The organism is Mucilaginibacter sp. P1_D10 (assembly GCF_056406215.1).
In genome coordinates, this window is record NZ_JBFUAP010000027.1 from 1 (window position 1) to 50,614 (window position 50,614).

General features: G+C 44.9%; 38 protein-coding genes, 1 tRNA gene, 1 pseudogene and 1 riboswitch. Of the genes and pseudogenes, 15 read left to right on the forward strand and 25 right to left on the reverse strand.

The genetic code is table 11. The features are described 5' to 3' along the window. The 6 genes and pseudogenes from AC1DYT_RS25930 to AC1DYT_RS25955 all read right to left on the reverse strand — a co-directional run. A partial coding sequence (locus AC1DYT_RS25930) for a ligand-binding sensor domain-containing protein (protein WP_477472391.1) occupies positions 1 to 3,514 on the reverse strand: 3,514 nt, incomplete at its 3' end. Positions 3,515 to 4,080: 566 nt separating this feature from the next. Beyond that, on the reverse strand, positions 4,081 to 4,905 hold the full coding sequence (locus AC1DYT_RS25935) for a sugar phosphate isomerase/epimerase family protein (RefSeq protein ID WP_477472392.1): 825 nt from the start codon (positions 4,903 to 4,905) through the stop codon (positions 4,081 to 4,083). 23 nt (positions 4,906 to 4,928) lie between these two features. Further along, positions 4,929 to 5,199, reverse strand: a pseudogene (locus AC1DYT_RS25940) (GMC oxidoreductase); the annotation flags it as partial. Positions 5,200 to 5,233: 34 nt separating this feature from the next. Continuing rightward, on the reverse strand, positions 5,234 to 6,442 hold the full coding sequence (locus AC1DYT_RS25945; protein ID WP_477472393.1) for a Gfo/Idh/MocA family protein: 1,209 nt from the start codon (positions 6,440 to 6,442) through the stop codon (positions 5,234 to 5,236). A gap of 36 nt (positions 6,443 to 6,478) precedes the next feature. Continuing rightward, positions 6,479 to 6,811 (reverse strand): sugar phosphate isomerase/epimerase family protein, encoded by a 333-nt coding sequence (locus AC1DYT_RS25950; protein WP_477472394.1) that lies wholly within the window; start codon positions 6,809 to 6,811, stop codon positions 6,479 to 6,481. Positions 6,812 to 6,814: 3 nt separating this feature from the next. Then, on the reverse strand, positions 6,815 to 7,669 hold the full coding sequence (locus tag AC1DYT_RS25955) for a phytanoyl-CoA dioxygenase family protein (protein ID WP_477472395.1): 855 nt from the start codon (positions 7,667 to 7,669) through the stop codon (positions 6,815 to 6,817). Positions 7,670 to 7,792: 123 nt separating this feature from the next. Between AC1DYT_RS25955 and AC1DYT_RS25960 the strand changes: the two genes are divergently transcribed. Next, positions 7,793 to 8,659, forward strand: a complete 867-nt coding sequence (locus AC1DYT_RS25960) for an AraC family transcriptional regulator (protein ID WP_477472396.1) — start codon at positions 7,793 to 7,795, stop codon at positions 8,657 to 8,659. A gap of 252 nt (positions 8,660 to 8,911) precedes the next feature. Here AC1DYT_RS25960 and AC1DYT_RS25965 read toward each other — a convergent pair whose 3' ends face one another. Beyond that, the gene (locus tag AC1DYT_RS25965) at positions 8,912 to 9,607 is read right to left on the reverse strand and encodes a VIT1/CCC1 transporter family protein (RefSeq protein ID WP_477472397.1); all 696 of its coding nucleotides are present in this window, start codon (positions 9,605 to 9,607) and stop codon (positions 8,912 to 8,914) included. Positions 9,608 to 9,803: 196 nt separating this feature from the next. Here AC1DYT_RS25965 and AC1DYT_RS25970 point away from each other — a divergent pair, with 196 nt between their 5' ends. Beyond that, the gene (locus tag AC1DYT_RS25970) at positions 9,804 to 10,496 is read left to right on the forward strand and encodes a cytochrome b/b6 domain-containing protein (protein ID WP_477472398.1); all 693 of its coding nucleotides are present in this window, start codon (positions 9,804 to 9,806) and stop codon (positions 10,494 to 10,496) included. Further along, positions 10,489 to 10,764: a hypothetical protein gene (locus tag AC1DYT_RS25975; protein ID WP_477472399.1), complete on the forward strand. Its 276-nt coding sequence runs from the start codon at positions 10,489 to 10,491 to the stop codon at positions 10,762 to 10,764. The genes AC1DYT_RS25970 and AC1DYT_RS25975 overlap by 8 nt, the downstream gene beginning before the upstream one ends. 155 nt (positions 10,765 to 10,919) lie before the next feature. On the opposite strand, the gene AC1DYT_RS25980 is transcribed toward AC1DYT_RS25975, so the two are convergent. The 7 genes from AC1DYT_RS25980 to AC1DYT_RS26010 form a co-directional block, all read right to left on the reverse strand. Then, the gene (locus AC1DYT_RS25980) at positions 10,920 to 12,365 is read right to left on the reverse strand and encodes a rubredoxin (RefSeq protein ID WP_477472400.1); all 1,446 of its coding nucleotides are present in this window, start codon (positions 12,363 to 12,365) and stop codon (positions 10,920 to 10,922) included. Continuing rightward, positions 12,362 to 15,871, reverse strand: coding sequence for a molybdopterin-dependent oxidoreductase (locus AC1DYT_RS25985; RefSeq protein ID WP_477472401.1), 3,510 nt, complete (start codon positions 15,869 to 15,871; stop codon positions 12,362 to 12,364). Before AC1DYT_RS25985 ends, AC1DYT_RS25980 begins: the two co-directional genes overlap by 4 nt. 57 nt (positions 15,872 to 15,928) lie before the next feature. Continuing rightward, positions 15,929 to 17,233 carry an MFS transporter gene (locus tag AC1DYT_RS25990; protein ID WP_477472402.1) on the reverse strand — a complete coding sequence of 435 codons (1,305 nt, stop codon included), beginning with the start codon at positions 17,231 to 17,233 and terminating at the stop codon, positions 15,929 to 15,931. Between the two features lie 37 nt (positions 17,234 to 17,270). Then, positions 17,271 to 18,143 carry an ABC transporter ATP-binding protein gene (locus tag AC1DYT_RS25995; protein ID WP_477472403.1) on the reverse strand — a complete coding sequence of 291 codons (873 nt, stop codon included), beginning with the start codon at positions 18,141 to 18,143 and terminating at the stop codon, positions 17,271 to 17,273. A 30-nt stretch (positions 18,144 to 18,173) separates the two neighbouring features. After that, positions 18,174 to 18,959, reverse strand: coding sequence for an ABC transporter permease (locus AC1DYT_RS26000; RefSeq protein ID WP_477472404.1), 786 nt, complete (start codon positions 18,957 to 18,959; stop codon positions 18,174 to 18,176). Positions 18,960 to 19,034: 75 nt separating this feature from the next. Further along, positions 19,035 to 20,252 (reverse strand): CmpA/NrtA family ABC transporter substrate-binding protein, encoded by a 1,218-nt coding sequence (locus AC1DYT_RS26005; protein WP_477472405.1) that lies wholly within the window; start codon positions 20,250 to 20,252, stop codon positions 19,035 to 19,037. Positions 20,253 to 20,279: 27 nt separating this feature from the next. Continuing rightward, positions 20,280 to 21,887 carry an alginate export family protein gene (locus AC1DYT_RS26010; RefSeq protein WP_477472406.1) on the reverse strand — a complete coding sequence of 536 codons (1,608 nt, stop codon included), beginning with the start codon at positions 21,885 to 21,887 and terminating at the stop codon, positions 20,280 to 20,282. Positions 21,888 to 22,313: 426 nt separating this feature from the next. On the opposite strand from AC1DYT_RS26010, the gene AC1DYT_RS26015 reads away from it, so the two are divergent. Further along, positions 22,314 to 23,009 carry a Crp/Fnr family transcriptional regulator gene (locus AC1DYT_RS26015; RefSeq protein WP_477472407.1) on the forward strand — a complete coding sequence of 232 codons (696 nt, stop codon included), beginning with the start codon at positions 22,314 to 22,316 and terminating at the stop codon, positions 23,007 to 23,009. On the opposite strand, the gene nirD is transcribed toward AC1DYT_RS26015, so the two are convergent. Together nirD and nirB are read right to left on the reverse strand one after the other, a co-directional pair. Then, the gene (gene nirD, locus AC1DYT_RS26020; protein WP_477461369.1) at positions 23,010 to 23,360 is read right to left on the reverse strand and encodes a nitrite reductase small subunit NirD; all 351 of its coding nucleotides are present in this window, start codon (positions 23,358 to 23,360) and stop codon (positions 23,010 to 23,012) included. Between the two features lie 152 nt (positions 23,361 to 23,512). Further along, positions 23,513 to 26,008, reverse strand: coding sequence for a nitrite reductase large subunit NirB (gene nirB, locus AC1DYT_RS26025; protein WP_477472408.1), 2,496 nt, complete (start codon positions 26,006 to 26,008; stop codon positions 23,513 to 23,515). Positions 26,009 to 26,298: 290 nt separating this feature from the next. On the opposite strand from nirB, the gene cobA reads away from it, so the two are divergent. The 5 genes from cobA (at position 26,299) to AC1DYT_RS26050 (ending at position 29,377) form a co-directional block, all read left to right on the forward strand. After that, positions 26,299 to 27,087 (forward strand): uroporphyrinogen-III C-methyltransferase, encoded by a 789-nt coding sequence (gene cobA / locus AC1DYT_RS26030; protein WP_477472409.1) that lies wholly within the window; start codon positions 26,299 to 26,301, stop codon positions 27,085 to 27,087. Next, positions 27,041 to 27,388, forward strand: a complete 348-nt coding sequence (locus AC1DYT_RS26035) for a DUF7009 family protein (RefSeq protein WP_477472410.1) — start codon at positions 27,041 to 27,043, stop codon at positions 27,386 to 27,388. The genes cobA and AC1DYT_RS26035 overlap by 47 nt, the downstream gene beginning before the upstream one ends. Before the next feature lie 354 nt (positions 27,389 to 27,742). After that, positions 27,743 to 28,168: a DUF1801 domain-containing protein gene (locus AC1DYT_RS26040; RefSeq protein WP_477472411.1), complete on the forward strand. Its 426-nt coding sequence runs from the start codon at positions 27,743 to 27,745 to the stop codon at positions 28,166 to 28,168. A 380-nt stretch (positions 28,169 to 28,548) separates the two neighbouring features. After that, complete coding sequence (locus tag AC1DYT_RS26045) at positions 28,549 to 29,175, forward strand: hypothetical protein (protein WP_477472412.1); 627 nt, start codon at positions 28,549 to 28,551, stop codon at positions 29,173 to 29,175. A gap of 1 nt (position 29,176) precedes the next feature. Then, positions 29,177 to 29,377 (forward strand): helix-turn-helix transcriptional regulator, encoded by a 201-nt coding sequence (locus AC1DYT_RS26050; RefSeq protein WP_477472413.1) that lies wholly within the window; start codon positions 29,177 to 29,179, stop codon positions 29,375 to 29,377. Positions 29,378 to 29,477: 100 nt separating this feature from the next. Here the strand turns inward: AC1DYT_RS26050 and AC1DYT_RS26055 are convergent, their stop codons facing one another. The 3 genes from AC1DYT_RS26055 to AC1DYT_RS26065 all read right to left on the reverse strand — a co-directional run bounded on the left by AC1DYT_RS26055 (position 29,478) and on the right by AC1DYT_RS26065 (position 33,781). Beyond that, a complete protein-coding gene (locus AC1DYT_RS26055; RefSeq protein WP_477472414.1) occupies positions 29,478 to 32,081 on the reverse strand; it encodes a DUF4132 domain-containing protein in 2,604 nt (867 codons plus the stop codon). 3 nt (positions 32,082 to 32,084) lie between these two features. Next, on the reverse strand, positions 32,085 to 32,474 hold the full coding sequence (locus AC1DYT_RS26060; RefSeq protein WP_477472415.1) for a hypothetical protein: 390 nt from the start codon (positions 32,472 to 32,474) through the stop codon (positions 32,085 to 32,087). A gap of 116 nt (positions 32,475 to 32,590) precedes the next feature. Continuing rightward, positions 32,591 to 33,781, reverse strand: a complete 1,191-nt coding sequence (locus AC1DYT_RS26065) for a winged helix-turn-helix domain-containing protein (protein WP_477472416.1) — start codon at positions 33,779 to 33,781, stop codon at positions 32,591 to 32,593. Positions 33,782 to 34,025: 244 nt separating this feature from the next. Here AC1DYT_RS26065 and AC1DYT_RS26070 point away from each other — a divergent pair, with 244 nt between their 5' ends. Continuing rightward, positions 34,026 to 35,216: an acetyltransferase domain-containing protein gene (locus tag AC1DYT_RS26070; RefSeq protein WP_477472417.1), complete on the forward strand. Its 1,191-nt coding sequence runs from the start codon at positions 34,026 to 34,028 to the stop codon at positions 35,214 to 35,216. A gap of 38 nt (positions 35,217 to 35,254) precedes the next feature. Here AC1DYT_RS26070 and cysM read toward each other — a convergent pair whose 3' ends face one another. Continuing rightward, entirely contained in the window at positions 35,255 to 36,127 is an 873-nt protein-coding gene (gene cysM, locus AC1DYT_RS26075) for a cysteine synthase CysM (RefSeq protein WP_477472418.1), read from the reverse strand. Between the two features lie 6 nt (positions 36,128 to 36,133). Continuing rightward, positions 36,134 to 36,949 carry a serine O-acetyltransferase gene (locus AC1DYT_RS26080; protein ID WP_477472419.1) on the reverse strand — a complete coding sequence of 272 codons (816 nt, stop codon included), beginning with the start codon at positions 36,947 to 36,949 and terminating at the stop codon, positions 36,134 to 36,136. 817 nt (positions 36,950 to 37,766) lie between these two features. Here AC1DYT_RS26080 and AC1DYT_RS26085 point away from each other — a divergent pair. The 5 genes from AC1DYT_RS26085 to AC1DYT_RS26105 all read left to right on the forward strand — a co-directional run bounded on the left by AC1DYT_RS26085 (position 37,767) and on the right by AC1DYT_RS26105 (position 44,804). Beyond that, positions 37,767 to 38,885, forward strand: coding sequence for a cysteine desulfurase family protein (locus AC1DYT_RS26085; protein ID WP_477472420.1), 1,119 nt, complete (start codon positions 37,767 to 37,769; stop codon positions 38,883 to 38,885). Positions 38,886 to 38,893: 8 nt separating this feature from the next. After that, positions 38,894 to 38,965 (forward strand) — tRNA-Cys (locus AC1DYT_RS26090). Positions 38,966 to 39,074: 109 nt separating this feature from the next. Further along, a riboswitch (SAM riboswitch) is annotated at positions 39,075 to 39,183 on the forward strand. A 97-nt stretch (positions 39,184 to 39,280) separates the two neighbouring features. After that, positions 39,281 to 39,853, forward strand: a complete 573-nt coding sequence (locus AC1DYT_RS26095) for a TlpA family protein disulfide reductase (protein ID WP_477472421.1) — start codon at positions 39,281 to 39,283, stop codon at positions 39,851 to 39,853. 316 nt (positions 39,854 to 40,169) lie between these two features. Next, on the forward strand, positions 40,170 to 43,358 hold the full coding sequence (locus AC1DYT_RS26100) for a SusC/RagA family TonB-linked outer membrane protein (protein ID WP_477472422.1): 3,189 nt from the start codon (positions 40,170 to 40,172) through the stop codon (positions 43,356 to 43,358). Positions 43,359 to 43,364: 6 nt separating this feature from the next. Then, entirely contained in the window at positions 43,365 to 44,804 is a 1,440-nt protein-coding gene (locus AC1DYT_RS26105; protein WP_477472423.1) for a SusD/RagB family nutrient-binding outer membrane lipoprotein, read from the forward strand. A gap of 210 nt (positions 44,805 to 45,014) precedes the next feature. On the opposite strand, the gene AC1DYT_RS26110 is transcribed toward AC1DYT_RS26105, so the two are convergent. From AC1DYT_RS26110 to AC1DYT_RS26125, 4 genes are all read right to left on the reverse strand, one after another. Continuing rightward, positions 45,015 to 45,641 (reverse strand): response regulator, encoded by a 627-nt coding sequence (locus AC1DYT_RS26110; protein WP_477472424.1) that lies wholly within the window; start codon positions 45,639 to 45,641, stop codon positions 45,015 to 45,017. A 29-nt stretch (positions 45,642 to 45,670) separates the two neighbouring features. Then, positions 45,671 to 46,099, reverse strand: coding sequence for a response regulator (locus AC1DYT_RS26115; protein WP_477472425.1), 429 nt, complete (start codon positions 46,097 to 46,099; stop codon positions 45,671 to 45,673). A 2-nt stretch (positions 46,100 to 46,101) separates the two neighbouring features. Next, positions 46,102 to 48,747, reverse strand: coding sequence for a PAS domain-containing sensor histidine kinase (locus AC1DYT_RS26120; RefSeq protein ID WP_477472426.1), 2,646 nt, complete (start codon positions 48,745 to 48,747; stop codon positions 46,102 to 46,104). Between the two features lie 390 nt (positions 48,748 to 49,137). Beyond that, complete coding sequence (locus tag AC1DYT_RS26125) at positions 49,138 to 50,316, reverse strand: metallophosphoesterase (RefSeq protein WP_477472427.1); 1,179 nt, start codon at positions 50,314 to 50,316, stop codon at positions 49,138 to 49,140. Between the last annotated feature and the right edge of the window lie 298 nt (positions 50,317 to 50,614).

The following is a 50,614-nucleotide window of genomic DNA, read 5'->3' on the forward strand; positions in this document are numbered from 1 at the left end:
CAGCCTCGACTAATTTATATATATCCTTTAAATTGTCTTTCAGATAAAAACGAAAGTCATCATTATCCTCAACCAAAAGAACCACCGGCTTTTTATTTGACCGCAGCTGTGTGACGATAGTTTCACCTTCATTATGGATAATTTCGTTTACGCTGTCGTTATCAATATCATCGTCCGATGGCGGGTCGATATCCCCACGGTTATAGATAACAAACGGTAGTTTAATGATAAAACAACTGCCGCGATCGGGTTCACTCTCTACAGTTATTTCACCTCCGTGCATCTTTACAAACTCATGCGTAATTGCCAGGCCGATGCCACTGCCCTGGTTGATCATCGACTCCGGAATATCGTGCTGAAAAAAACGTTCGAAAATTTTACCTTGTTTTTCATGCGGAATACCAATACCGGTATCGATCACCCTAATTTCAAGCGGGGCATCGCTGGTTTCGCTATCTACATTAAGCAAGACGCTTACCTGGCCACCTGGCAGCGTAAATTTAAAGGCATTTGATAACAGGTTAAATAATATCCTTTCTATCTTATCATGGTCAAAATTGGTAAACAGCGAATCGATCGAGGTATCAAAAATAAAATTGATCTTTTTTTGTTCAGCGATATCAGTAAAGGAAAGATATATCTCGTTGATGAACTTCACAATATCCCCAGGCTTGCTATGTAGTTTCAACTCCTGAATTTCCATCTTCCTAAAATCAAGCAATTGGTTTACAAGGTTCAACAATCGCCTGGCGTTTTTTCCTATCATGCCCAGTTGTTGTTTCTGTTCCTGATCAGCGCGGTTAAGCATTTTTTCGACCGGCGCCATGATCAGCGAAATCGGCGTTCGGAACTCGTGGCTTACGTTGGTCAAAAATTTAGTTTTCAGTTGATCCAGATCCTGCATTCGCTTAATCTCCTGCCGCTCCTGTTCAATTATCAACTTTGCTTCCTGCTTTTCTTTCTCTGCTATGAATTTTTCTTTCTCTGCTATGAATTGTCTTCTTATTTTTTGCATTCCGCGCCGGCGTACAAAAAAGAGGGTGCCGGTTATCAGCAACAGGTAAACAACATAAGCTAAAGTAGATTTCCAGAACGGAGGCAATACCTTAATCTTTAATTTTATATAGCTGGGTTTCCATTTTCCCTCCTGGCTAATAGCCCGTACCTTAAAAGTGTAATCGCCTCCGTCAAGGTTGGTATAGGTAGCTTTCCGGGTAGCATTGTCTGCAGTAAGCCACCCTTTATCAAAACCCTCCATCATATACTGGTGCGTTATTTTATTGGGGTTAAAGAAATTTAACGCGGCAAATTCAATGGTAAACACATTTTCGCTGTGCTTAAGCGTTATCTCCTGTGTGGCCGAAATTGCTTTAGTTAATACAACATGGCCGTCAACTTCTTCATTGGCTGCTATGCTCTTGCTAAATAGCTGGAAATCGGTGAAAATTAATTTAGGCTCATCTATATTAGGATGTATACCCAGTGGGTCGAAAATATTGAAGCCGTGCGAGCCACCAAATATCAATTCCCCTTTATTGGTTTTTAAAGCTGCATTTACAGTGAACTCCCTGCCCTGCAGGCCGTCTGTTTCATCAAAGCTTTCAAACTGAAACTTATAGGTGCCGTTGCCTGGTGCCAACGTTATGCGCTCCAGGCCGTTTGATGTACTTACCCACATGGCCCCCCTGCTATCTTCCAATACATTCAAAACCTGGTTGTCGGGCAACCCGTCCTTTTTCGTCAGCGAGATAAAACGGTTGGTTTCCGGGTTCAATATGCTCAGTCCGTCCCTTGTCGCTATCCACATCTGGCCGCGGCTATCCTGCGTAATACTAATGACGTCATCACTGATCAAACTGTTAGGGTCGTTGCCCTTTTTATTATAATGTATAACGCCACGTCCATTTTTTAATATTTTATCTATGCCATAATACCCTCCTACCCAGAGATTTCCTTTGGTATCCTCAAAGAGTGCGGATACATAAGGTGACCTGATATCCGCTTTTTTAAAGGGAGGCGAAAATATTTTTTTATCCCTGTCAAATATTTGCAAACCCGCATCAAAAGTGCCTATCCATAACCGATTCGACGAATCTTCCAGGATATTCCACACCCGGTCATCGGCAATGCTCGTAGGCATCTTGTCATTATGCTTATAGTGAATAAATTTTTTACCGTCGAAATGGTCCAGCCCTCCAAAATAGGTACCTATCCATAGCTGCTGATCGTGGTCGATACATAAACTTACGATATTATCACTACTGAGGCTGTTCGGGTTTCCCGGGTCGTGTTTATACTGCGTAAACTTGCCGGTTTTGCGGTCAAAATAACTTAAACCGCCCCCATTGGCCCCAATCCATAAATTACCTTTTTTATCCTCAGCAAATTGATTAACATCTTCAAAACTAAGACTCCGGGTATCTGAGGCAAAGTGCCTGTATAACGGGAACCTGATAATATTTTTATGATAATAACTTATCCCTTCTCTAAGTGTACGGGCCCACATAATGCCTTTGTTGTCTTTGTAAAGCCATACAATGTTCTGTCCCAACGATTTTGCATCATCTTCCCTATTTAGTAAATAAGTAATTTTGAGGCTTTTCTTGTCCAATACATTTATCCCGCCATGATCTGTAGATATCCAGATAAGGCCGTCGTCAGCCTGAACGATATTAGTGATGATGTTCGACGTAAGCGGTGTTTCTGCCGATTCTTTTGAAATTTGCCGGAACTGCCCTGTCCGGGGACTGTAATAATACGCACGGGAGTCTACGTTCGGGTTAAACACCCAAAGGTCGCCATCCTTGTCAATAGTTATCGAATAGTTCTTGCCCCTATTATTAGCCGCTTTTTTAAAAATATCTGTGTGGTACGTAATGGCATTGCGTTTTACGTCAAATAACTCTACTACCCCGTCATCATAGGCAAGCCATAAATTGCCGCTTGCATCCTGCACCATATCTGTAACAGAACTTGAATATAATGATGGGTTGGAACTATGGTGATGATAATAACGCGTGGCAGTTTTTTTCAGTTCATTATATCTGTAAAGGCCTGAATCAGGGCACAAAAACCAGAAATCGCCTTTCCCGTTGTTAAGTATTTTGGAAACGAACGTGTACCTCGGAAGTTTGAAAGAATAGATTATCGGCAATACATCATTGTTAAACTGCTCCGTTTCGGGGTCATAAAAGGAATATCCGGCCCGCGTTCTTATCCATAATTTTTTGTCGGGCCCTTCGCAAATATTTTTTATGTAATCATCATTAATGGAGCTTTTGTTATTTACATCGTGCTTAAATACTTTAAAAGTATAACCGTCATACCGGTTAAGGCCCGAAGCCGTGCCGAACCACATAAAGCCTTTGGAATCTTTTAATATACAATTAACCTGGTTGTGAGATAACCCGTTGCTTATATTGAGCTGCGAAAACTGGTACTGGCTGTTTTGCGCAAAACTGTTCGAGTAAGCAAAAAACAACACCGAAACGACAATACAAAGTTTTACACGCATTAAAAATTCAGTTGAGATCTTCGAAATCGGGAACCTGGCCCTTTAGCAAACCGGTACACTACTGTAGCATAAAAGTAAGATAAATTAGTAATTAACGAGGTAAAAGTGAGGATTCCTTTATTTGATCAGCGGAAAATAAATAACCTACATCTGACGCAAACGAGTTGCCGATGCCATGGTACGGGCCATGCCTGAACTTACAGTGAAATAAAGCTTGTTACAGAAGTGGGGCAATTTAGCACCATAAAACAGTTTGTCAGCTATAACTTTTTGCCCTGATGCTGGCCAAAGGTGGGGTTAAAACCCCCGACAAGGTGTGACAGCCAATTGCAGGACAAAAGAAAAAATGCCCCTTTGTACATTGAAACACCTATTAAAAACGTAGTACTGGCACACGGTGCGTTTGCAGACGGATCAGGATGCTGATCAGGCTATTTCCCGGCGTCAATTCACCGTTGATCAGAAGTGCGTAACAAGTCGCCGGTTGGTCACTAACCATTGCTGAAAGCTTTTTGCAAGCCACGCTCAGCAACGTGGTTAATAATAAAAAGGGGGAGGCTGCCATGCTACCGGGAATTATATTGCTGATAACGTTCTTTTAGCAGCAGCATCATATGCAAATTAATATCCCACTGGTTGGCTACCGGCATTTTTGTAAAGGGTAAGGCCGGCATGTAAGGGGCCGGCCCAAACTCGGGCGTAATGGTTAGTAAAGTTGCCCCCGCATTTTTTTGATGGTTTAAAATTGCATCCCACCAGTTTAAATGGGCCGCTACCTCTGCTTTCCATTCATCGGCGCGCGGATCAGAGACCTGGGCAGATTGACTGTGCCCCACCCTCGCGTGGATGTGGATTGCGCGACTGATGGCAATCGCCATTGCTTCCTGCTGTTGCTCGAGCAGACTTTCTGATACGTTGCACCAGTGCGAAAAATCGGCTGTAATCACTACATCCGGATTTTCGACCAATAATTCTTTTGTTGTGTGTGCAGCAAACAGGGCTTTGTTACGATGCGTTTCATGAGCAATGGTAATGCCTGTTTCTTCGCGTATTGATCCGGCTAATTCAAAGAGTTCCCGGTTCTGCGCGGCAGTAAAATAGTCTTTACCGGTTTGCGCGTCTATTAATACTGGTTTTAATGATGCCAGATATTGTAAATGTTTTTTATAGTTTACTTTATGAAGGCTGAAATCCTGTTCGAAAGACTGGTAATATTGCCCTATAAATAACAGTTCATGATTTTCAAGAGCTGCAATCATTTCATTCGCTTCTTCCGTATCCCAGGATACCGGCGATTCGACACCATCAAACCCGGCATTTTTTACCGATTTACAAAACTGGTCCCAAGGTGTATTTGAGCCCCATCGCGGGCAAAAAAATTTTATTTGCATGGTTTATTTTAGTTAAGCCAACCTTATAAATTGCCCTTTTTAAGTTCGCTGACCGCATAATCAGCTGCCCTTGCCGTAATGGCCATGTAAGTGAGCGACGGATTCTGACATACACCGGAGGTCATGCAGGCACCATAGGTAACAAATACATTTAAGGCGCCCCAAAACCTGGTTATGCGCGTTCAAAACGGAACTTTTCGGATCGTTACCCATACGGGCAGTGCCCATTTCATGTATGCCCAAACCCGGTGCCTGTTTACTATCACTCTCGATAATATTCTTAAATCCGGCTTTTTCCAGATATGGTGATGAATTTGACTTTGCCATATTACTGTTGACTGGTTGCGGGAGAGATACTTTGGCGGCTCAACTCGCCGGTTATTTTATTTTTTAGGATGGTAATGGTTGCACCGGAAGGTAATATTTCTTCTTTAATCAAATAGTGTTCCTCGTCGTAGCTATTGAAGGCAGAAGTTGTTCCGCCGTCCTCTTCGCCGCGCCACTCCTCTAATCGTACTTTTTCCCATCGGCCGGATTCTGCAGAGGCATAAGCGGCATCTATTACTGCATTTACTATGTAACCATCGTAAAAGTTCTCCCGCGGTTCGCGGTTATTTTCAATGGCTTCAAACATATCGGTAAACATATTGGTGTAACCCAGCTCATGCACTTCATCACCAACCGGGAACAGCCATCCCGAATTGCTTTCCGCCTTTTCGGCCACATATCCTCCGCTTTTCCCGGTGCTGAACATTTCAAACCCGGTTCGCAAAAAATTATTGATCCAAAGCGTACCTTCTGTTCCCTGCACTTCGTCCCGCAGGTCCATACCGCCCCTAAAACACCAGCTTACTTCGAACTGCCCGATAGCGCCGTTAGCATACTTAACAAGCCCTATCGCATTATCCTCAGCTTCAATGGGATGTACCTGCGTAGCTGCCCAGCACATCACCTCAACAGGTTTTATATTTTTACCGATGTAGTTGCGGGCTATTTCTATGCAGTGGCATCCCAGGTCAACTATAGCGCCGCCACCCGATTGCTCCTTATTCCAAAACCAGTTGCTATGCGGCCCGGGGTGTGCTTCGCGCGATTTTGCCCATAGTATTCGGCCAAGGCTCCCGGCTTTTATGCTTTGCAAGGATTTCAAAAATTTGGGCGAGTAACAAAGGTCTTCCAGATAACCGCCCATGATGCCTGCTTCGGTTACCAGATCCAGCATTTGTTTTGCTTCGGCGGCGGTACGGCCGAGCGGCTTGGTACATAACACAGGTTTGCGCGCTTTAGCACAGGCGGCTACGGCGGCAAGGTGCAAATCGTTTGACAGTGCAATAATCACTACGTCCACCTCTGTGTGGCTCACCGCCTCATCGAGGTTATCACTAAAATTTGGAACCTTATATTCAGTAGCAAGTGTTTCGGCGCGTTCGTTACTGCGCGAGTAAATTAGGGTTACAACGTCTTTACGGCGCTGGTTTATCAGGGATTCGGCATAAAAACGCGCTATAAAGCCTGAACCCAAAATGGCTATTCTCATATGGTTTGGTTATTGGTTAAGTTTTTTAAAATCACGTTATGCCCACCCAAAGGTGTTACGCACATATTGTACGCTATTCTTCCAATCGTCTTTAATTGGGTTTACAGGAGGCGCATCAAAGGCCAGTTCAACGGCTGCCCTGCCATTGTAGTTTTGGTTTTTTAAGGCATTGGCTATTGCCTCAAAGTCAATATTTCCTGCCCCTACTGTTTCTGTCCATTTCCCATCGGTGGTTTGATCGCGCATATAAACTATTTGTTTGCCATAAGTGTCAATAAATTCAACAGGATTTATTCCGCCTCTCGCCAGCCAATTCAAATCCGGCCCGAGTTTAATATCAGAGATGTCTCTTCGATCTAAATTTTTCATGGCTTATTTATTAACCTCCTGCTCCCAGCCGGTTTCTTTAAGTGCCGGGTCGTTTTCTTTTTTGAGAAAATCCGCTTTAGAAAGCGATTCGGGCTCCCATTGCAATATGGCATCATCGGGTACTATGTCAACCGGCGTGTGCCATGAGGTCGACGTTTCATTATAAGCAAGGTTAGACTGCAGACTGTAGCAGGATATGATAGACCAGCGTGGATGGTCAGACAGGTTAGCTTCTGAACGGTGAAGGAGATTGCTATGAAAAAACAACGCATCACCAGGATCCAGCTCTGAGTGTACCAGTTCCATTGTTTTTAGCGCATTATTTACCATCTGCATATCAGCACCAACCTGTTCACCCGAAAACCCATGATTGATCCTGCCCATCTTATGGGAATTTTTGATGACCTGCAGGCAACCATTTTCTTTATTGGCGGGCGATAGCGCCACCATCACGCTAATCAGTTCGTCGGGAAACATAAATTGATTTTTGTACCAGTACCCGTAGTCCTGGTGCCATTCCCAGGCACCGCCAACCTTGGGTTCTTTTTGCATCAGTTTAGAGTGAAAGTGACATACCTTAGCTTTATTGCCCAGTAGTTTCTGTACGGCATTTACCATCTTTTCACTTCGGGTTAAGTAACCAAAAACATCATTGCCGGGTGTAAACCAAAGCGATAGTTTTGTTTTTTTTCCGCTTTGGTCATTCAGATCCAATGCGTTGTTTCGCATCGCGTTGTCGTTTAAAGCTGTTTGGTAAAGCTTGTCGATCTCGTTTGTGGTACAGAAGTTCTTTACCACCACATAACCTTGTTCGTGGTACAAAGCAACCTGTTCTGAAGTTAATTTTATGCCTGACATATAATTGGTTTGATGACATCTAAGTTAGCCTGACATAAAAATCTCTGCTACGTTTCAAATGGTTAAAACCGATACTTTTCTAACATTTTCGTAATAACCCTTAATAAAACTGTATTATTGAGGATGAAACCTGTATTGGAATATCTTCCTAGAAATTCCGGCGAATCGTTTGTGACCCGATTTTTTGACTACAACTATTATCCGACTCCCTGGCATTTTCACCCCGAGTATGAATTGGTTTTGGTGACCGAAAGTACGGGCAAGCGATTTATAGGCGATCAGGTTAGCGATTTTAAGCCGGGAGATCTCGCTTTAATAGGCCCTTATTTACCGCATACGTATAAAAACGATCCGCAATATTTCGAGGAACGGTCAGTGCTCAAGGCTAAGTCCATCGTGGTCCATTTTAAAGAAGACTCGTTTAGCGAAAGCTTTTTTTTGTTGCCTGAAGCTCAAAAGATAAACTCCTTACTGGCCAGGTCTTTTAGGGGGCTGTCAATAACCGGTAAAACCAATACACTTATCAGTAAAAAATTACATACGCTGATTGATGCGCGAGGGCTTAACCGTTGGCTGCTGTTGCTGGATATTTTAAATACCCTTTCGGAAAGCAAAGATCTGTCTTACGTGTGCACGGGTGTGATCACAGGGAAAAATCAGAACGAAACGATTAGAATGAACAGAATAATAGATTTCGTTATTAAAAATTTTAACAGAGAGATCTTGCTATCGGAAGCTGCCGATCTGGCTAATATGGCAGAAAATTCCTTTTCCCGCTACTTTAGCCAGCGTACGAGAAAGTCATTTACGAGCTTTGTAAACGAGGTGAGGTTAAACCACGCCTCGAAATTATTGATAGAGACAGATAAAAGCGTGACGGATATTGGTTTAGAAAGTGGATTTAATAATCTTTCCAATTTTAACCGGCAGTTTAGAAAGCTATATAATAAGAACCCTCTGATGTTTAGGAAGCTATTTGTAAACGGGTAGTGGTAATTCTTTATCTGCTGTATCTCATTAAACCGGCTTTCTCGCGAACTTCCGTTAGACACCTATTTATATTGACATTCGATAATGACGGCGGTAAAGGATTTGCTGTTGACCCATTAAAGCCTTCAAATCAAACAACTGAACGTCTATTTTTTTCACCAAAAGACTAAATAAAATTCATGAAAGCGGCTAAGCAGATGCCTTACATAGCCATCGTTGCCTGTATTTCAAAAATTTAGACACGGAAGGATATTATTGCGTTTTTACGCCAAACAAATGGCCCACCAGGGCCGACATCCCCATTGCAAAAGTGCCCCAAATACAAATGCGGATAATTGATTTAAGCATGCCCGAACCACCCGCTTTAGCGGCTACAGCGCCCGAAAAAGCTAAAAATATAATAGAGAAGCCGTATTGGTAAAAAATCATTTCCTTAACGGGCGCAAAAAAAGACACCAGCACCGGCAACGCGCCGCCTACTGTAAACGCCAATGCCGATGCCAAGGCTGCGGTGAGCGGCCTGGCTTGTGTAATCTCATTTATACCTAATTCATCCCTGGCATGAGCTCCTAATGCATCGTGTGCCGTCAATTGAGTGGCAACTTGCCTGGCAAGGTCGGGCGTCAGGCCTCTTTTCTCATATATATCTGCCAGTTCCGTCAGTTCAGATTCGGGCTTATCAGATAGTTCCAATTTCTCGCGCGCCAAATCGGATGTTTCTACGTCTGATTGAGAGCTGACGGACACGTATTCTCCCGCGGCCATTGATAACGCACCGGCCACTACGCCGGCAATTGCCGCAAGAACAACAGGGTTACGGGTTTGGCTCGCCGCAGCTATGCCAATTGCAAGGCTGGTTGTTGAAAGGATGCCGTCATTAGCGCCTAAAACGGCCGCCCGAAGCCAGCCGCTCCGCGTTATAAAATGTTTTTCTGTTTGCGTTTCCATTATCTATACATTAATAAGCCAGTAGTAAAATTCAGGATTCAAAACATAGTTGACCTGCCACGCCGCTAGTTAAACAAATAATCTGAATACAATTTGTATTTAGCATACTGCTGCGGCCAAAAATATATTCGTTGGAGCGTTAATCCAGTTTGTCTTCAGATTTGTCGCATATTTTTAACACAGATAAATATACCACATGGCCATTATTGAACCCACCCGGCGTGATGTAAAGCACCCGTCGAAATTTAAAAGATACTCTTCGTCATTACGCCTTTGGCATTGGGTTAACCTAATCGCTATCAGTGGCTCGTTAATAACAGTACTCATCAACTCCACAATTACTGATGACAGGGCTACCGGTACGTTGATAAAGAGCGAATTGGGAAAGGCCGGCACGGTGTTAAGCGACGAACAAGTAAGGCCTGCCGCGCATGCTTTAAGCGATAGCGTATGGGGGATACATATTTATTTTGGTTATGCTTTGGCGGCTTTATTAGCATTCAGGCTGATATTGGAGTTTTTTCAATTAGCTGATCAAAAATTTATCCGGCGAATAAAAAGCGCTTATCATCATTTCAATACGATTAAAAAAGAGCGGGAAGAGGCAAGGCACGAGCTTGCTGTTAAATCTATTTACGCCCTATTTTACCTGTTGCTAATTATAATGGTAGTAACGGGTTTGTTCCTGGCTTTTGAGGACGCGCTTGCCGCTTACAAATCAATAAGGCACTCTGTTAAAGAGGTGCATGGGTTTTGTATGTATCTCATCATCGCTTTTATACTGGTGCACATTGCGGGCGTATTACTTGCCGAACGCAAAGATGGGGCCGGCATAACATCAGACATGATCAACGGCGGCAAACAAAACGCCTACAAGCATAATGGATAAACAAATACAAATATACCGGGCATCCAAATCGCGGCCAACTGCCAGGCAATTAGAACATATTAAAACTAATGAAGTTATTGTGGCATTTATGACCACGTTTTCCGAACCAAAGGATGCCGAATTTTTGTGGCTGGAAGCAAGTAAACAAGGCCATAAAATGAGCATGAGTTCATTTTATGGCCGCCTTAAAAAGCTTGTTGAATTAGGTTTAATTACTAAAATACATGTAGCAAACAATAAGTTTGCTTATAAAATCACTCCGTATTAGCTATTTGAATTTCAGCGCAAGCGTTACGATGTTGGAGTTTATAAGATAAATACAATTACGACGTGAGACCCTCCGGCTCCATATAGCTCTTAAAACCTTGCAGATAAATTATTTATAAGGTTTTCTTGTACTTCTACAGGCGATATCATGTGCACTTAGGCTACGGCTGTGGAAACCGCACTAAACTCATCTTTTCCGGCTTCACAAACAGGACACACAAAATCAACCAAACTTGCGAAAGACGTGCCCGGCGATGCACCATTCAGTTCATCCCCATAAGCTTCATCGTAGATGGTTAAACAACAACCACATTGATACACTTGCTTTTCCTTAGTTGTCGCTTCCACTTTAGCAATAGCCTCTTTTGGTTGCGAAACTTCAATTTGCCCGGCATAAAACTTATCACAAAGCGCTATTAGATGTTTACTTAAATTTTCTCTTAAAGTGCCCTCCTGGTAAATCACCACTTCTTTCGTGTTGGGGTTAAAATCGAGGGTATGAGCTATTTCGAACAAGCCGTTAGCGCGTTCGCGTATGATAACAGAACCGTACAGCCCCGATTTTGGCGACCGCTTAACCACAAAACTAAGTCGATAGGTGCGCAGGTCGGCTTCCTCAAATTCGCGAACCAGTTGCTGCTTAAGCTGCAGGCACTGGCTGCACAAGTCCTCCACCTGCCAATTAAGCTCATTAGAAGCATGACGGATGTTTACCCGGTATTTATTGAGGATATTGCCCCACAAAGGGCGGTCGGCAGGCTCTATATTTTTTATCAGTAAAGATTTCCAGGGACTGATGTAGAGCTGCCCTATACGAGTTTGCATGCAAAGCTTACAAATATCTTTTAACAGTTCAACGGCAAAAAGCTCATCGCGGCGGTATATGCCCAGCCAATATTTATTGCCCTGTTTGTTAAAACCTTCGTAGTATGGCAGCTGAAAATCGGGCAGTTTTAAAGGCTGATTTATCTGCTGGATTACAAAATCGCTACCCGCCGATACCATTTGATGGAATAGGTTTGAATCAATTTCCGGCTGATCGTAAAACAGCTGCTTATTGCTGAATATCACTTCCTCTGCCGCTTTAGCTGTAGCAGGGATATCGTCCGAATAAATTAAAGATGGCCAGCTGTACAGGATATTAGTTTTGGGGTATCTTATTTGCAGGTACCAATAGTTACTTACAGATGAGGATATAAAATTAAGGTTCCCTGTAAAAAAGGGCGCGAAGGTTTGGCTGCTATCAACCAGGTTTATTTTCAGCAAGGGCATATAATCAAACAGATCGAAAATATCCTTATAAACACCTTCCTTCAGCCAGTTCTCCTGGTTAAAAATACCATCGGCAATATAGGAGCTTACTATGTTGGGGTATTGCGCGGCATCTGCTTCATAATCAATACCGGCGTTCAACAGCACTAAATCCAAAGCGTCCAGTTCCTGGCTATCTACCTCAAAATACAATTGCTGGCGATTACCAAAACGCATGTGTTCGACACCGGCATTTTGCGCCAATACTAAAATCTCATAAAGATCGCCGGCGGCCACTACACCACCCGGGAGGTTTATTTTAATCTGCTTTTTACTGTTGCTTTGCATCATACCGCATTTACCGTTTGCATTTCTTCCAGTAACCGTTTTACTTCGGGCTTGCAACTGCCGCAGCCCATGCCGGCTCCGGTTGCTGTGCAAAGGCTGGCGAGGTTATCGCAGCCCGCGTCAATTTTGTTGCGGATATTGCCCGCGCCCACATTATTACAACTGCATACCAGTTTACCCAAAACCGGCTCGGCAGTTTTGCCGCTGCGAAGCAGCTTAAGCCGTTTATCGCTGAGTTCGGTCTTGTTGGCAATGAGTTCCTTAAACTCTAAAAACTCGCTCTTATCGCCTATCAAAATTGTACCTACCAACTTATCCTGATGTATGATGCACTTTTTGTAGTAGCGTTTGGCCTTATCAATAAATACAACTTCCTCGTAGTCCTTATCATCAGGGCAATCAGAAAGGCCAATGCTGCACAGATCGAACCCGTGGATTTTGATAATATTCATAAACAGGCTGCCCTTGTAATAGCTGGCGATATCGCCGTTCATATAAGCAGCAACCACTTCTGCCTGCTGCTCGGCAGCGGCGGTAATACCATACAGGGTGCCATTAAATTCAGCTATCTCGCCAATAGCATAGATCGATGGGTCGCTGGTGAGCAGGCGTTCGTTCACCAAAACGCCGCGTTTACAATCCAGTCCACAGTCTTTGGCTATCTCCAGGTTAGGCGTGGTACCAATGGCCAGTATCATGGCATCGCAGTTTATTTTCCGCCCGCTCCGTAAACCTATACCGGTTAGTTTGGAGCGGCCGAAGAACAGCTGCACTTCGTCATCATAAAAAATATCGCAGCCCTGGTCGGCCATTTCCTCGTGCAGCAGGCGGCTACCTAACTCATCCAGCTGCCGGTTTAAAAAACGGGATGTCCGCTGGATAATAGTAATAGTAATGCCTATCTCGCGGAGCGAAGCCGCCATTTCCAGCCCCAATAAACCACCGCCAACTATAACCACATGCCCACCTTTTGGTACGTGCTTTTTAAAGTTATCGGCATCGTTACGGCTACGCATACTGAATATACCGGGCAAGGATGGTACATTTTTAGGGATAGATGCCCGGCTGCCGGTTGCAAGCAACAGCACATCATAATGAGTTTTTACACCCCGGCTGTCAATAACAAACTTGTTAACGCGGTCTATCTTTTCTACGCTTACGCCGCGCAGCAAGCGGATGTTGTAGCCGGGTTCTTCCTCATCGGTCATTTTAACCAGCTGCTCCCAGCGTTGCTCGCCGCTGATGTAGTCGGGCAGCATTACGCGGTTGTAGAAGGGGAAATCTTCTTTACTAAAAATGGTGATCTCATCGTCCTTATTCAATTCCCGGTACGATTTTACGAAGCCATAGGCCCCAGCACCGGCACCAACCACCACAATGCGCTGGAACGGCTTTTTGTATTTTTGAACGCTTACCGCGCAATATTTAAAATCAGGCTCTTTGGAGATTGGGTCTAACGCATCGTTGGTTAAGTTATTTACGCGGTTAAGGTCGTTACCCAATATTTTTCCCCAATGCATCGGCATAAACACTACGCCTTGTTTTATTTCTGCGGATAGTTTCGCCTTCACTTGCACCTCGCCGCGGCGGGATGTAATAACCGTTACATCCCCTTCTTTGATGCCCAGTTGTGCGGCATCCTGCGGGTGGATCTCTAAAAACGCCTGCTTAATATGCTGGTTCAGTTTATTAACCTTCCCCGTTTTGCTCATGGTGTGCCAATGGTCGCGGATACGGCCGGTGGTTAGGATAAAGGGGTATGTGCTGTCAGGCAATTCGCTGTTCAGCGCATCGGGTACGGCGCTGATGAGGGCCTTTTTGCTTTCGGTATAAAATTGTTTATCGGTAAATAATCGTGGTGTTCCTTTGTTTTTCTTCGATTTATACGGCCATTGAACAGTGCCTTCGCGTTTTAATATTTCATAACTCAAGCCACTAATATCAATCGTAGTTTTAGCGGTGAGTTTGGCATGTTCGGCATAAATTTCGGCGGCGTTTTTAAAATCGAAACCTTTATACCCCATCTTTTGCGCAAAGCGGCAAATGATCTCGCTATCGGGCAGGGCCTCGCCCGGGGCATCCAGAATCTTCTCCAGGTAACTAATGCGCCTTTCCGAATTGGTCATGGTGCCTTCCTTTTCGGCCCAGGCAGCGGCAGGGAGTATCACATCGGCGTAGGCCAATGTTTCGGGCTTATTGCTTACCTCCTGCACTACCACAAACTTTGCTTTTTTAAGGGCCTCTTCGGCCAAACGTACGTTGGGCAAACTGGTGAGCGGGTTGGTACACATTATCCAGATGGCTTTCAGGCGGCCATCGTTCAGTGCCTCGAACATTTCGGTAGCGGTGAGACCGGGCTTGGCGGCAATTTCTGTTCCGCCCCAAAACTTTTGTACCTCGGCCCGGTGCAGCGGGTTGGCCAGGTTGCGATGAGCAGGCAACAAGTTGGCTAAGCCGCCAACTTCGCGCCCGCCCATTGCATTTGGCTGCCCGGTTAATGATAGCGGGCCCGAGCCCGGCTTACCAATGTGCCCGGTTATTAAATTGAGGTTTATAAGGCTTAAATTTTTGTTTACCCCTATGGCGCTCTGGTTAAGCCCCATCGTCCACATGGAGATAAAGCCTTTGGCCTGCCCGATGTATTGGGCGGCAAGGCGAATGTCGTTTTCGGCTACGCCACAGATCTGTGCCGCATCAGCCACGCTGCGTTCAAACACCAGCCGACTGTACTGTTCAAAACCATCGGCATGGTTGGTGATAAAATCAAGGTCGATATCTCCGTTTTCTATCAGCACACGGCCAATGGCATGGTTAAGTGTTATGTCGGTACCGGGGTTTAGCTGTAGGTGCAGGTCTGCGATACCGCAGGTATCAGTAACGCGGGGGTCTACCACGATGATCTTTACATCGGGATTAGCGGCCTTATGCGCTTCCACTCTTCGCCACAAAATTGGATGGCACCAGGCCGGGTTGGCGCCGGTTACATAAAAGCAATCGGCCAGTTCTATATCATCATAGCAAACAGGTACGCTATCTTCGCCTAAAGCTATTTTGTATCCCACCACCGCGCTGCTCATACACAGGCGCGAATTGGTATCGATATTATTACTGCCGATGAAGCCCTTCATCAGCTTGTTCACTACGTAGTATTCCTCGGTAAGGCATTGCCCCGAGGCATAAAAGGCCACCGAGTCGGGCCCGTATTTTTGGATGAAGGTTTTAAAAACGGCTGCTGTGCGCGTCAAGGCATCGTCCCAGCTTACCCTTTGCATGGGCATGCTTTTGCTGTAGCGCATTTGCGGGTACAGCAGCCTATCGGTTTTATCATTAACAGTGTAGTGCAGGTTTAGCCCTTTGCTACAAAGCATCCCCTTATTTACAGGGTGGGCTTTATCGCCTTCCAGCGTAATACTGCCGTTTTTTTGTTTATTGATAACAACGCCACAACCCACCCCGCAATAGCAGCAGGTACTTTTTTGTGTATGAGCGGATAGTTTTGTTTTGACCATTGTTATTTTGAGCTGAAGGCAGAAAGCTAAAAGCAAAAAGCCTCATAAGTACTTTCTTTATGCGATGCTTGCCTCTAAAGCAGGCTCTTCGGCTTTTTTGGCAGATGGTTGTTTTTGAAATCGGGTGATGAGCACAATTACCGATACCGCAATAACCGCGTAGCCGATATAAGTAAATGCCTGCACGTAGGTAATAGATTCCGACTTGAATAAAAAGCCGAACATCATGCCGCCCAGGTTACCGCCTGCACCCACAATACCGCTTACAAGCCCTACGTTTTTAGCGTTTACAAAAGGCACAATTCCATAAGTGGCTCCGTTAGACATTTTGAGGAACAGCGCGAACGTAAGCATGGTAACAATAGCCATCACCAACGAACCCGAATGCGCGAACAGTACCAGCCCCGCACCTTCCAGCAGCAGCACGCCGGCTAATAACAAGCCCTTGCCACGCATACCAAATTTGCCGCCTACTTTATCTGATACGATACCGCCAAGTGCACGGGCAAAAATGTTCATGAAACCGAAGATACCGGCCCAGAAACCAGCCGAGCTTTGCGAAAGTTTAAATGTATCTACAAAGTGCAACGAGGCTACGTTATCAAAGGTGATCTCCATACCAAAGCACATGGCGTAAGCAAGGGTAAGCGCCCAGATGCGCCAATCGGCTAATACCGACCAATCGGTTTTTGCAGAGTTTGCTTTAGTATAGCCAACCTCGTCGTAATTGCCATCAGGCGTATCCTTGGTATATTTCCAGTACACTAAAGCAATAAGCAGCATCATAGCACCAGGTACAATCATCGCGTAGCGCCATGCCTCAGCCTTGGTATAGCCAAAACCTACGATAGCAGCAAAAATTAAAGGCATCACCATATTGGTTACGCCGCCGCCCAGGTTACCCCAGCCGCCGGTTACCGCGTTTGCTGTGCCTTTTATATTGGGCGCAAACATCATAGAAGTGTGGAACTGGGTAATCACAAACGATGCGCCGATAACACCAATAGCCAGTCTGAACAACAGGAAGGAGGTATAATCATGCGCTAAGCCAACTAAAAACACCGGCAGGCAGCCAACAAGCAGTAACCGTACGGCTGTTTTGCGCGGCCCCCAGGTATCGCAAAGCTTACCTATAATAAGGCGGGCGATAATGGTAGCGGCTACCGATGCGATAATAGTATTACCTACCTGGCCTTTTGTTAAATGCAGTTCGGCGCGAATGGTTGGCATTAATGGTGCCAGGCCGAACCAGCCAAAAAAGCACACAAAAAACATAAGCCAGGTAGTATGGAACGTGCGCATTTGCACGCCTTTAAGCGAAAATATGTTGAGTTTGGTAAGTTGTTTTCCTGTTTGATTCATGATTGAGCTATTTGATTTTTTATGTTAAATGCGCCTGTTATATATCAGCAATAGAGAACTTATCTATCAACAGATTCAATAGTTTATCGTGTATTTTAATGTATGCGGGGTCGTGAACAATGTCCTTTTTATTGCGGGGGCGGCTAAGCGGTATATCAACAATTTCTTTAATGGTAGCCGCCGGGCCGTTATTCATAACCACTACCCTGTCTGATAAAAATATGGCCTCTTCAATATCGTGCGTTACCATGATGATGGTTTTTTGCCTGTTGTCCATCACCCAAAGCTTCAACAATTCGATGTGCATGCTACTTTTTGTTAAAGCATCGAGCGCGCCAAAGGGCTCATCAAGCAATAGTATTTTGGGGTTGATGGAAAAAGCGCGCGCTATGGCCACCCGCTGTTTCATACCGCCCGATAATTGGCCCGGTAATTTATCTTTATGCTCCCATAAGTTAACCATTTTAAGGTTGGTTTCAACCAGTGCTGTTTTTTCGGCAGCTGTTTTATCTTTCAGGGCCGAATCAACGGCAACATAAATGTTCTTGTAAACCGTAAGYCATGGCAGCAACGAATAGTTTTGAAAAACTATCCCTCTGTCGGGGCCCGGTGAGGTTACTTTTTTGCCATTAGCAAACACCTCGCCACTGGTAGGTTTTACCATGCCGCTTATGGTGCTCATCAGGGTTGATTTACCACAGCCCGAGTGGCCTATCAATGCCACTATTTCGCCTTTCATTACCGTCAGATCGATCTCCTTTACGGCAGTGTATAATCCTTTAGGCGTTTTAAAGCTTACGGTTACATTACTTACCTGGATGCTTACCGGTTTAGCGTCCTGATCCAAAAGATCTTCATCAACTACCGAAACGCCTTCGTCTGATAGTGATATTGTTGATGTATTACTCATAAATTACACTTTAATAATGATCTTAAATTTTTAAGCCGCGTATGAGAATTTCTTCTGTAGCCAGGTAAAACACATATCCAGTAGTGAGCCTACTATGCCTATGATAATTATCGCCACCAAAATTTTGGCTACGCTGCCGCCGTTAAAGCCTTCTTCCCAAACAAAATTGCCCAGCCCTATTCCGCCGGATAACATTTCGCCGGCAACAATAACCATCCAGGCAATACCAATAGATAGCCTAAGCCCGGTGATGATATGCGGCAAACTAAAGGGTAGTAATATTTTGCTGAGGTAGCTCCAGGCAGAAAATCCAAAGGCCTTGCTCACGTTTTTATGATCCTGCGGAATGCTGGATGCTCCAAAAGCGGCGTTAATTAAGGTTGGCCATATACAGCATATAAAAATCATGAAGATGCTGGCCTTTGGCGAATCCTGAAAAATGGCCAGCCCCAACGGAAACCAGGCCAGTGGCGAAACAGGCTTTAAAATTTGCACCATAGGGTTAATAATGCGCATGGCTATTTTGCTGCTGCCCATCATAAGCCCCATAGGAATGGCAAACAGGCTGCCTAAGCCAAAACCAATACCCACCCTGGCGAGCGAGCTTAGTAACTTGGTCATGATCCCCTTCTGGTCGGCATCGTTTTGAAAAGGTTGCTGTATTACCTCTTTAAATACCGCCCAGGTAGCCAGCGGAGTAGGTATCTCATTTTTGGTAAGTTTGGCTATCAGGGCCCAAATACCGCCCATAATTATCATTCCCGCCACAAAATACCCTACCGACACCGCGGTTTTTATCGAAAATAAATTCTTCATATCATTTTAAGTGTTTTAGCAAATTTTGCCGGGATAAACAGCACCCGGCAAAAATCCACTTCAATTAACTACTAACTATTTCTTTGAACCTGCTATGTATGGCGCAGGGTTTTTCGGATCGAAGACGATAGTTTCCAGGTTGGTTTTAAAGGGCCTCATATCCTCCTGTATGGGTACATTCATGCTTTTTGCAACTTCGGCGAACAAATCGTCCATAATTAATTTCTGCGCTATTGTGTTGTAATCGGGCGCCGTGCTAAGCATGCCAAAGCGCACGTACTGTGCCATAAACCATATACCGTATGATAACTTTGGCGTATTTACCACACCATTGTTGTAAAACGTCATGTAGTCGTCTTTATACTTTTGCACGCCCAAATCGCAGCCAATTTCGGTAGTACCCATTAACCGGGCCTCAATTACCTGCACCGGTGCATTTACATAGTTTGGCTTACTTAGCAGTAAGGCAGCTTTTTTGCGGTTGCTCATCACATCAAGCCATCTGCAGGCTTCAATAAGGGCTTTCATTACATTTTTAAGGTCTTCCTTGTCGGTTTCGGCGAAGGCTTTATTAACTACCAGCGCTTTTTCAGGGTGGTTTTTCCAGATGTCCTGGCTGGAGATCTGCGTGAAGCCGATACCCTGAGTAGCAGCAACGCCATTCCAGGGTTCGCCAACGCTAAAACCTTCCATGTTATCAACCCGCATGTTGGCAACCATCTGCGGCGGCGGTATAGTAATAATACCTACCGATTTTGAATTTACACCGCAAGCAGCCAGCCAGTTACGCAGCCATATATCGTGCGTTCCACCCGGAAACGTCATGGCAAAGGTTACATCCTTGTGCGCCTTTACAGATTTGATGGCCGCCGCTACGTTCTTAAGGTCTCTGAAGCCAACCAGCCCGCAAAAATCTTTAGACAGGGTAATGGCCTGCCCGTTGTTATTTAGTATCATGGCTATCTTCATTTCAGAACCGGCCTTGCCACCTATACCTGTATAAACCGAAAACGGCATAGAGAACAGGCAATGCGCACCATCCAGCTCGCCATTTAAAATTTTATCGCGGATAACTGCCCACGATGCTTCTTTTGACAGCTGTACGTCAACCCCGTACTTTGCAAAAAAGCCCATCTCTTTTGCAATAACCAACGGAGCGCAATCTGTTAAGGGAATAAAACCCAGTTTAACAACCCTTTTGGGTGGCCTGGCAGCAGCGCCGCTTACCAGTATCAACAGGCACAAACTCCATAATAATACGGGCTTGCAATATTTTTGTATGTATATATTCATTTTAGGGGTAGTTTATATTGTTTTAAATTATTGTCTGATTGCAACCGGCTTGGCGTAAAAAAAGTCGGGCGTGAATTTTATCATTACATAAGCCCAGGTAGCTGTTTTATTAAAGGTGGCCGCAGTAGCGTCGTTTACAGCCTGTGCTTTGGCAAAGGGCATGCTATCGGTACCTTTCATCAGCGAGTAACCAAATTCTATATTGGTAAACTTATTGGCGGTATAGCTAAAAAGCAGGTCGCCTTCTTTACCCAGGTTCTTGCCAATAACTGTTCCGTCGGCTTTTTTCATATCCTTATTAAGCGAAAACGAATGCAGATCGAGCCCTAAAGCAAAGGTATTGGCCGTGTATTTGAATTTAAGGTAAGGGTTATTTAACCCGCCTTTAGGCGATCCGGTACCTGCATAAAAATAATCCATATAGCCCCAAAACTTATGCGGCGTACCGTATAATGGGTCGAAGGAGTTGTTTTTACCTGCGGCAATATCTGATGTTGAGCTACCCGACACCACATCGTAACCCGGGGTGATGCTAAACAAGCCTTTTTGATAGGTGGCCGCTATAGTATAATGGTAGGCACCCATCTTCTTCTCATCTCTATCCTTGCCGGATTGACGGTAGTAAGCGGCCTGTATAGCTATCTTACCAAAGCCCGATGCATTGCCAATAGTAGGACTAAGCATTAAGCCATAAGTATAGCGTCTGTTTATACCATAATCATAGGTGTCGGCTATGCCGTTTGGAACAAACCGACGACCATACACATAGCCTGTGGCGGCTGTCCCTACCGAATCGAGCCGGTATTTACCAAAATTATCATTGAAGAGCAGTATCGATAGCTTGGTTTGGTCAATTTTTTTGCTGATATATAAGCTGGTGAACGACTTATAGTTTTGCGTTGCACCATTGGTACCTGCGGGATTTGTAAATACGGGGGTGCCCGCTTTTGAGCTATTATTTGCTGCGCTGCCACCAGCCGCTAACGGCAACAGGCCTGCCGGCAGCGGTACAAGCGTACCTGCGCTGTTTTTAATATAAGCAGGCAAATTACCCGGCAGGTAATTGCTGTTGGTTATACCGGCGGCATCGGTGTTTTGGTTATATGCAGCGCCGAGATCTACCTGCCAGCCGTGGTGCATAGCCTTTAATAAGACCATATCGTGTTGGCGCGCCTGCTGTAGCCAGTCAAGGTTACCAATAAGGCGCGAATCATCGTAGATCAGTTCCTGCCGACCTATTTTTAAGGTAAGCATATCCAATAGCTTAAACCTTACATTGGTATCGGCTTTGTTGGCAAGGGTTAGTTCTGCCCAGCCTTCGTGCAGCATAAAGCGATTTCCATCTGCGAGTGATATAGTAGAAGCATCCGCCCCCCACACCCGTATGTCCTGCACGCTAACGCCAAAGGTTAGCAGATCCCATTTGTAGCCAAAATTCAAACGGGTGCGCTGAGAAATAAAGTCGGCATTTTTTGCGCCGTTTGGCACCAGATTACCGTAACCGTTACGGTCTTCGGCGCGAACGCGCAATTGCCCAACCAGGCTAAACTGAGCCTTTACTGTGGTGATTTGAAAACAGCCGAAAATTAAAAATACGGCAAATATTATGATTTTATAACGTACATTTTTATACATTTGGTTTGGTTTTTTATTTGTTAAAGCGATTAAAAACTGTTTAACTCTGTCTGGGAATGCGACCTCCCGGCAGGGTTTTTTTTATTGTTTTTTTATTTTCATCATAGGCAGGGGACTATTGTTGTTTTAGAGTGTTTCATTATTATAAATATATCATAATTAATGATTAAATGCAATTTTTATCGTTTTAAAATCAATTTTTATGATTAAAATCATACAATAAGTCATTTTTTAATAAAAATCTAAATTTATACCGTAAAAAATTGCTCAAAATATAGTTTTGATAATTTTAAAGGCACTATAAAAGACATTTTAATGTGAAAATTCATGATTTAAGTTATGTTTAACAGATATTTTACACGAAAAACAGCGAATAACCATTCTTTTTGTCATAATTTAGCCAACAAAAAGCACAAAAAACCATAAATGAAAAAAAACACCCAATGCGATAATCAGTCTTGCTTTTTGTGCAGGAGCTGCATAAAAGAGTGGCTGCCAGCAGTTGCCGCCAACAAAAAAAACTTTGTTGCTAAAAAAGGGCAGGTAATTTTCAGCGAGGGCGACCCGGTTACCGGGATCTATTTTGTTTACCAAGGCAATGTAAAAGTGCATAAGAAGTGGGGGGCCGATAAAGAACTCATCATTCGCTTTGCCAACAAAGGCGCTATTTTTGGGCACAGGGTTTTAGGCAAGCAAGCCGCTAATTACCCAATATCGGCTACGGCTTTGGAGGAAAGCCTGATATGTTACGTGGATATGGAATTTTTTGAGGCCACCCTGAAAGTAAACCCTGGCTTTACCTATGACCTAATGCTGTTTTTTGCCGAGGAATTAAAAGAGGCGGAGCGCAAAATGCGCAATCTGGCGCATATGTCGGTAAAAGGGCGGGTAGCCCAGGCATTGATATCACTTAAAGAGCAATTTGGGACAAATGAGCAGGGACACATAGATATAGAACTCACCCGGCAGGATCTGGCCTCCTACGCAGGCGCTACCTACGAAACCGTTTTTAGAGTAGTCAATGAGATGATACAGGAAGCTACCATTATTGCCAACGGTAAAAAAATAAGCATTACCAATATAGATAAGCTTTTTGCATTAACACAGGATACCGACCTTTAATTAAGCTACGCCTATAAAAACCTTACCGTCTTCTACCTTTACCGGGTAAGTTTTAATAACCATATCATCTTCGCCAAGGCACTCGCCGGTAAGTAGTGAAAATGTTTTTTTATGAAAAGGACAAGCCACTTTGGGCTCGCAGCTTTCGCCGGCACTACCTATCATCCCACGCGAAAGCGCCATCTGCTGTTTATGCGGACAGAGATTTTGGGTGGCATACCATTCGCCGCGGCGGCTAAAGTTAAATATGGCAATTTGCTCGTCGCCATGCTTAATGCACGATCCGCCGTTGTCCGGCACATCATCTACATAGCAGGCCAGTATCCAGTTGGTTGTTAATGTTGTTTCCATATCTGTATGTTTTAATAGTGGCAGACGCCTATTTTGATCAACCTTTTGTAATGCATGCGGACTAACACCCCCCCTCCACCCCTATCAAGAGGGGAATAGCACTCAGCCCGCGCTTTTTTTTAATTTTTATTTTTGAATCTTGACTTAAAACCCTACCACTCTTTGGCCCGCACCTGTTCGCGCATGGGTTCAAATTGAGCATGCGGATCTTTTTCCTCGGGAGCATTTATAAAATGCGAGAAGCGTTTACGCATGGCAGGGCTTTCTATCACTTCCTTCCATTCGCAGTGATAGGTATTTACTAACGCCTGCATTTCTTCTTCCAACTGCTCGCCCAAACCCAGGCTATCATTAATGACAACATTTTTGAGGTAACTCATCCCTCCGTCCAGTTTGTTCAACCACGTTGCAGTGCGGGTAAGCTGATCGGCTGTTTTGATATAGAACATCAAAAAGCGATCGAGGTATTTAATAACGGTTTGGTTATCTATATCAGTAGCCAGCAATTGCGCATGCTGCGGTTTAGAGCCGCCATTACCGCATACGTATAAGTTCCAACCTTTTTCGGTGGCTATGATGCCAAAATCTTTTGATTGGGCTTCGGCACATTCGCGTACACAACCGCTTACGCCACCTTTTATTTTATGCGGCGCACGGATGCCTTTGTACCTGTCCTCAATTTCGATGGCAAACGTTACGCTATCGTGCAAGCCAAAGCGACACCAGGTACTACCCACGCAACTTTTAACCGTACGCAAGGCTTTGCCATAGGCGTGCCCGCTTTCAAAGCCGGCATCTATCAGTTCTTCCCAAATTGCGGGCAGATCATTCAAATGCGCGCCGAACATATCTATACGCTGACCGCCGGTTATTTTGGTATAAAGACCATATCTTTTGGCCACCCGGCCAATCACGATCAATTTATCGGGTGTTATCTCTCCGCCCGGGATGCGCGGCACTACAGAGTACGTACCACCTTTTTGAATGTTGGCCAAAAAGCGGTCGTTACTGTCCTGTATCACTTCTTGTTTTACAATTACATCGTTCCAAAGGCTGGAGAGGATACTTGCCACAACGGGTTTACAAACCTCGCAACCATCACCCTTACCATAATGATCCAGCACCAGGTCGTAATTCTTCAGGCCGTTTATCTTCACCAGGTCGAAAAGCTCCTGGCGCGAATAATCAAAATGCTCGCATATCACATTTTTGATGTACTGGCCGTTGGCCTTCATCGTTCCGGCAATCAGATCCTTCACCAACGGCACGCAGCCACCGCAACCGGTACCGGCTTTGGTGCATTTTTTCATGCCATCCATATTGGTGATACCCTGCTCGTTCACCGCGCCGCAAATAGCAGCTTTAGTTACCGCCTCGCAGGAACAGATAAGCGCATCATCGGGCAGGTTCATTACGCCTGCGCCTTCGCTTACTGCACCACCGCGCGAACCTAATATCAAGTCCTCCGGATCGGGTGGGAGTACAATTTTATTATTTACGGTTTGCAGCAGCATGTTATAAGCTTCCGCTTCGCCAATTAATATACCTCCCAAAAGCTGCTTCCCATCGTTGCTAATGTTAATGCGCTTGTAAATACCTTTATGCGTATCCTCAAACAATATGGTACGGCAATCGGGCTCGGTGATAAACGCATCGCCAAAGCTGGCCACATCAACACCTATCAGCTTTAGCTTGGTGCTCATATCGTAGCCGTAGAAAGACTTATCTGCCTTTGTTAAATGAGCGGCAACTATATCGGCCATCTCATAACCCGGTGCAACCAGTCCGTATATCATGCCTTCATAAAGAGCGCATTCGCCAATGGCGTAAATATGCTCGTCGCTGGTTTGCATTTTTTCGTTCACCATAATACCACCACGGGTGCCAACTTGCAGGCCTGCCAGCTTAGCAAGCTCGTCGCGCGGGCGGATGCCTGCCGATATCACCAGCATATCAACCGGTAGCAGGCTATCATCGTTAAAACGCAGAGCATCTATCTTTTTACCTCCCACTATGGCGGCGGTACTTTTATTTAAATGAATATGCAGGCCCAATTGGTTAAGCTTCAACTGTAGCATATTGCTACCTGCCGAATCAATCTGCCTTGGCATCAGCCTCGGCGCAAACTCAATTACATGCGGCTCGGCAATACCCAGGTCCATCAATGCTTTGGCAGCTTCAAGCCCTAACAAGCCACCGCCCATTACTGCGCCAGATTTTGCTGTGGCAGCACAGGCCTTTATCAGTTCCAGGTCTTCTATAGTACGGTAAACAAATACACCTTCTTTTTCTATACCCGGAATATCGGGCACAAAAGCCGAGGAGCCGGTAGCCAGTACCAGATAATCGTAATGCCGGGTTACGCCTTTTAGGGAGTGAATGGTTTTTTGAGCGCGATTAATTTCCTGGATAGGATCGCCGAGGTGCAGCATGATGCCATTATCAGCATACCAGGAGTGCGTAGATAGCGAAAGATCGTCGGCAGATTTACCGTTAAAGTATTCGCTAAGATGCACCCTATCATAAGCATGGCGGGGTTCTTCGCCAAAAACAATTATTTGGAACTGTGATGAACGGGCCAACAGCTTTTCGCAAAACTTGTAGCCTACCATGCCGTTGCCTGCAACAATAATGATTGGTTTTGACATTGTGATGTTTTTTAAATGTTAAAGCGATATTTCAGAACCAAATGCATCAAACTGCGACCTTAAATGCATTTACATCACAATTATAATTCAAATAATCATCAAAAAGAAATAAAAATTGAATTTTTTATTAAATAAATCATACAATTTGTCTTTATTATTCATAATTTAGAGCATTAAATATAATTTAAATCAGTTTTTGTGATATTTTAATTGCATTTTTGGTATAAAAGCGATTAAAACACAGTAACTGATTGATAAAAAGCTCTTTTTTACCATTAAATTTTAATAAAATGGAAAATAAATCAATAAAACCAGAATTATTTTTGTTAGGAGCGGGCCCGGGCGATCCGGACCTGATAACAGTAAAAGGACATAAAGTACTGCAGCAAGCCAATGTAGTATTATATGATAACCTGGCCAATACCGAACTACTGGCTCTTTGCCGGGAAGATTGTGAAAAGGTATATGTAGGCAAACGCCCCTACGGCGATTACACCCCGCAGGAAAACATCCACGAGCTGATACGCCACTACGCTTTTACCAAAGGTATGGTTGTAAGGCTTAAGGGCGGCGACCCGTTCATCTTCGGGCGCGGTTTCGAGGAAATCATCTTCGCGCGGCAGCACGGCATTAAAACGCATTTCATCCCGGGCATTACCAGCATGCAGGCATCGGGTTTTGAAGACATCCCACTTACCCACCGGGGTGTAAGCGAAAGCGTGTGGATGATAACCGGCACCAAGAAGGATGGCGGGCTATCGGCCGACCTGAAACTGGCCATACAAAGCAATGCAACTGTAGTTATATATATGGGCATGAAAAAACTGGCAGAGATAGCTAAAACCTATACGGATGCCGGTTTTGGAAACACCCCGGCTGCTATTATCCAACATGCATCGTTGCCAAGCCAGCGCAGCGCCGTTGGCATGGCCCGCAACCTGGAGTGGCTGGCAGAGCAGCATAAATTAACCTACCCAGCCATTATTATAATAGGCGATGTGGTAACAGTTCAATCACAAGAAATATTATGTTATGAAGATAAGGATAAAGGGCAATTCGCTGCGGTACAGGCTTACTAAAAGCGATGTGGCCAGCCTTGCCATGAACGGCTTTATAGAAGAAAGCACCAATTTTGGCGCGCAAGTGTTTAAGTACGCCTTGCGCCGGGGCATGGTTAATTCATTATCGGCAAGTTTTGAGGATAACACCATCACTATACACATGCCCGGCAAAATGATAGAAGAATGGGTTTATAGCGACCGCATAGGCTTTGAAAACAGCAACAGCGCCATGTACTTATTAGTAGAGAAGGATTTTGTTTGCCTGGATAATGTGGCTGAGGATCAAAGCGATAACTACCCCAACCCATTGTTGTGCTAACCGACCGGGGGTAAACCTATACCTGTATGAACTGTACGAGTCGTACAGTTTCGTACAGCAAAAAGGCGGTTTGCAGAAATCTGCGTTTTTCTTTGATTTTCTGTGGTTTTTCGGGGTAATAAGGCCTGAAAAAGCATTGTTTAAAAAATGCCGGTTTTGACGGCTTTTTCCATTTTGCAGCCCAGCACCGGCCTGTTTTTTTGGCGACACTTGCCCATCCGGAAACCCGTTAAAAATTATTTCGCGCCCCCCGGCGGCGACCCGGGAAACTTTATGGGCAGCGCGGATGCCCGGCCGCGCGTAGTACCTTATTTTTTGTAGCTTCGTTAGTCGTAATGCTAAACCCACCTTGTTATGCCCGCCAGGAAACCCAAACTCGCCGAGATCAAAACCAAGCCGACCCAAGTTAGCGTACCTGAATTTATTAATGGGCTGCCCGATGAGCAGAAGCGCCGGGACAGCCTGGTGCTGCTGGAACTCATGCAGCAGGCCAGTGGCGAAGCGCCGGTGCTGTGGAGCAATTCGATTGTGGGGTTTGGCTTGAAACGCTATGAGAGCCCAACCAGCGGACGGCAGGTGGACTGGTTCGTGCTGGGGTTTGCGCCGCGCAAGGCTAATTTGACCATATACCTGATAGACCTGCGCCGGCACGAAGCGGCACTGCAAAAGCTGGGCAAGCACAAAACAGGCGGCGGTTGTTTGTACCTGAATAAGCTGGCAGATGTAGACCTGGAAGTATTAAAGGGGATAATAGCGGCAGCGCTAATAACAGGTGCTTAACCTGCATGATCCATTTTGATAGAGAATTGCCAATCTTGAAAGCCCTTTAAGAATTCTTTATGAGTTACCCCGCCTTTCCCGGCGTCCACGCCCGGATGCTAAAAACTTAAGCGCCCACGCTCAAATTACCCGAAATAGAAACTCCTTTATTTAGCACGTCGTACACGTCAGCGTGGACGCTGAACAATGTTTACAGTCGGGGTGAACGCCGTTCCGGGCGGGGTAATATCGGGTGATACCTACAGTATCGGACCTGCGGCGGCCCCTTTTTGCTATTCAATAAAAATCATTTAATCTTTTACGGAACATGTAAAGTTTTATTTACATTTGACAACTTTACTTTACACACACGTCGAAAATACAACCTACAAATCATTTTTATGAATACAACGCATCACAACAATTTTAAAACCGCCCAAATGGTGGGCTATTTTATAGTTTTAGCATCATTAATTGCAATATTTTTTACAAACCGCTGGGCGGTTGGCTTTTCAAACTTTTGGCAACATGTAGTGATATATAATAAAATGAATATAACAGCCCGGAATTTGGTCTTGTTAGCACTGAATATAGGAACAGCTATCATTATTAAAGCCGAAGGAAAAAATATAGACGAAAGGGGCATAGTAATACAAAACTATGCGTCGAAAGCTACGCTAAGGTTTGCTGTGGGCTTTGCATTAATAATGGGTTTATTAATCGAAACTAATTCGAACTTGTTGATTTACGCGGCTATTGTACAGGGATATTATCTAATATTGTTTAAAGTATGCATGTACCGGGATTCGGCGCTTGTGTACATGAATGAAGCGCAGCTAATAGTTTATAGAAAAAAAATGAAGACGTTTTTTCTTGTTTTTCTGTATAGTCAAGGCATTATTAGTGGAGGGATAGGTGGCTATTTAGCAGTAGCACAGCATAACACCAGTGCATATGTTTTATTTCTACTGATTTTTCCGTTCACATGCTCTTTGGCCCAGACTATTTATATGCACTGGAAAAGCTAATATGACCAATACATTAAAGTTAGAACGGGCACGCATCAATTTATCGCAACAGGATTTGGCCGAGCGGGTACAGGTGTCCCGGCAAACCATTCATTCTATCGAGTCGGGCAAATTTATGCCCTCTTATATTTTAGCTATCAAAATAGCGAGGGTATTAAACATACCCGTAGAAGAGCTGTTTGTGGTAGAGGAAAAAGATTGATTATTACTTTATTAAAGGTTGATCTAACTAAGTTTCCACGCTCAAATTACCCGAAATAGAAGCGGACCTCCACAATTTCCAACAAATCGACGAGCCCAGTTTATTTGCGGTTTATCTGTGATGTAATAGTACTATCGGTAATCTTATCATCGTCCGCAAGCAAAAATGCTTTCGACAGTATCACCGACAGCCCGGCATCGCCTTCAAAGGGCAGGAAAACATTTTCGGTTTGGTTCTTTTGGCTGCGGTCGGGAACTATACACAAGTATTGGTCGTTAGGTTCCATCAAAATATTGGTACTGCCTATGTGAATTTTATACGTCCGCAGTTTTCCCTTTACCACAACAAATTTATCCTTTATCTCGGCCACCTTATTTATTTTGAGGCGGGGCAACAAGCCGGTTAGTATTTCCTTGCGCGTTTTTGCCACCTCGGTAAGGTCGCCAAATGAATAGGACTGCCAATAATTGTTAAAAGCCGGCAGCCCGCCCGAATCTTGCCAGGCGGGGTCGTTGCCCACGCTGGCAACACCAACAAACAAATCAACATCGCGCAGCACTTCGGACAGGACCAGCGCAGGCACGTCTATCAGGTCGATAACAGCGCCACCGGTGCTATTGGTAAACCTTATCTGGTCGGTAGTCACGTAGTTCCAAATACCGGTTTCGTTAAAAGCATCGTCTGCATTAACCTCATTAACCCAATATTGCGCCTTCAAACCGTATTCGGGCAAATTAATTTCCGCAATACCATGCTCAACGCCGTTATCGTAAGCCCCCAATAAAGCGTATTTCCAGCCACGTGTTTTAGCCAGCATATTAAACTGGTGTTGCTTAAGCACGTGCGCCGCCATCCTGTTACTGTACGACCGGGTGTTCAACTCTGCTTCGGTTAACAGGTAAACTTCGCGGTAGGCCTGCTTAAGCGGCTGCTGTATCTGGTGCTTCATCAATAGGCTACGCCAGGCTCTAACTTCGGCAACCGATGCCAGCGCAGGATGCCATAGCGAAACAAAAGCAGCGCTATTGGGCACCACCAATTCATCGTGGCTATTACGCCATTTGCCATCAACCAACAATGCCGAAACAGTACCTTCCGCATGGGTAAAATTCCAAATGATGCGCTTAGTTAAAAAGCCCATTAGCCCTTGTTGCAGGTAGTATTTTGTAAAAGCATCAAAGCTCCAGCTACGGCCCGTCCTAAACATTCGGTCGATCCTGTCGCGCTGGGCGGTGGTACCCTGGTCGGTTTGCTTTTGCGTGTCTTTTATCTTCTTTAGCTTCTCGGCATACTTATCTCTAACAGCCGCCGGCACCGATTTTTGCTGCGTCCCATCGGCTTTAAACCAGCTTAATTCAGATTTGCCAACCCCGGTGATGTTTAAAGTGCAGGAAAAGCCTTCGAAAGCCCACTCGCGGCTGCCGTTTTCCAGCTTCAGGTCATCCACGGCCATATCTTCAATAACATGCGGCGATACACCTTGCCCGGCTGCAGCTTCGGCAATGTATTTCTCTATCAATTGCTGCGTGCTCGATTGCTTAATGCGCAATTTAAGCCGCGACAAGTGCCCAATACCATCCAGCCCTTTCGAGCGGTAGAGGGCATACAGGCAGGCGTTACCAACCGCAGCGGCAGCCGGCCCCTGCCCCGGTATTTTCCTAAAAGCCCTTTCGGCCAGTTTGGCTAAGTTGTTAAGCGTTGCATTATCATGAAAATTTGAGCACATCCACACAAAGCCCTTAATGGCTTCCACATTTATAGCGCTTAAAAAGGTAGAAGATGAATAGCTATAATCGCGGCCGCCATAGTTATGGGTAGTAACCGTGGTTTCTTCTTTCATGGCGACGAGGAAAAGAACCCAGTCGTTTACCACAGCCTTAAACTTATCGGCACCCAGTTGGGTAAACAATTCTTTGCCCTCTGCCAGGAACTTAGCAGAAGGTTTTGATCCGGTTGCTTTGCCTGCCTTTGTTATCAATTTATACCACAGGGGTTTTACAGTTACGGGCATCCCCTCAATAATTTGATTAGCATAGCCCGAAAACGGATCTTTCCCTAAAAATAGCGTGGGCTTTACTTCCTCCGGCGCGGCGGTGGCCTTAAAGAGTAGCTGATCGATCTTCTCCATCAGCTTTAGCCTATCCTTCTCAAAATAAGACGTGTTGACCTGGCTGATGGCTTTCCTCAGTATAGCTACCGATGCATGCATTTGCACCGGCAACCCGGTGTTGCCATATAAGCGCGAAAGCTGGTTTAGCAGGGCGCCAATAGGCCACTGGTAGTAAGTGCCCCAACCATGCGTTAAATCTACGGTGAGGGCGTTTACCATTTGCTCCAAATCACCTGCATCAATAACCAATTTGGTTTTAAGGAGCTGTGCAAGGTAGGCTGCCCTTACATCCCTGTCTTTAGCTTCGGCGCTGTTGTAGTTGAAATTAGCCCTGTTGTTGTTATAGCTGGTGTTTTTAGCTATGCAGTATAATATTAATTGTATCTTTTTTTTGTCGCCCCAGGATGCAACGTTATCCGTGTAATGGGTGCAGGCAGATAGTTTAAGGTCGTAAAAATAAGTATTGGTTTTTTCCAGTTCATTTCGCGAGTTTGTAATTATCCTTTTGTATTCCCAACTGCTGTCGGTCTGTGCGCTGCCTTCCTGCACGTCACTCTTCTGAAAAACGCTCAATATTTTATCAAAAATACCCATACCTCAACCGCCAACTAATTGCGTTAACTTAATAAAACTCACGCTCATGCCGAGGTGCAGGGCAATCTCCTCGTCCAGGCTTTCAGACTGCATGTTATCTATCAAAACAAAAAAGCCATTGTTTTGAAAAGCATGCAGGGCAATGTATGCCTGTTTTTCAGCATCAATTACCTTATCCTTTTTTTGCTTATAGCCGTTAAGTGTTTTTTCGGCATCGGTAGGCTGCACCAGCCCTTTAAAGCCGAGGTGTACTTTTTCGTTGTATTGTTTCACCTCATCATACACCCGCCGCATAATAATATCGCGCACGGTAACCATTTCGGTTTTAAACTCCATTTCAAACTCGTGCAGTAGTTTACCTGTTGCACTTTCGTCTTTAATAGTAATAATCATTTATTTTGATAGCTTTTGGGTAAGGGTTTAGTATACCACTAAAGATAGAGAAATCCTTTTTAGCTGATTGCTCAATTGCAGATTATTTTTTTGTTAACAGGACTACTCAACCTAAGCTATTTCAGCGCCATTTCAATGGTTCTTAAGTACGCTTCCCTATTCGTTTTTTTAAATTCAATATGGTGGCACTGATTAAATTGAGTAAAGGCTTTTAGTGCCTCAATAATCTCTTGCAGCATGGCTTCGCTGAGTTCCACCTCTTCAAAATGCAGGTTATGTACAACCAATACCTGTTGCTTCCTTTCTGCCTTGGCATCCATGCGTGCAACAAAGGTATCCCCTACCAGCACTGGCAGCGAGAAATACCCGTATTTACGTTTGGGTGCTGGCACAAAGCACTCCACCTGGTAATCAAAATCAAAAAAATCCCTTAGGCGATGCCTGAAAACATTCAGGATATCAAAAGGCGACAGGATAAATGCATCACCCGCCAATTCCACCTCCGTATTTTGATCGGGCAACATGTACAGCGGCGCGCTCTTCAACCCCTCTACCGCTACAGTCAGCACCTCTCCTTCTGCCACCATCTTCGCCAGTTCCTGTTTCACCAGATTGCCTTTTACGTAACGGGCACGCCAGGCCATTTCTTTTACGTAGGCTATACCCAGCGCACCTAAGGTGCGCCGGATTACAAAACGCGCGTATTCCTCCGCCGATGGAACCTGCAAATCGGTTTCTGCGGGCACCAGGTTCATTGGCAAATCGTATAATTTATGGAATTTTTTGTCGCGGGTAATCATCAATTCACCGCTGAGATACAAGCGTTCCAGCGCAACCTTTGCGGGCCGCCAATCCCACCAACCAGAACTGGCCTCCAGCCGGTCGTTCTCAAAATCCCCAACCATCAGCGGGCCTTCCCGCCCTATCCGGTCGAGCACCTGCTTCATCAAATTAACTTCCGGTTTGGTGAGTGTATTCCGTTGGGCAAACGCCTGTTTCACCGGCAGCGAGAAGCGGAAATCCTTCATTGGGATATACCCCGCATCAGAGGTAAAATACTCAAAAATCCGGCCTTCTTCCGTAAGTTCTGCCAGCCAACCGGTTTCATAATCGGGAACCCGCGCAGCCATTACATGATGATGCGCCCGTTCCACCACGTAATTGGTGTCCAGTTGCACAAAACCTAGTTGATCTATCAGGCGATAAACAGCTTCTATACCTGTACCGAACTGTCCGCGCCGCGCAAGACCAGCGGACTCAAGAATAAGCTTTCGCGCCTGTGATTTGGAAAGTAATATTGGTTCCACATCAGCAAAATAAGTATTTATTTGCGAATGCGGTTATTTACCTTGATGATATGCTATTAATGATAACTGGACTATTGTAACTATTGTTTCTGGCCTATATAACTAGTCCACAATACGTATAATTTTATATCAATATAACAGGCTATAATCAAAGCTGCCATAAATCGCGAAACACCTGTATTGCTTCGCCTGTGAATTGGCAGCTAAGCAAATCAACGGCATTAATAAGTTCAACCAAACACCAATGACCACAATTTTAAATTTAAGAAACAGGATAACCTCAATCGATTTCCTGCGAGGCACTATCATGATCATCATGGCGCTTGACCATGTGAGGGATTATTTATATTCAGGTTCCTTTCTTTTCGACCCCTTGGATCTTACTAAAACAAGCGGCATCATATTTTTCACCCGGTGGATCACCCATTTCTGTGCGCCTATATTTATGCTGCTGGCCGGCACCTCGGCATACCTCATTGGGCAGCGGAAGACTAAGAAGGAACTATCTATATTCCTTGTAAAGAGAGGCATATGGTTGATATTTCTTGAACTGATAGTGGTTAATCTGGGCTGGAATTTCAACCTCACGTTTCCTATGTTTTTTTTCATTACCATCTGGGCCCTTGGCATAAGCATGATTATCCTGGCAGGGGTTATCCATTTGCCCGTAAAAGCCATCCTGATTGGTAGTGTTTTGATTATGGCAGGCCACAATCTGCTCGATGGAGTTCATGTCGACGGCGATTCCCTGCCGGCATTCGGCTGGTCGCTTATCCACGATCAACGGTTTTTCACCTGGCACGGCGAACTTTTTTTGGTAGGCTATCCAATTGTGCCGCTGATGGCTGTTATGCCTTTGGGGTATTGCCTGGGTACCTGGTTTGCTACAGGGTACGACAGCAGCAAAAGGCAGCGGAATTTATTGCTGGCCGGTGGGTTATGCATAGCCGTGTTTGTAGCCTTGCGTTACGCCAACGTGTATGGAGACCCGTCAGCATGGTCGGTACAAAAAAACGCGTTTTTTACCTTCCTCTCATTCATTAACGTAAGCAAGTATCCGCCCTCTCTTTTATACCTGCTGGTAACCTTAGGCTCGGCATTCTTATTCCTGTCATTTACCGAACGGTTGAAAGGGGTATTAGTTGAGGTAGTCTCCGTATATGGCAGGGTGCCGATGTTCTATTACCTTATTCATATATACATCATCCACACCATCGCCATCGTAACGTCGGCAGTTACTGTGGGCCAGGATTGGAGAATATGGATACTTACCAAACCCATCTGGTTCACGCGGGGCCTGGCAGGATACGGTTTTTCTTTGCCTGTTGCCTACCTGGTTTGGTTGGGGATAGTGATAGCGTTATACCCTTTGTGTAAACGCTATGATGCTTATAAGCAAGCGCATAAAGAAAAATGGTGGCTGAGCTATTTGTAAAACGCGCTTTCTGATATAATGACGTAATTGAATTAAAATTACCCGAATAACGGGCTGCTCAAATAACGGTCGCCACGGTCACAAGCAATAAAAACAATGGTTCCGGCTGTTAATTCTTCTGCAATTTTTAGTGCGGCAGAGCAGGCTCCGCCTGTGCTCATCCCGGCAAATACGCCTTCTTCTTTAGCGAGCCTGCGGGCCATGTGGGTGGCGTCCTGTTCCGAAACGTCTAACGTCCGGTCAACGCGCTTTGCATCGAATATTTTGGGCAGATAGGCCGGCTCCCAACGGCGGATACCGGGTATAGATGAGCTTTCTGTTGGCTGGCAGCCGATAATCTGCACGTTTGGGTCCTTCTCCTTCAGATAACGGGAGCAGCCCATAATGGTACCGGTTGTTCCCATTGCGCTTACAAAATGGGTGATTGCGCCGTCTGTATCACGCCAAATTTCGGGTCCGGTGGTTTTGTAATGAGCCATATAGTTATCGCTGTTGGCAAATTGGTTCAGCAAAAAATTCCCTGCGGCGGCACCTTTCTCTTCCGCATAATCGCGGCAAGCTTCTATGTTGTCTAATAACGTCACCTTTGCTCCAAACGCTTCCATCGTCAGCGTTCGCTCCCGTGTGGAATTTGAGGGCATAACTAATTCTATGTCAAGTCCATAAAGGCTCGCAATCATGGCCAGTGCGATCCCTGTATTACCGCTGGTAGCTTCAATCAAACGCGTGTCCTGGTTAATGTCCCCGCGTTCTATCGCGCTGCGTATCATGTTGAGCGAAGCCCTGTCTTTAACACTGCCACCCGGGTTGTTCCCTTCCAGTTTGGCAAATACTTTTACGTTTGGGTTAGGGTTTAATTTTGTAAGCTCTACCAATGGGGTATTGCCAATCAGATCGATGATACCGGCCATAATGTTTTATATATCAGATTTAACCTCTATTCGTAATTGATGGGTGTTGAATACGTTAGAATAAGGCTCAACGCTTTTTGTTAAAAATACACTGCCGCCTATAATACTATCATGCCCTATAACCGTTTTGCCACCTAATATGGTACTACGGGCGTATATGGTAACATTGTCTTCTACAGTGGGATGGCGTTTGGTATCTTTGAGGCCCTTACTCACCTGTGCTGCACCGATGGTTACACCCTGGTAAATAGTTACATTTTTACCGATGATGGCCGTAGCGCCTATCACGATGCCCGTGCCATGATCGATACAAAACGGAACGCCTATGCGGGCGCTAGGATGAATATCCACCCCTGTTCTGCCGTGTGCGTGCTCATTTAGTATTCGTGGGAGAATGGGTATGCTTAATTGCGAAAGCTGATGCGCAATGCGATGGACTGCTATTGCATAAAAGCCGGGATAAGAAACAATTACCTCATGCACACTGCCTGCCGCCGGATCCTTTTCGTACATGCGGGCGGCATCGGCCCGTAGGTCCTGGTATATTCGTTCCAATGCGGCGTAAAAATGCGCCACAGCGTAATCAATATCAATGGCATCGATGTCCAGATAGCTCAACAGGATATTTTCCAGTTCTATCTGGTTCTTTTTCAGTTGGCCTTCGTAAATAATTTTCTTGTTGAGCCTGTTGTTAGGGAACAAAAATTCCAACAGGTCGTTCAGCCAATGAATGGCCTGTTCGTTAGATGGCGTGGCCTCCCATTCGGCTTTGTGCGTTTGATAAAGTAATTCAATAAAGCTGTTGAGCTGCAAATCTTTCATGTTATTTCTTAGATGCTGAGAGAGGTTAATTAATGCGCAGCCACACTGCACAGGTATTTTTTTCGAAAAGGTGCTGCGTTTCAAAATAGGTTAAACGCAATAGTGGCCGCTACCGACCCTAAAAAACTGATTCAACACGTTTGCATAAAATACATTGTGGATATGATTGATAAATTGCACCTGCTTCTCACAAATAAGGCACACAATTATAGTATATTAATACTATAGAATTAGTGTGAAACCTAAAAAAAGATGTTTATGAAGTGTCACAAATAAGGTCTATATTAAGTTATGCCATGGTTTCAAGGGTATCGATATGACCTATCGATATATTCGAAAACAATGCCGAAACTTGATTCGTGATAAGAATGATGCCCTTATCTTCTCCTTCCGGGCCACTTACAACCTGCGGTGGACCTAATTGTTGCTCATATCCTGCTCCCAATTTCTATTCGGCGCAAAAAAAAGAAAGAGTTCCTGATGGGCAGGAACTCTTTACAACCAATTATAAACCTGAATGAAGAGAAAGTTCTTTAAAGAGCTAAAAGACACTTAAACAATTTCAAAAAAACCTTACACCGCAAATATAAAATATATTCTACTATTTCTATGGGAATTATAGAATTAATTCTACTTTTGTCTCGCTAAGTATTTACTGATTTTATTAATTGTTGGTTAAACCATAGCATCTTTGTCCGCAAGGATGCTCTTTAAACTGCTACCATGAAACTGCGCCTGTATTGTTGTTGCTGAAAAATCAAGCTTTTAGCCGCCCCGGCTTTTAATTAATAACATCGTTTTATTCTATTTCAGTATTATGGGTATTTACCTCGACAATGCATCCTCTACTCCCATCCATCCGGATGTTTTCAGCGCTATGGCGCCTTATATATTAGAACACTTTGGCAATGCAAGCGCAAACAATGCATATGGCCGAAAAGCAAAAGAAGCTATTGAAAATAGCCGGAGTACAATAGCAGCATTATTGAAAGTGCCTGCGGAAACAATCGTTTTTACATCAAACGGTACCGAAGCAAACAATATGGCACTGGCTACCGCCATTGCCGGGCAAGGCATCGATCATATCATTACCACGCCTTTTGAGCACGGCGCTATTTTGCAAACCATGGGTGTGCTGCAAAAGAAACATAATGCAAGGATAAGTTATTTGAATACAGACAGGATTGGCCGGCCCGACCTTAACCACCTCGAATACCTGTTACGTACCAATACGCGCAACCTGGTATCGGTAATACACGCCAATGCCATTACCGGGTTGGTTAACCCGATAGCAGACATTGCCGAACTCGGGCACCGCTATGGCGCAACCGTCCATTCAGACACGATACAAACCCTTGGCAACTATGCCCTTTATCCCGAAAGGTTGAAGCTTGATTTTGCATCTGCCTCGGCAAATAAATTCCACGGGCCTTTAGGTGCGGGGATTTTAGTTAACCGCAGCGGCAAGCGCATTAGCAAACTCGTTTACGGCAACAGCCCGGAACAGCAAACAGGTACCGAAAACGTAGCGGCAATTGTTGGGCTTGCAAAAGCTCTGGAAATAGCCTACTGGGATATTGAGGATAAAATCAATTATATCAAGGCCCTAAAAATAAGGATGATCACAAAACTGCAGGCATTGGTACCGGGTGTGCGGATAAACGGCGGCAAACCCGAAGAGAACCTTGCTACAATCTTAAGTGCCAGCTTCCCTGATTGGGGCGGGCGGCCTTTGAGCAACCACCTGGACGACATCGATATTATCGTTTCGGGCGGTTCCGACTATACTGCACAATCAGCCCCGGTATTCAAAGGCCTGGGCATAGCAACGGACATGGAAACCATCAGGTTTTCGTTCAGTTACAAAAACACGTTAACCGAGATTGATGAAGTAGTGGAAAACCTGGCTACTCAACTGAAATCGGTGGCCGCCTAAATTACTATGGTGGAGTGGCCGAGTGGTTAGGCGGGGGTCTGCAAAACCTCAAACGGCGGTTCGATCCCGCCCTCACACCTCAAAAACATAAACGCAGATTAACAAAAAAAATCGATATGACAATTAAATTATATAAAGCCCATGGGTATAGTAGAATTAATTCTATATTTGCATCGTAATCGTTCTTAATAATTATCAAGAAAGACTGAGGGAAAGGCCCGATGATGTCTTAGCAACCTGTACGCCATAGGTATAAAGGTGCTAATTCCTGTCTGCAGCAATGCAGAAAAGATAATGTCCGCAAAATTATTTGCAATACCTGTAAAAGGTGTTCATTACGTCATCCTCCCTCTTCCCGTCTTCTTGCCGTTATTCGGGGCACAACACATCAACACATGAAAAATAAATACTTATTATTAACAGGAATTCTGCTGTTATCTGCACTTTTTGTAAGTGCACAATCTGTAACGCCGGCAACCCCTGCGGCAGATGCCGACCGCGGTTACATCGTTAAAACCGGCGACCCTGCCCCTGTAGATTTTGAACTGCGACTTACCGACGGCACAAAAACCTCACTAGCACAGCTTAAGGGCAAAATCGTTATCCTGCAGTTTACAGCAAGCTGGTGCAGCGTATGCCGGGAAGAAATGCCTCATTTGGAAAAAGAAGTGTGGCAGGCCTATAAAGACAAAGGCGTTATCCTGATAGGGGTTGACCGCGACGAACCCCTGGAAAAGGTAACCGCCTTTCAAAAAGTAATGAACGTCAGCTATCCGCTGGCGTTAGATCCGGGTGCTGATATCTTCGGGCGGTTTGCTAATAAGAAAAGCGGCGTAACCCGCAACGTGGTGATAGACCGCGACGGTCGGATAGCCTACTTAACCCGCTTATACGATCCGCAGGAATTTGCCGGCATGCTGAAAGCCATTGACGGCCTTGTAAATAAACCTGTTGTTGCCCTTAATTAATCCTTAAATAGAATTAACACAATCCATACCATATGAACACCTCTACTATCAGCCCCTACCGAAGTCCCCGGTTTAACAATCAAACCCTACATTTTAACAGCCTGATGGCTAGCTATCTCTCTTCTATGTGTTGTTATTGCTAATCCTTCAGCAAGGTTCCCGGCATAAGCCACCGCTTTAAAGCCTTCGGAGTAAATCAGCTTTTCATTCTTTACAAATTCAACAAGCCAGCTGGTATTGCACCTTTTGTGTAAGCCATAGCGCGAGCTGCATGCATTCGTATTGATATTTTTTTTGACCTATTCATTAACAAATCATGTTTAAAAATTACAAATCGTTACTGGCAATTGTATTGCTATTATTCACCCTGCAGCAGGCAAACGCCCAGTCTGTAAAAATAAGCGGCGTAGTGACCGCCAAATCCGACGGGCAGCCCCTACCCGGCGTAACCATCGGCGTAAAAGGTATAACAACCGGCACCCAAACCGATTTTCAGGGTAAGTTTACCATCCCGGCAAACGCCAACGACATATTACGGATCTCTTATATCGGCTTCAATACAATCGAAGTTCCTGTTAACAATACAGGCGAACCACTAAAGATAGTGTTGGAAGAAGCGCCGAATTCATTGAACGAAGTGGTTGTGACGGCACTAAACATATCGAAAGATAAAAAATCATTGGGCTACGCCGTACAGGGGCTTAAATCGAGGGATATTGCTGAGGCTAAAGAGAGCAACCTCATTAACGCGCTATCGGGCAAAATAGCGGGGGTAAACGTTACCGGTAGCCAGGGCGATATGGGTTCATCGCGTATCGTTATCCGTGGCGAAACATCGGTATCGGGCAATAACCAGCCGCTGTTTGTAGTAGATGGCGTTATTGTAGATAACTCCCAGTTCCAGGGCACTAACGGCTCAAGGGATTTCGCCAACGCTATTTCCGATTTGAATTCAGAAGATATCGAATCTATCAGCGTGCTGAAAGGGCCAAACGCAGCCGCCCTTTACGGTTACCGTGCTGCGGCGGGCGTTATCCTCATCAAAACCAAAACCGGCAAAGGTGCCAAGGGAGCAGGTATTACCCTCAATTCAAACACCTCTTTTGCTACCCTCAAGGTATTCCCCGATTATCAGAACGAATATGGCCAGGGCTCAAACGGGAAATTCAGCTACGTTAATGGTGCTGGTGCAGGCGTAAACGACGGTGTAGACGAAAGCTGGGGGCCTGCATTGAACGGTCAGTTAATTCCTCAGTTCTTTTCAAACGGGCAGCCTGCGCCTTTCGTAGCACATCCAAACAACGTGCGCGATTTCTTTAGAACAGGCGTTACGCTCAACAACGGTGTTGCTTTAGCAGGCAGCAGCGATAAATTCGACTACCGTTTATCTTACAATAACCTGCATCAAACGGGCGTGGTGCCCAATTCTTCGCAGGGCAGGAACTCTTTCTTGCTTAACACTACATTCCGCCCCAATTCAAAACTGACTATTACTACCATCGCCAATTATATTAAAGACGATGCCGACAACCTACCCGGCGCATACGGCAGGCGTGCTACCAGCACCATGCTGCAATTTACATGGTTTGGCCGCCAGGTAGACGTAAACCAACTGAAGAACTACCGCGATGCCAACGGCAACACCTTCAACTGGAACAATAGCTACTATAGCAACCCGTACTTTATCGCTTACGAAAACACCGTTGGGCAACATAAAAACCGAATTATTGGTAGTATAGAACTAAACTATAAGATCATCGAGGGCTTATCGGCCAACTTCCGTACCGGTACCGATTATTATAACGACAGGCGCAAAATTAAGATTGCTTACGGCACCAATGGCACGCCTTTCGGCTCTTATGAAGAGGATGCCTACACAGTTAATGAAACCAATACCGAAGGTCGCTTGCAATACACCAAAAAATTAAACAAAGATTTCACCTTCGATGGCTTTGTGGGTGGTAACATCAGCACCATTTTGAACGAGCAGAACGACCAGATAGCGCCTAAACTGGCAGTAGCCGGTTTGTACACGCTAAGCAACTCGCGCGATCCGCTGGTATCTTCTAACTACTACGGCAAATTAAAAACATATAGCTACTTCGCCTCCGCACAGTTAGGCTTCCGCAATTATGCTTTCCTGAACTTAACCGGCCGTAACGACTGGTCGTCTACCCTGCCGGCATCAAGCCTGTCTTACTTCTATCCATCAGTAAACGGCAGTTTGGTATTGTCTGAAGCCTTAGATCTGAAAAGCAACACTTTAAGTTATTTAAAGCTGCGCGGTGGCTGGTCTAAAGTGGGTAAGGCAACTACACCGTACCAGTTGATCAATACTTACAACTTCACCGCGCCATTCGGCACCAACCCGCAACAGAGTGCTGCGAGCATTAACCTAAACCCCGACCTGAAACCAGAGACCACCACATCCGGTGAGGCAGGCGTTGAAGCCGGTTTCTTTCATGATCGTGTAAGGCTGGACCTGAGCGTTTACAACACCAATAGCGTAAACCAAATATTGAACGTAGACGTAAGCCAAACCACAGGCTACAGCCAAAAACTGATCAACGGTGGCCGTATCAACAACAAAGGGCTTGAGGTGCAATTGGGCTTAACTCCTTTTAAATCTAAAGATTTTACATGGGATGTTACCCTAAACTACTCACGCAACAAGAGCAAAGTAATTTCTTTGGATAACGAAGGTAAACTGCAAAGCTACATATTGGGTACCAACCGTACCGTACAGGTGTTAGCCGCTGTAGGCCAACCGTATGGAACCTTATTTGGTAATGCCTACACCCGCGATGCTTCGGGGAACATCGTTATCGGTGCAAACGGCACGCCAGTTATCAATCCTACAAAACAATACCTGGGTAAATACACGCCGGATTGGTTGGGAAGCATCAACAACAGCTTTACTTACAAAGGCGTTAACCTAAGCTTTTTGGTGGATGCGCGCATTGGCGGCTCTATCTACTCTAACACCAACCGTACCGGTACTTATACCGGCGTACTGGCATCTACCTTACCCGGGCGTGGCGCTGCTAATGGTGGCTTAAGCTACTACTACCCTGGCAACAACACCTCTGCTGCTGCGGTGCAAATTACTGCAGGCACAAGCGCACCGGGCGGTGCAACGGTTTATGATGACGGCGTAATTTTCAAAGGCGTAAAAGCCGATGGAACCGCCAACACCACTATTTTGCCCGCACAATCTTACTACAAAGGCTTCACTAATGTGGACGAGGCATTTGTTTACAGCGCATCTTACGTAAAGCTCCGCGAGGTTAAACTGGGTTACACCTTCCCTTCGCAATGGGTTAAAGGTATAGGGCTGCAATCAGCAACCGTATCGCTTGTTGGCCGCAACCTGTGGATTATCCATAAAAACGTACCGAATATCGACCCTGAGACTGCCTTCAACACCGGTAACGGCCAGGGCCTGGAAGACCTAACCCTGCCAACTGTGCGCAACATTGGCTTTAATGTTAACCTTAAATTCTAAATGACCATGAAACTTAAATATACAACCATACTATTAGCCGGGGCTACGTTACTATCGGTAAGCTCCTGCAAAAAGGATTTGGTAAAAATCAACCAAAATCCAAATGCGTCGCAAAATGCGCAACCTGATTATTTATTGACCGCCGCAACAAAGGCAACCGCCGATACCTATTGGGGTACTGCCAATAATATGGATGCCAGCCTGCTGTTTGTGCAGCATTGGGCCAAAATACAATACACCGACCCCGACAGGTATATTTATACCAACACAGCATTTAACGAATTGTGGAGTGTTGGCTATACCAAAAGCATCGTAAACCTTAACCAGATCATTAAACTGGCCGATGCGCAGGCTAACCCTAATTACAAAGGCGTGGCGCTGGTGTTGCGGTCATGGCTGTTTACATTGCTTACAGATAACTATGGCGATATCCCTTACACCCAGGCTACCAACATCAGCACCTACCTTACCCCGGTTTACGACAAACAAAAGGATGTTTACTTCGCCTTGTTAGAGGACCTGAAAACGGCACAGGCCGCCCTGAATATCTCGGGCCCTGCTATAGCAGGCGATGTAATCTACAGCAACAAAATTGCACAATGGAAAAAGTTCGCCAACTCGTTGCGTTTACGCATTGCCTTAAGGATAGCCGACCGCGAGCCCGAAAAGGCAAAGCAAGTTTTAGCCGATATTCAGGCAGAAGGCAGCGGTTACATCAGCGCTAATAGCGAAACCGCCCAATTGGTTTACCTGGCATCGCCAAACCAAAACCCGATAAGCAACCTGTTTGATACCCGTGACGATTACCGCATCAGTAAAACCATAGTAGATAAACTATTTGCTCTGAACGACCCGCGTTTAGCTGTTTACGCCAGCAAAACGCAGGATGCTACGCCAAATACCTATGTGGGCATACCAAACGGTTTATTGGTTGGCGATGCCAGTAACCTGGGCTTCACCAAAACATCAAAACCAGGCACCTACTTTTTGGCACCGGGCGCACCGGCGGTAATCATCAGCTATGCCGAGGTATTGTTTGACCGTGCGGAAGCTGCCGCACGTGGTTTCACTACCGAAAATGCCGCCGACCTTTACAACCAGGCGGTAACTGCATCCTTAAAGCAGTATGGCATCGGCGATGCGGCAATAGCCACCTATATTGCACAGCCATCGGTACAGTACGATGCTACCAACTACAAAAAATCGATAGGCGAACAAAAATGGCTTGCCCTGTTTGGGCAGGGCTTAGAAGCCTTTGCCGAATGGCGCAGGCTGGATTACCCGCAACTGCAACCAGCTGTTGCAGGCACCCTTAGCGGGAAATTGCCACTAAGGTTTATCTACCCCGGTACGGAGCAATCCTTAAACGGGACCAGTTATAAGGCCGCTGTAGCCAGCCAGGGTGCAGATGTGCTGACCACCAAACTTTGGTTTGATGTGAATTAATCAAATTTAAAACAGCACGATAAACGAGCCGTCCGCAATGGGCGGCTTGTTTTATTTTAAGAGCATACGGCATATCTGAAAGAGCCTGTGCCCGGCAAGCGTAAGGTCTATTCGTTTATCTTGCGCCAGCGTAACGGCATCCCAATGCGGGGGATCGTGCGACATCAATATCCTAAAATCCTGACCCGGCATAACAAATGAGTGCGGGCATCATTCAGGTAAATGATAATCGGCTTTGCTGGTTTTATCGGTAATGCTGCGAATTACGTCGTCCAGCTCATTAGCTGATAACCGAAGAAAGTGCAACATGGTTTCACGTTCGTCATTGTCGGTTGTGTCGGTTATTAAGGGGATAAGGCCCATAATGCGCGATAACGGCGCACGTACGATATGTGATTGTATCCATGATATTTCTTTGAGCTTATCGTTTTGGCCTTCGATAGCTTTTATGTAGTTCCGTACGGATATCATTATCTTTTTTCGCTCGATACTATAGATAATGCTTTTGAACAGTGTTAATGCGGTTAGTTCATCCTTTAGCATATAATCAAGCACACCGAGCGATAATGACTTTACGCCGAAGTCGAAATCGACATAACCCGTTAAAACAATTACCGGTGCCTGGTTGCTGGCCTCAATAATATCCTTAATAAGCTGTTCGCCGGCATTATCGGGCAGCGACAGATCTAAAAGTACTACATCAAAATCACTATCAGTGTTCAATAATTCAACTGCGGATCTAAAACTCCGGGCACGCAATATCTCAGGCGATTCTATTTGCTCAAACAAAAAATCTTCTACGAGGGCAAAATCGCCGGGGTTATCTTCAATAACCAAAATTTTATATTTTCCGTGGTGGGTATGCATCACCGTCCTTCATCAGGTATGGTTACAATATTTATCCAAAAATCCTCTATTTTGGCAACTGCCTTTACAAAGTCATTCACATCAATTGGCTTAGTAATGAAGCAATTAACATGTTCTCTGTAGGCGATCAGTACATCCTGCTCTGCAGAAGATGTGGTGAGCATAATAACAGGGATATGCTTGTAGTTATCGTGATTTTTTATATACTGAAGTACTTCGTGGCCGCTTTTTTTAGGCAGATTAATATCAAGCAGCACCAGGTCGGGTTTTTGTCCTCCCTCACTAAGCCCGTTAAAGTAGTCTATTGCTGCCTTACCATCTTTAATTACAGTAATATCATTGATTATTTTGCTATCCTCCAAAGCCTCCGTAGTGAGCAAAATATCGCCTTCATTGTCCTCTATCAAAAGTATGTGTATCGATTTCATAACTACAGTTTTTTTAAGATTGTAAAGTAGAAAGTGCTCCCCTGGCCTTCTGCAGATTCTACCCATATTTTGCCGCCCATGCTTTCAATAATTTTTTTGGTAACGGCAAGCCCCATCCCGGTACCCGAGTATTCGCTTTTGTTGTGCAGCCGCTGAAAAATAATAAATATCTTCTCGAAGTATTCCGGATCTATTCCAATGCCATTGTCTTTTACCGAAAAAACCCATTGTTTGTCGTCATCCGAACAGCCAATTTGAATTAAGGGCGGAACGCCATTTTGGCTGTACTTCAAACCATTGCTAATCAAATTTTGAAACACCTGCCTTAAACTTGTTTTGTATGTAGCCATTGCCGGCAGCGTATCAAACTTAACTTTAGCATGCTTTTCGTCAATTTGTTTTCGGTACAGCGCCAATATATCTCTGATAAGTATATTAATATCCACTTCCTCAAGCTTGTCTTCCAATTTACCCACGCGCGAAAATTCCAGCAGGTCTAATATAATTTGCCGCATCCTTTTTGCGCCGTCAACCGCAAAATGAATATATTGCCTGCCCTTGTCGTCGAGAATTGAGTTATACTTTCTTTCTAATTGCGTTAAGAAACTGGTAACCATCCGCAATGGCTCCTGCAAATCATGCGAAGCCACGTAAGCAAATTGTTCCAGCTCGGCATTTGATATAGATAATTCCTTAGCCTGTATCCTCAGGCTTTTATTCAATTCTAAAAGTTTGATACTGTGTATTTTGCGTTCGGTAATATCTTTAAAGTAAACAGATAAACCGCGTTCTGATGGATAAGCGCTTATTTCGTACCATTTTTGTAGCGGGGGGTAGTAGTCTTCAAAATGCACAGCTTCCTGGCTTTTCATGGCCAGCGTATAGTTTTTATGCGATTCTGATTGCACAGCATCCGAAAAAACCTCCCAAAGGTTATTGTCAAGCATTTCTTTTTTCGATTTGCCTAAAACTTCCTCAGCAATCCTATTCCAATAGGTTACAATCCAGTTTTTGTCCACTGCAAAAAAAGCATCTGCAATACTTTCTAAAATCGTGTTCTTCTCTATTAAAGTTTCCTGTATCCGCAATTCGGCCTTCTTCCGGATGTTGACGTCCTGGCAGCTGCCATACAGCCTCACGCAAACGCCGTCTACAAATTCGGCATCGCCAATAACACGTATCCATTTAGTTATCCCGGCCGGAGACTGTACCTCAAGTTCTTCATCCCAGGGGGTACCCCGCTCTATTGCGTTTTTTATTACTTCAAGTACCGTATCCCTGCTTTTCCCTTCCTTGTACAAACTTATTCCTAATTCAAGCGTGGGCTCAAAATCACTGTCAACATGTAGTATTTCTTTGGTAATGGCCGACCAATAAACCGTTTGCTTTTTTAAATTGATTTCCCAGCTCCCTATGTGGGCAAGGCTGGTAGCCTGTTCAACTTTTTCAGTTTCCTTTTTAAGAGCCAGTTCCGCGAGTTTGATCTCCGTAATATCAGATATAAGCGAGTAAAAACCATTTACCAGATCGCCTTGCTTATCGGGCAGGTATTGGGTATAGGTGTAAATCATCCTCCCGTCTTTATTTACAAACGCTCTTTCAAAATTCTGTGGCGTACCATTCAGCACTTCTTTTATGTACGGTTCATAAACGGCATATTCATTAGCGCCCAATAAGGCCTTTTTGCTAATGCCCTGCATCTCCTGGGGCTTCATTTCAAACCAATCAAGCAAAGCCTTATTTGCAAATAAACAGTGCAGGTCAGCCGTCCAATAAGCTATCATGGCCGGCAGATTATCAGTTATGGTTTTAATAAATCGGCTGTTTTCAATAATTTCCTGCTGCCTTACCTTTCGTTCGGTAATATCGCTTCTGATGGCTACGTATTGGTAAGGTTTACCGGCGTCGTTCAGGAACGGAACGATGGTGGTATCAACCCAGTAATAAGTGCCATCCTTTGCCTTATTTTTTAGTTCACCCTTCCATATCTGCCCATTGGCAATGGTTGTCCAGATATTTTTAATGAATGCCTTTGGGTGATAAGATGAATTTATGATGCGATGATCCTCTCCTATTAGTTCTTCCCTGGAGAATTTTGATATTCTGCAAAAGTTTTCGTTTACGTGTTTTATAATACCTTTTTGGTCGGTAATTGCCACTATTGCCGATTCATCCAGCGCGTATTTATAATCAGACAATTCGTGGATGGATTGCTGTAGCGCGGTTTCAGTATCTTTTTGGGCTGATACATTTCTAAAATTGCACACAATGCTGTCTACATCCCCATCGTTGAGCATGTTGGTAAATGTAGCTTCAATCCAAATAAAATTCCCGCTGGCATGTTTTGTCCGAAAAGTGCAGTTAACGGGCAAGCCAGGGTTGGTAAGTATTTTATTAAAAGCATCCTCTATGATCTGCCTATCATCCGGATGGTTGAGATTTATTGGATTTTCGGGAAAGTCGGCAAGTTTCCGTCCGGTAATATGCTCTGCAGACGGGCTCCGGTAAAGAATTTTTAAATTTTCATCGAAAAGAGTTATCCCGGAGTGGCTATTCGCTATCAGTTTTTGGAAGAGCCTGTTGTTTCTTAAAATATCAGGCAACTCCTTATTGCCACCAGGTACGATAAGTTCAGTTAGTAATGGCATTATTAGAATTGTGAATGGAATAATATTATCCCGGGTTAGGGTTATATAAAATTAACCATTTCTACGCAAGTAGCGCCTTTATTTCTTGTTTTATACTTAATAAAGCCTGTTCATTTTGTTCATTATTTAACATTAAGAAAAACATGGATGATAAAAAGGTACCAGCGCGACAAATGAAACCACCGGATTTTAACAATCAGTTTATGCAGTGTGCATCAAAAGGAATACCATTAAGTACAATGCTTTCGTCATAAATAAAACAGGCCTTTCCGAGAGAGAGGAACCAACAGCATTAATTGTTATCCAAACTTACCATAAGCAGCATTTTTATATGATACTATTTTAGCTATAACCGCTTTCCCGTTAATGCCTTTAGCTGCGCGATTTGCATCAAACCACCACCTGAGGCTTCCGTTTCAGCGTAAGCACGGCTATTTCGGGCCAGATACCCACCCGCCCTTTGAGGCCCAAAAAGCCAAAACCGCGGTTAACATACAAGTAACGGCCGGCTTTTTCATACAGCCCCGCCCATTGCTTGTAAACGTATTTGATGGGGCTCCACTTAAAGCCAAAAAGCTCGAAGCCGAACTGCGCGCCATGCGTATGCCCCGCAAGGGTAAGATCTATACGCTTATCGTGGCCCAACGTAACCGCATCCCAATGCGAGGGGTCGTGCGACATCAATATCTTAAAATCCTTATCAGCCACGTTGGCCGTAGCCAAATTGAGGTCGCCGTATTTATGGAAACCGCCTTTGCCCCAGTTCTCTACACCTATCAGTTCTATCGAGCGGCCATCTTTTTCAATCTTCACCCTTTCATTCAGTAACAAACGGAAGCCGATCTCGGTGTGTACACTCTTTAGCCTTACCAGGTTATCGCGCTTTTCTTCGGCGCTTTCCCAATGCAGGTAATCGCCATAATCGTGGTTGCCCAATACGGAGAATTTCCCGAGCGGTGCTTTCAATCCGGCAAAAGCGGGTATCCAGGGGTCCATTTCGCTGGCCTGGTTGTTCACCAGGTCGCCGGTAAACAATATCACATCGCTGCCTTGCGCATTCACCAGATCAAGCCCTTTCTGTACGCCTTCGGCATCGCTGAAACTACCTGCGTGTATATCTGATAACTGCGTGATGGTAAAATCATTGAATGCCTCGGGCAGGTTCTCAAAATACAAGATAGTGCGCCTAACCTTATAATAGTGGCGGCCTTTGGTAATGCCAAACAGCACCGAAAAGAAAGTAATCAACGCCACGGCAATTACGAGTTCGCTAAAAAGATAGCTTCTGGCAGGGGTATGGCGGAACGGCCTTGTGAGGTCCTCCAGTAGTAAAAATACATCCCCGATAAGTTTAGGTATAAGCGACAATAGCATTAGCGACATAAATGGCGACACCAATTTGCGCCTGCCGGTCAGCAGGCTAAGCGCTATCCCGCCGGCCAGGAAAATATCCACTGCCCAATAAATATAAAAAGTAACCGGCCCCGGGGCCAAGGTGTTAACTGCTGCAAAAAAATAAATGTCGATCAGCAGCCATAAGATCAACACGCTAAATATTCGTGGTTTCATAGAGGTAGGACGACTGCGGCTGAGAAACATTTTAACGGGCAATTCAAGATTGCCGTTCGATGACAAACTCACGTACCATCATTTGCTCTGTTTGGAATGGTTTGGAGATATAAGCACCGCGCCGTAGCTGTAGCCCTTCCAGCTCCACTAATCGAGTAGGAAGCAAGGGATTATTTCCCTTGCTGTCCTCTCACACCACCGTACGTGCCGTTCGGCATACGGCGGTTTGTCAGAATAATGGTAGCTGTTTCTCAACAGAACGGTCTCTATTAGTTGTCTTAACTTTTAACTCGGCTCC

Excerpts from the sequence above, each read along its gene's own strand:
- AC1DYT_RS26050 (WP_477472413.1), top strand. The coding sequence starts at position 29,177 with ATGACCAATACATTAAAGTTAGAACGGGCACGCATCAATTTATCGCAA.
- AC1DYT_RS26010 (WP_477472406.1), bottom strand. The coding sequence starts at position 21,887 with ATGTATAAAAATGTACGTTATAAAATCATAATATTTGCCGTATTTTTA.
- AC1DYT_RS25960 (WP_477472396.1), top strand. The coding sequence starts at position 7,793 with ATGAAACCTGTATTGGAATATCTTCCTAGAAATTCCGGCGAATCGTTT.
- AC1DYT_RS25950 (WP_477472394.1), bottom strand. The coding sequence starts at position 6,811 with ATGAAAAATTTAGATCGAAGAGACATCTCTGATATTAAACTCGGGCCG.
- AC1DYT_RS25970 (WP_477472398.1), top strand. The coding sequence starts at position 9,804 with ATGGCCATTATTGAACCCACCCGGCGTGATGTAAAGCACCCGTCGAAA.
- AC1DYT_RS26070 (WP_477472417.1), top strand. The coding sequence starts at position 34,026 with ATGACCACAATTTTAAATTTAAGAAACAGGATAACCTCAATCGATTTC.
- AC1DYT_RS26100 (WP_477472422.1), top strand. The coding sequence starts at position 40,170 with ATGTTTAAAAATTACAAATCGTTACTGGCAATTGTATTGCTATTATTC.
- AC1DYT_RS26035 (WP_477472410.1), top strand. The coding sequence starts at position 27,041 with ATGAAGATAAGGATAAAGGGCAATTCGCTGCGGTACAGGCTTACTAAA.
- AC1DYT_RS26080 (WP_477472419.1), bottom strand. The coding sequence starts at position 36,949 with ATGAAAGATTTGCAGCTCAACAGCTTTATTGAATTACTTTATCAAACG.
- AC1DYT_RS25975 (WP_477472399.1), top strand. The coding sequence starts at position 10,489 with ATGGATAAACAAATACAAATATACCGGGCATCCAAATCGCGGCCAACT.
- cobA (WP_477472409.1), top strand. The coding sequence starts at position 26,299 with ATGGAAAATAAATCAATAAAACCAGAATTATTTTTGTTAGGAGCGGGC.
- AC1DYT_RS26000 (WP_477472404.1), bottom strand. The coding sequence starts at position 18,959 with ATGAAGAATTTATTTTCGATAAAAACCGCGGTGTCGGTAGGGTATTTT.
- nirB (WP_477472408.1), bottom strand. The coding sequence starts at position 26,008 with ATGTCAAAACCAATCATTATTGTTGCAGGCAACGGCATGGTAGGCTAC.
- AC1DYT_RS26060 (WP_477472415.1), bottom strand. The coding sequence starts at position 32,474 with ATGATTATTACTATTAAAGACGAAAGTGCAACAGGTAAACTACTGCAC.
- AC1DYT_RS26045 (WP_477472412.1), top strand. The coding sequence starts at position 28,549 with ATGAATACAACGCATCACAACAATTTTAAAACCGCCCAAATGGTGGGC.
- AC1DYT_RS26040 (WP_477472411.1), top strand. The coding sequence starts at position 27,743 with ATGCCCGCCAGGAAACCCAAACTCGCCGAGATCAAAACCAAGCCGACC.
- cysM (WP_477472418.1), bottom strand. The coding sequence starts at position 36,127 with ATGGCCGGTATCATCGATCTGATTGGCAATACCCCATTGGTAGAGCTT.
- AC1DYT_RS26115 (WP_477472425.1), bottom strand. The coding sequence starts at position 46,099 with ATGAAATCGATACACATACTTTTGATAGAGGACAATGAAGGCGATATT.
- AC1DYT_RS26095 (WP_477472421.1), top strand. The coding sequence starts at position 39,281 with ATGAAAAATAAATACTTATTATTAACAGGAATTCTGCTGTTATCTGCA.
- AC1DYT_RS25980 (WP_477472400.1), bottom strand. The coding sequence starts at position 12,365 with ATGATGCAAAGCAACAGTAAAAAGCAGATTAAAATAAACCTCCCGGGT.
- AC1DYT_RS26105 (WP_477472423.1), top strand. The coding sequence starts at position 43,365 with ATGAAACTTAAATATACAACCATACTATTAGCCGGGGCTACGTTACTA.
- AC1DYT_RS26120 (WP_477472426.1), bottom strand. The coding sequence starts at position 48,747 with ATGCCATTACTAACTGAACTTATCGTACCTGGTGGCAATAAGGAGTTG.
- AC1DYT_RS25935 (WP_477472392.1), bottom strand. The coding sequence starts at position 4,905 with ATGCAAATAAAATTTTTTTGCCCGCGATGGGGCTCAAATACACCTTGG.
- AC1DYT_RS26055 (WP_477472414.1), bottom strand. The coding sequence starts at position 32,081 with ATGGGTATTTTTGATAAAATATTGAGCGTTTTTCAGAAGAGTGACGTG.
- AC1DYT_RS25990 (WP_477472402.1), bottom strand. The coding sequence starts at position 17,233 with ATGAATCAAACAGGAAAACAACTTACCAAACTCAACATATTTTCGCTT.
- AC1DYT_RS26005 (WP_477472405.1), bottom strand. The coding sequence starts at position 20,252 with ATGAATATATACATACAAAAATATTGCAAGCCCGTATTATTATGGAGT.
- AC1DYT_RS25965 (WP_477472397.1), bottom strand. The coding sequence starts at position 9,607 with ATGGAAACGCAAACAGAAAAACATTTTATAACGCGGAGCGGCTGGCTT.
- AC1DYT_RS25955 (WP_477472395.1), bottom strand. The coding sequence starts at position 7,669 with ATGTCAGGCATAAAATTAACTTCAGAACAGGTTGCTTTGTACCACGAA.
- AC1DYT_RS26085 (WP_477472420.1), top strand. The coding sequence starts at position 37,767 with ATGGGTATTTACCTCGACAATGCATCCTCTACTCCCATCCATCCGGAT.
- AC1DYT_RS26015 (WP_477472407.1), top strand. The coding sequence starts at position 22,314 with ATGAAAAAAAACACCCAATGCGATAATCAGTCTTGCTTTTTGTGCAGG.
- AC1DYT_RS25945 (WP_477472393.1), bottom strand. The coding sequence starts at position 6,442 with ATGAGAATAGCCATTTTGGGTTCAGGCTTTATAGCGCGTTTTTATGCC.
- AC1DYT_RS26125 (WP_477472427.1), bottom strand. The coding sequence starts at position 50,316 with ATGAAACCACGAATATTTAGCGTGTTGATCTTATGGCTGCTGATCGAC.
- nirD (WP_477461369.1), bottom strand. The coding sequence starts at position 23,360 with ATGGAAACAACATTAACAACCAACTGGATACTGGCCTGCTATGTAGAT.
- AC1DYT_RS25985 (WP_477472401.1), bottom strand. The coding sequence starts at position 15,871 with ATGGTCAAAACAAAACTATCCGCTCATACACAAAAAAGTACCTGCTGC.